Below are 57,671 nucleotides of genomic sequence, written 5' to 3'. Positions count from 1 at the left end.
AGCCTTATATTATGCGCCTCAACAACGGAGAGATGGCTGAGTGGTTGAAAGCACCGGTCTTGAAAACCGGCATACGTTAATAGCGTATCTAGGGTTCAAATCCCTATCTCTCCGCCACTTTTAGAAAAAGCCCGCTAAGAAATTAGCGGGCTTTTTCGCATCTCCAAACTTAAAAAGATTTGTACAAATCGCTTATCACTTCTTGAACGCAACTAAGCACTCCGCCACACTCAGAAAGAACCCACAAAAAATTAATGCCCTTTTCGTTCGTTCCAGTGTTGAATCAATTTGATATTTACGTCTAGTTGTATCTACTCATCAACAAAGACTTCTTTAGCGGCATTGATAAGCTGCAAATGGATTGGGACGAGGTCAGCATGATTCGTTCGATATCCACCTCCAACGACAGCTGCGACAGGGATACCTCGAGATTTCACTGTTTGCATTAAAAATCTATCACGTTCTAAAATCCCTTGCGTCGACACATCAAAATATCCAAGCTCATCGTCTTGATGTATATCGACACCAGCATCGTAGATAACCAAATCAGGGCGATGAAGATTAAGTGCCATATCGACCACTTCTTTAAACGCCATTAAAAAATCCTCATCACCTGTTCCTCGCACCAAAGGCACATCGAGGTCAGACTGAGGCTTCCTCGCTGGAAAGTTTTTATCACAGTGGAAAGAAAGCGTGATGATATCTGGCTCATCGTCACATAAAGTTGCTGTTCCATCCCCATGATGAACATCACTGTCAATGATCAATACTTTATCGACATGCTCAACTTCGAGTGCTTGCCTAGCCGCGATCACTAAGTCATTAAATAAACAAAAACCACTACCAAACTCTTTGTGTGCGTGATGATACCCACCACTCAAATGAATGGCCACACCGTACTCAAGTGCCTTTTTTGCGGTCAGAGCCGTGCCCGCTGCTGAAGTTAGCGTTCTGGTAATGAGAGACTCACTCCAAGGAAAACCTATTCGGCGCATCTTCGCAGCTGGCATGTTTCCACTAACAAGCAACTCGACGTATTCCTCGTCATGAACACGTTTTACTTCCCCAACAGTTAATGCTTCGGGCTGGAAAAACTGCGTGTGCTCTTTCCAGTTATCTTTCTCCATGTGCACCAATACCGATTCATAGAGGTACTGGTATTTCATAATTGGGTAACGATGCCCCTCTGGCAACTCAAGTTGAGAATAAATCGGGTGGTAGATAAATGGCAGCATGAGAAATTCTTAATAACAATGGTAACGAAATAGTATCAACTTCAAGGGTTGAATAAAATGCAATTTAATTGATAATGATTTTCAATATCAATTAAATTTAATATACATATGAATTCTACTTTCTTTGCTATTCTCGGCGCACTGTTTGGCTCTCTTTGTGCTCTGTCCCTATTTTCATCTCTCGTTGTTGGTGCGTGGTGGTTGGTTGATTTTATTGTGCTTAGCTAACACAATGACTTTCAACTGAAATCAAAAAAACATAGGTGTTTGTATGAGTCAAACCGTCTTTATTACCGGAGCAAATCGCGGCATTGGCCTTAGCTTAACTGAGCTGTACCTGAACCAAGGCCACCAAGTACATGCTACTAGCCGCTCCTTAGAGAACAGTTCAGAACTACAAACTCTAGCCTCACAATTCAGCAATCTAGTTTTGCACGAACTGGATGTCACGCACTACGAACAAGTCGCTAAGCTTGCCGATAAACTCCCTGCCATCGACTTACTCATCAATAATGCAGGATATTACGGCCCCAAGGGATATGGCTTTGGAAATACTGACGTAGAAGCATGGCGTAAAGTCTTCGAAGTAAACACCATTGCTCCGTTAAAACTGGTTGAGTACTGTTACCCTCGCTTACAACAAGGCAAGATGAAAAAGATTGCTTGTATCTCATCAAAAGTCGGCAGTATGACCGAAAATACGTCCGGTGGCGGTTATATTTATCGCTCATCGAAAGCGGCGCTTAACTCGGTTGTGAAAAGCTTAAGTAATGATTTAACACCTGAAGGATTTACCGTTTTAGCGCTTCACCCTGGTTGGGTAAAAACGGCGATGGGCGGGCCAAATGCTTTGATAGATACGCAAACCTCCGCGCAAGGCCTAGCGAACGTGATAGAGCTGAGCACACCGCAGCTTTCAGGTCGATTTATTAACTACGATGGTACTGAGTTACCTTGGTAGCAGCATTAAGACACAACCATCACTAAACCAAATACCATCAAAGCCAGGCTTCATAATCGTGACTTGGTTGGCAAACATAATGTTCATCAGTGATCCACCAGCATAATTCACGCAATCTAACTTGAATTTATCTACATCCAATCCAGACTTAGGAAAAAGTAGAACAAATAAGGAGAAAGCACGATGGCAGCAGATAGGGATTTGGTTAATTTTAGCGAAGAGCACGAACTAAATTACTGCTTGAGAAGTGCTGGTAAACGCCAAACTCAAGCGAATCGAGATACATTAGTTGACTTGGGCAACCAGGTGAAAGAGGTACTGGACAAACGCGTGTTAACTCAAGGTGAAGTAAGAGGCGCGATCCAAAACCACGGTGACCTGTTCGAGTAATCTATTTTCAAGCATGCGCGGTGTTTAATTACACCGCGCTTGTCCTATGCCTGCTTACCTTTGGTTGCACGAGATTTAGTCGCGCCACCATTCTTTGAATAACTGCGCTTTTTACGTTTAAACGCAGGACGTTCCACCTTGGGTAAATGACGTAATGAATCAGGGATAGGGCCTGCTTTTACTTGTGCCATCAAGCTATCAATGCGTTGTTCCAGTGCTTGCATGAACGGCTGATATGCTTGATTTCTCTCTGCCATACCTTGTAACTGGTGCTCCCAATGAGCCGTCATATCAGGGTATGTTGAATCTTCTGGCAAGGCATGAATGAGACCTCTTCCCGCAGGAGAACTGAGAATTGACTTACCTTGACGCGTAAGCAGTTGGCGTTTGAACAGCGTGTCCAAAATACCAGCGCGAGTCGCTTCCGTGCCTAGCCCATCAGTGTCACGAAGGATTTTTTTCAGTTCTTTATCCGCAACATAACGGGCGATCCCGGTCATCGCTTGCAACAGCGATGCCTCGGTAAAATGCTTTGGTGGCTCGGTTTTTCGGTCTTTTATTTCCCCTTCACGACAAGTTAACACGGTGCCTTCGGGTAGCGGTGGCACGGCATCAATACCTTCATCTTCCTTGTCAGTTTTGCCCATTAGCGCTTTCCAACCCGGCGAAACTAACTGACGACCTTTCGCGACAAACGTACCACCAGCGATATCGAAAACCAATTTCGCTTCTGCGTAAACCGCCGCCGGATAGAACTGCATGAGGTACTGGCGCGCAATCAATTGATACACTTTCATCTCATTGCCGGAAAGCGCATTCACATTAGCTTGCTTCGGTGTAGGGATAATCGCATGGTGCGCATCCACTTTTTTATCGTTCCAGGCTTTGGACTTTAATGTTAAGTCTGCTCCCTGAACGGCAACTTGCAACTCTTTTGCGTTATTCGCAATAGCAGTTGTCACCATCCCTGCTTGTGAGTAGTGTTCCATTGGTAAATAGCGACAATCTGAACGCGGGTAAGTGATCAGCTTGTGCTTTTCATACAATGCCTGACAAGTATCTAGTACTTGTTGCGCACTCATACCATAGCGCTTCGCGGCATCGATCTGTAAAGCAGATAACGAATAGGGTAATGGTGCTGATTGCTTGGTTTGCTTTTGTTCCGACTCTGTCACTTTTGCGGGTTGATTTGCAATACGGTTTGCAACATTTTCCACCAACTTACGGTTTAATACTCGACCTTCTTCGTCCTGCCAAGGCTTGCATGCCTCACTTGGCTTCCAACGAGCACGAATATCAAAAGTACCATTGGCATCTTGATATGGGATCAGAGCATGTAGGGTAAAATAGTCCTTCGGGACAAAGTTTTCGATTTCTTCATCACGACGCACCACTAAGCCAAGAACTGGCGTTTGTACTCGCCCTACCGAGAGAACACCTTGATACCCTGCTTTTTGACCAAGCAAGGTATAAGCACGAGACATGTTCATACCATACAGCCAATCAGCCCGAGAGCGGGCCAATGCTGAAACTGAAAGTGGGATAAACTCGCGATTACTGCGCATAGAACTGAGAGCACGTTTAACCGCAGGTAAGTTTAAGTCGGAAATCAACAAACGCTGTGTAGATTCCTTCTTGGTTTTAGATAACTTGCAATAGTCGAGAACTTCATCAACTAACAGCTGACCCTCTCGATCTGGGTCTCCTGCATGAATGACTTCGTTAGCTTCTTTGAGCAATTTACGAATCACTGTTAATTGCTTACTTGCACTTTTCCTCGGTCTGAGCTGCCATTGCTGCGGAACAATTGGTAAATCTGCCATATTCCACTTTTTATAACGCTCATCGTAAGCGTCGGGTTCGACTTGTTCGAGTAAGTGGCCGATACACCAAGTAACGATATCCCCGTTCCCACAGCGGATGAATCCTTGATCTTTCTTTTGAGGGTTTGGCAGTGCAGCGGCAATCGCACGGCCTAAACTTGGTTTTTCAGCAATAAACAGACGAGACATAACGTTTTGGAAATAAATATAATTAGGGCCACATTATCGAATGTAGCCCTAATAAATCAAGAAAAACTGTATAAATAAACAGTCAATTTATTTAAGTTTTCAGTTATAGAAATTCAACAAACTGAGAAAGGTCACGCTCAGGAACTTTCATCGGTGTACAACCAGGCGTGCCTAAGTACAAGAAACCAACAATCTCATCGTCACCTTCTAAACCAAATGCTTGATGAACTTCTGGATGGAACATCCACTTACCTGAGCGCCAAAATCCTTGAAAGCCTTGTGCTACGGCTGCCATTTGCATCGCTTGTACAGCGCATCCCGCAGATAAGTGTTGCTCTAGTGCTGGTACTTTCTCATGTTCTGTTACTTTAGCAATCACCGTGATCACCATTGGTGCGCGAAATGGGGCATTCTTTACCTTTTCGACCACCGCTTCATCACTATTTTCAGCTTCTGCCGCTTTTACCAAGATATCTGACAGTTTTTTCAAACCATCGCCCTGTGCGATAACGAAACGCCAAGGGGTTAATCCCGCATGGTCAGGCGCACGAAGGCCAGCACGAATGATGTTCTCAAGTGCTTTACCTTCTGGTGCAGGCGCGGATAACTTCGCGATAGATCGGCGATTGAGCAAAAGATCGAGAGCGTCCATGAAAGAATCCTTATTGAATATCGTTGTTATTTTGTTTACGCCACTTTAGCACAATCTGCTCCTGCGAATAACAACCGGTTTTCTGTGGGCTTGATAACGTGCTTCACTTAACATCAATCTGGGTTTAATGTTAATTTATTCGCGAAATGAATAAGTTGAACATAGGCAGGTTGATGAACAAGGACAAACAAAACAGCATTTACGAAAAGATCGTTAATGACGAAGATGCCCGTGCCTGTAAGGCGATTCCTGAATCAGCTTGTCATCAAGTTCCCGGCAACTTTCTTAAAATCATTCTCGCTCAGTTTTTAACGAAGGTCGGCGATGCGTTAATCAACCCTAAAGTCACGTTGCCGTGGATACTACAAAGTATTGGGGCACCGGTTTACTTAATTGGTTGGCTGGTTCCTATTCGTGAGTCAGGATCCCTTATCCCACAACTTAGCATCGCGCACTACATCCGACGCATTCCAGTAAGAAAATGGGTCTGGGTAATTGGCAGCATCTTGCAGGCTCTTTCCATATTTGCAATCGGATTGGTCGCATTAACTCTAACAGGAGCAGCTGCGGGTTATGGTGTGATTGCATGTCTTGTGATCTTCAGTCTCTCACGCGGTTTAAATTCCGTCGCATCAAAAGATGTATTGGGCAAAACCATCCCTAAAAACCAACGAGGTCAAGTCAACGGCTGGTCTTCAAGCGCTGCTGGCCTGGTTACGCTGCTTTTCGCTAGCCTTCTGGCACTAGCCTGGTTATGGGACGTAGAGCCGACAGAGCGCTTTTACGGTCTGAGTTTAGGCTTAGCGGGCGTCATATGGCTCATCGCGGCATTCGTCTATGCGCGAATTAATGAGTATGCCGGTGAGGTAGACGGTGGTCGAAATGGCGTCCTCGAAGCATTTAAACAACTCGCGTTACTTAAGACAGACGTGACCTTTCGTCGATTCGTTATCACGCGGACACTATTTTTATGTTCTGCGCTGAGTGCACCGTACTACGTTGTGCTGGCACAGCAATCTCTGGGTGGACAGCTCTGGGTGCTAGCTCTCTTTATGTTTGCGAGTGGCTTAGCCTCCTTTGTGTCAGGTCCTTTCTGGGGAAGAATGTCCGATCGCTCTAGCCGCAGTGTGATGGTCATAGGCGCAATGATGAGCGCGCTACTTGGTGTTGTGTTATTTGTTTACGATACATGGGTCACCGCTAGCCAAAGCTTCCTATTCGTGATTCCTCTGCTTTACTTTTGTGTTTGTATTGCCCACGACGGAATACGAGTCGGACGAAAAACCTATTTAGTTGATATCGCAGAAGGTGACAAACGGACGAGCTATGTAGCCGTGAGTAACACAGTGGTTGGGATAATGCTGCTTCTAATGAGCTCTCTTGGTGTTATGTCGAACTTCTTGAGCCTTTCAGCTGTGGTGTTAGTGTTCTCTTTTATTACTTTTGCTGGCGTGGTAATGGCCAAACAACTGCCAGATATCAGTGACTAGTTCTATACAAAAAAGCTGCGCTCAAAGCGCAGCTTTTATGGTAAACACACATTAAAAGGCTAGAGTTTTACCGCCAATTTAACACCTTGACGAATCGCACGCACAGCATCAAGTTCACCCGCATGGTCAGCTCCGCCAATGATATGAATCTTCTCTCCAAGTTCAGACCATTTATCTTCAAACGGACGTACAGACTCTTGCCCAGCACAAATGATAACTTTGTCTGCATTAAGTACCTGCGCGCTTCCGTCTACATGAATGTGCAAACCTTGATCATCAATTCTATCGTAAGACACGCCGCCGACTAAATGTACGCCCCGTTTTTCAAGGGTACGTTTATGGATCCAACCTGTCGTTTTACCCGGACCTTTACCTACACGACCTTTACGACGCTGAAGTACCCAGACTTCTTTATCGCTGACCGCATCAGGGTAAGGGTATAAACCGCCCGGCTGAGACATCTCCTTGTCGATTCCCCATTCATGCAACCAGTCATCCAACGTTTGTCCAACTGGCTCTGTGAGCATGGTCGCGACATCTACGCCAATGCCACCAGCACCTACGATAGCCACTTTCTCACCGACTGGCGTTTTGTCTCGAATGAGAGTTTGATAGTCGACGACTTTCTCTGGGTTATCAATTCCATCAATATTGACTTTACGTGGCTCAACACCCGATGCCATCACTATCTCATCATATTCTGTGAGTAAGTCATAGTTCGCTTCCGTCGATAAGTGCAGATTCACGCCTGTTTCATCAATACGGTTAGCGAAATATCGTATCGTCTCTCGAAACTCTTCCTTACCAGGGATCTGCATCGCAAGACGGAACTGACCACCGATGCGGTCGTTCTTTTCGAACAAATCAACCTTATGGCCACGTTCAGCCAGTGTGGTCGCACAAGCCAAGCCCGCAGGTCCAGCACCAACAACTGCAATGTTTTTCTTTTTAAAGGCTGGTTCAACAACAATTTCGGTTTCATAGCACGCTAGAGGGTTCACTAAGCAACTGGCGCGCTTACCTTTAAACACGTTATCTAGACACGCCTGATTACAACCAATACACGTATTAATAAGCTGCGCTTTTTCCTGTTCGGCTTTAGCAACAAAGTAAGGATCGGCCAAGAATGGGCGCGCCATCGAAACCATGTCGGCATGACCTGAAGATAAAATACGTTCTGCTTCATCTGGCGTATTTATACGGTTGCAAGTGATAATAGGAACCGAAACGTGAGGTTTAACTTTTTCCGTAACCCATGTAAACGCACCGCGTGGTACTTGAGTCGCAATTGTCGGAATTCGAGCCTCATGCCAACCGATACCCGTATTAATAATCGTGACGCCAGCCTCTTCAAGTGCTTTCGCCAATTCGATAACGTCTTCAAAAGTGCTGCCCTGCTCGACAAGATCCAGCATAGAAAGACGGAAGATGATGATGAACTTGTCACCTACCGTCTTGCGTACCGCTTTAACAATTTCTAGCGGAAAACGCATACGTTTTTTATAGCTGCCACCCCATTCGTCGTAACGCATATTAGTACGTTTACATAAGAATTGGTTTATCAAGTAACCTTCCGAGCCCATTAACTCGACGCCATCATAACCAGCAAGCTGTGCTAACTCCGCACTATTAGCAAACGCGTCGATGGTTTTCTTTATCTGGCGGTCGCTCATTTCACTCGGAGCAAACTTTGCAATTGGCGCTTTAATGCCAGATGCACTTTGCGAGAATGGATGCATTGCATAACGCCCAGCATGGAGAATTTGCAACGCAATTTTACCACCGTGCTTGTGCACCGCTTCTGTCACAACTTTATGGGCTTTAGCATGTTTTGGCTTGCTGAATTCAGCACTCAACGGGTGTAAACGACCGCGTAAGTTAGGAGAAAAACCTCCGGTTACAATCAGTCCGACACCGCCTTTCGCGCGTTCTTCATAAAAAGCCGCGAGCTTCTGTAATCCTTCTTTGTGCTCTTCTAAGCCAGTGTGCATTGATCCCATCAGAACTCGGTTTCGTAATTGTGTGAAACCGAGGTCCAGTGGCTTTAATAGGTTTGGGTACATGGCAGACATCACTTAACATCCATTGTTATTATCATGGTCTGACCAGATTAAGCCTGCTCAACCAAAAAATCAAACAAGCGTTTACATTTTTGTAACACCGATCAATCTCGTGTGAAAATATGCCAATTGTTGAGTGGTCGTGATAAGCTAAAAAAATGTTATCTTTTGAGATCTTAGAGATAAGAACCCATACTTTGTTAGACTCGGCGTAACTATCTCGTTATGGAGACAAGATGAAAAAACTCTTCAAATTTATTGGTTTGATATTTAAAGGGATATGGAAAAGTATCACTTTCATCAGACTCGCACTGGCAAACCTAATTTTCTTGCTGATGATTGCCGTTTTCTACTTTGCCTTTACTTATACCGGAGACGGTCAACCTGTCGTCGAAAAAGAATCGGCATTGGTGATGAACCTTTCAGGCCCAATTGTCGAACAAAGACGTTATGTAAACCCAATGGACTCTTTTGCTGGTTCCCTTTTGGGTAATGAGCTACCGAAAGAAAACGTCCTTTTCGATATCGTTGATACTATTCGCTACGCGAAAGACGATCCTAAAGTGTCTGGATTAGTGCTAGCACTGCGAGACATGCCAGAAACAAATCTCACGAAACTACGTTACATCGCGAAAGCGTTGAACGAATTTAAAGCATCAGGCAAACCCGTTTACGCCGTAGGTGATTTCTACAACCAAAGCCAATATTACTTGGCAAGTTACGCCGATAAAGTTTATCTGGCACCTGATGGTGGTGTATTGATTAAAGGTTACAGCGCTTACTCAATGTACTACAAAACGTTACTTGAAAAGCTTGACGTTTCTACTCATGTTTTTCGCGTAGGTACTTATAAATCCGCTATCGAACCTTTTATTCGTGATGACATGTCCGATGCGGCGAAAGAGTCAGCAACACGTTGGGTTACTCAATTATGGAGTGCTTTTGTTGATGACGTAACAACAAACCGAAACATTGATGCGAAAGTGCTTAATCCAACCATGGATGAGCTGATTAACGAGATGAAGTCTGTAAATGGCGATATTGCTCAGCTCGCAGTCAAATTGGGGCTAGTGGATGAACTCGCGACACGCCAAGACATTCGCACTCTATTTGCAAAACAGTTTGGTAGCGACGGCAAAGACAGCTACAACGCGATTGGTTACTACGACTACCTTGCAACGATTCGTCCTGATTACACACTACCTCAACACGACATCGCCGTTGTTCTAGCCAGTGGCGCGATTATGGACGGTCAACAACCTCGCGGAACTGTTGGTGGTGACACGGTCGCAAGCTTGCTGCGTCAAGCACGCAATGATGAAAAAGTGAAAGCGGTCGTGTTACGAGTAGATAGTCCAGGAGGCAGTGCCTTTGCTTCTGAAGTGATTCGTAACGAAGTAGAAGCTCTGAAGCAAGCAGGTAAGCCGGTTGTTGTATCCATGTCGAGTTTGGCCGCTTCTGGTGGTTATTGGATTTCAATGAGCGCAGACAAAATCGTTGCTCAGCCAACAACCCTGACGGGCTCCATTGGTATATTTAGTGTCATCACCACGTTTGAAAAAGGCTTTAGCAAGTTAGGTATTAATACTGATGGCGTTGGCACATCGCCGTTCTCAGGTGACGGTATTACCACTGGCCTTTCTGAGGGCGCGTCTCAAGTGTTCCAGTTAGGTATCGAGCACGGTTACAAGCGCTTTATTTCTCTAGTTGGCGAGAATCGCGATATGTCTCTAGAGGAAGTTGACAAAGTTGCTCAAGGTCGAGTTTGGACTGGCCAAGATGCACTATCCTTTGGTCTTGTCGATCAAATGGGTGACTTTGATGATGCTGTAGAGCTAGCGGCGAAACTAGCGAACGTGACCGATTATGGCATTTACTGGGTAGAAGAGCCTCTTTCACCTACTGAACTATTTCTACAAGAGTTTATGAAACAGGTGAAAGTCTCTCTAGGTATTGATGCAACAAGCTTGCTACCAAAAAGTCTTCAACCCGTAGCTCAACAATTCGAACAAGACGCAAGCTTGCTCCAAAGCTTCAACGATCCTAAAGGTCAATACGCATTTTGTTTGAACTGCCAAGTGCAGTAGTTTTTCCATCAATATTACAAAGGGCACTTCTACTTGAAGTGCCCTTTTTATTAGGCTTTGCATCTCCTCAGATGACTTTCTGATGCTGTGCGTATAGCCTCGCATCTCAAGGTTATTTAGGTATATAATCCCCGCCTCTGTTCCCCTACACGAAAGAAAAAACGATGACTAGAAAACACATCTACATCGCTTACACCGGTGGTACCATCGGAATGCAAAAATCCGACCACGGCTATGTGCCTGTTGCTGGCTTTATGGAAAAGCAATTAGCAAGCATGCCCGAATTCCATCGTCCTGAAATGCCGGATTACACCATCCACGAATACGACCCTCTGATTGACTCATCAGATATGACACCTGCTGACTGGCAGCAGATTGCGAATGATATTCGTGACAACTATGACAAATACGATGGTTTCGTTATCCTACATGGTACTGACACCATGGCGTACACAGCGTCCGCATTGTCTTTCATGCTTGAAAACCTTGGTAAGCCAGTGATTGTAACGGGTTCACAAATCCCTCTCGCAGAGCTGCGTTCTGACGGCCAAGCAAACCTATTAAACGCGCTACATATTGCGGCAAACTACCCGATCAACGAAGTAACTTTGTTCTTCAATAATCAATTGATGCGTGGTAACCGCAGTACAAAATCTCATGCAGACGGTTTTAATGCCTTTACTTCACCAAACCTTCCTCCACTATTGGAAGCTGGGATCAATATTCAAGTTAGCAACAGCGTAACCGTTGGTGCACAACCAGAAGGTGAGTTTAAGGTTCACAACATCACGCCACAACCAATCGGTGTGATCACCATGTACCCTGGTATTTCACACGAAGTTATCCGCAACACGCTTCGTCAGCCCGTGAATGCGATGATTCTTCTGACTTTTGGTGTCGGTAATGCTCCTCAGAACCCTGAGCTGCTTGGTCACCTGAAAGAAGCCTCTGAGCGCGGCGTTATTGTCGTAAACCTAACTCAGTGTTTGGCAGGTAAAGTGAATATGGGCGGATATGCCACAGGTTGTGCGCTCGCAGACTCTGGTGTTATCAGTGGCTTTGACATGACGCCCGAAGCGGCGCTGGCAAAACTACACTACCTTCTAAGCCAAAACCTTTCTTACGAAGAAGTAAAAGAGAGAATGCAACAAGTACTGCGTGGTGAAATGAGCCTGTAAGTTCAAGCTTTCTGCGATCTAAAAAGCCCAATACAATTTGGGCTTTTTTCTTTCAAAATCAAAATAATAAAATTTTGAGAAATAAGGCGTAAGGATTAATCAATGTTCGGATTCACACGAACAATATCGCTCTCTTCTCCGCTGAATTGTTTTTTAAGCTCTTGTTTTGATTTAAAACTGATTTCACCACCGGCTGCAACCGTCATATGCTGCGCATCAGTATTATGTTTTGATTGATACAACATCACAGCTTGCATACACGAATCTCGCTGCTCTTTAGAAAGTGTTGTACCCTCAGGCCATCTTCCCGTTTCTACTGCATAGACTAAGCGATCATAAACTTCTGGAGTCATCGCTTGTAATAGTTGTTCTGCGTCCATAGTGTACCTTCTTATTACATTCTATTTACAGAACATAACGGGTTAAGAAACTGAGTCAAGAATACGAAAATGAATTGGTGTAACGGATCACAAGCAAAGCCATGAAAAGAACAAACTGGTTACTTCTCAGCCTCGCATGTTTTGTGCTATCGGGCTGTTTTGAAGGTAACGTGACAACCGAAGAGTTGTGCCAAAAAACACCAGAACTGCGTTGCGAGCAGCTCAATATGGATGACGGCCAATGTCGAATTCCAAGAACAAATTTGGTTTGGCATCGGTTTGAGCAATTGAAAAACCCATCGGAAGCAAACCAAATCATCGAATACGGTCTGGTCGCTGAATATAGGAAATGCTTAGAACTCGCCTCCCAGATCACCCCTATTGATCAAAGTGCTCTCAAAAGACAACGCTTTAATGCATTGGTACACAGTATTGATGAGCTAGAGCGCATTGTAAACGAGTTAAAAGGTTCAGAAGACCCGGCTACTTTGTATTTCTTATGGTCTCAAACGGGAGATACTCAAGCTCGGCGCGCATTTTTACAAATGGAAGGGTCTCCCCAATTAAATAATGCTGAGATGCAATATGCATTAGCCACTTTTTATACCAACCGAGATACCAAGAAAACCCTGGAGCTTCTTAATAACGCGTTGTCTTTATCTGATGAAGACAACATCAATCCGGTCATTCTCAAGTCAATGGCAAGTATTCATCAAGGGCTTGGAGACAAAGAGCAAGCGTATCTATGGGCAATGGTCGCGAAGAGATTCGACGTACCGCTTGCTGATGAAAAGCAGCTCCAACGTATGTTCAATTTCAGTCATCCAGAGCGATATAAGCAGTTGGATGAATTAGCCGAATCGGTGGCGAAAGCCATAGAGAAAGGTATCTATTCCCCAACAATGATACCCAGTGAGATATAAACGAAAAACTCCCGCAATGAGCGGGAGTTTTTATTTAAGTCGAGCGACACTCAGATCACTGTTGAGCTTGAATCATCCTGAAAGGATAAAACAATCTCGAGCACAATTTTGTCGTTATTATTCTGATTTGTTGAAAATTAACGACACAGAATTAACACAAAAACGCTCTCCTGTGGTCTGTGGGCCATCTTCAAAAACGTGCCCTAGATGGCTATCACACGTTGCACAACGAATCTCTGTACGTACCATTCCGTGACTTAGATCTTCTAAATAGCGCACCGCTTGATCGTTGATAGGCGCATCAAAACTTGGCCATCCGCAGCCAGAGTCATACTTGTTATCAGAGACAAAGAGAGGGGCATTACAACAAGTACAAGCATAAACACCAGTTTCCTTATTATGCAGTAGCTTACCGCTGAAAGGAGGCTCTGTACCTTGCTCTCGGCAAATACGGAACTCTTCATCAGACAGTTGCTCACGCCACTGTTCATCTGACTTCGTCACTTTTTTCCCGCTTTGTTCCACGACTTTCGGCTCCTTATTTACTGTTCTTGGTATTGACTTTTTTAGCAAAAAACTTGCTTCTCTTAACACTTGTAGCACATACTTTCTCACCAGGACACCATGAGTAATTAATTTGATAAGAGCACTTATCTCACCAGTTATATTACGCCAACTGGGCTACAGAAGAATCAGTTAAAAGTTTAAAAAACGTACATTTGCAAAGAATTGTTAAAAAAAGCGTCGCTTTTTTTTGACTTTAAACAAGTTAAGTCCGATTATCACTTGCAGATGTTTACTGGATTCTGTAATTTTACTACCAGTTATCTTTAATCAGAAATTAAGTTGTGGAGCAACTATAATGACTATCAAAGTAGGTATTAACGGTTTTGGCCGTATCGGTCGTTTCGTATTCCGTGCAGCGCAAGAGCGCAACGACATCGAAGTAGTAGGTATTAACGACCTTATCGATGTAGATTACATGGCATACATGCTTAAGTATGACTCAACTCACGGCCGTTTCAACGGTACTGTTGAAGTTGAAGGCGGTAACCTAATCGTTAACGGTAAAACTGTACGTGTTACTGCAGAGCGCAACCCTGAAGACCTAAAATGGGACGAAATCGGTGTTGACGTTGTAGCTGAAGCAACTGGTCTTTTCCTAACTGACGAGACTGCACGTAAGCACATCACTGCTGGCGCGAAAAAAGTTGTACTAACTGGTCCTTCTAAAGACGCTACTCCAATGTTCGTTAACGGCGTAAACTTCGACACTTACGCTGGTCAAGACATCGTTTCTAACGCTTCTTGTACTACTAACTGTCTAGCGCCTATCGCTAAAGTTCTTAACGACAAGTTCGGTATCGAATCTGGTCTTATGACTACAGTTCACGCAACTACAGCAACTCAAAAAACTGTAGATGGTCCTTCTGCTAAAGACTGGCGCGGTGGTCGTGGTGCTTCTCAAAACATCATCCCATCTTCAACTGGTGCTGCTAAAGCTGTAGGCGTTGTACTTCCAGAAGTAAACGGCAAACTAACTGGTATGGCTTTCCGCGTACCAACTGCTAACGTTTCTGTAGTTGACCTAACTGTTAACCTAGTTAACGGTGCTTCTTACGAAGACATCTGTAAAGCGATGAAAGAAGCTTCTGAAGGCGAACTAAAAGGCGTTCTAGGCTACACTGAAGATGCAGTTGTATCTCAAGACTTCATCGGCGAAGTTTGCACTTCAGTATTCGATGCTAAAGCTGGTATCGCGCTAACTGACAAATTCGTTAAGGTTGTATCTTGGTACGACAACGAAATCGGTTACTCAAACAAAGTTCTAGACCTAATCGCTCACATCTCTAAGTAATTAGAAAGTTAGCAATTAGCGAATAACTTCGTTAAAGAAAAGGCGGCTCTAGAGTCGCCTTTTTTGTATCTGGAATTTGAGAGAATGCAGGCTCGATGTTGCATTTAATGTGCGAAGCGCGTCTAAAAGCTCTCCCCCAGCGATAGGAAACTACACATGGATTTAAAAACTCTCCCAGCCCTAACGGTGCTATCTGATAACGTCACTATCGTTGAAGTTGATCAGATAAAAATCGTCCGCGTGATTCATGACAAAGCAACGGCAGGCATCTCGCTACACGGTGGTCATGTCGTGTCGTTCACGCCTGAAGGTCAAGAAGATCTGATCTGGATGAGCGAAAAAGCTGTCTTCGATGGTAAAGCTGCTCTTCGCGGTGGTATTCCGGTTTGTTGGCCTTGGTTTGGGCGTATTGCTGCTCCAGCTCACGGCTTTGCCCGCACCGCAGAATGGGAGTTGGTTGAACATCGTGAGAACCATAACGGTGTGATTGTTGAACTTGCTCTGTTCCCGACAGAAGAAATCCACGATATTTGGCCCCATATGTTTGACGCTCGTTTGGTGATTGAAGTGGGCGATGAGCTAAAAGTGACGCTCAAAGTCATGAACATTGATGACGAGGCTTGGACCTTCTCTGGCGCATTACATACTTACCTAAACGTTGGAGACATTAAGCAAGCACAAACGACAGGCATGGGTGCCGAGTACATTGATAGCTTGAAAGCTGATGCGGTATGCCAAGGTGGTAATGTTCTACAACTAACTGACACCATTGATCGCGTTTACACGCAACCAGAAGCGAAAATTTTGGTAAAAGACCCGGTATTGGATCGTACGCTAAGCGTACACAACCAAGGCCACAACTCAGCAGTATTATGGAACCCTTGGGCAGAAGGTGCGCAAAGCATGGGTGACATGGCTGACGATGGTTATCAAACCATGTTGTGTGTGGAGTCTGCTGTTCATGCACCAAGTATTGAGCAAGGTCAAACGCTCCAACCAGGTGAGACACATGAACTTGTCACTGTCATTTCAGCGCAGTAAGAATCACCATATAAAGGCCGGGATACCCGGCTTTTTTTGTAATAAAAGCTCTGCTTAGATGGTCCTATCTTTACTAACTTATTGGTTACTGGTCACTTTTGACGGTTTCATTAATAAATATCAAAAAAATTGATCATATAAACCGATAGCATACCGATACAAAACTCATAAATAATAAAAATATCAGGAATTAGTCTATGTTAGAGAGATACCGAAATCAAAGTGTCGGATTCCAGTTGAAACTGGTGATCACTTTGTGTCTATTCATTGCTTTCAGCAGTATTGCAGCGCTTGTTTACCGCAACGCTTCCGATGTTCTATTGGAAAGCACACTGAAAGAACACCAATCTAAAGTAGAATCAATGGCAAAAACCATTGCTGGCCAATTCGATGCTTACCTGCACACCGCTAAAGTCCTCGAATCTACTTTTCGCAATGGCTACCTTGCCGGTGTCTATGTCGAAAATTACACGGTTGACTTCATGGGACATGAAGTACCAAACATCACTCAATACAGTGAAAGCTTAATTAATGACACCAAGTTGGTCGACAGTTTCACACGTGATACCGGCGCTATAGCAACGCTATTCGCACCATTGGGTGACGACTTTATTCGGGTGTCCACCTCCCTAAAAGATCCACAAGGTCAGCGAGCGGTCGGAACCACGCTAGGCATCAACCATCCTGGTTATCAGCAACTTAAAGCAGGACAACCGTATTACGCTCAAATTAAATTGTATGGCGAGCGCTACATTACCTACTATGCCCCAATCAAAGATGCGACAGGAAAGGTAGCAGGCCTATCGTTTATTGGCTTACCAGTAGACCAAGCGACACAAACCTTGTTCGATGCACTCGAAGAGATAAAATGGGGCGACACTGGTTACACCATTATCGTTGATAACGACGAAAACAATCTTGGTAAATACCTACTTCATCCAGCAAAAAGCGGCTCAGATTCGTCAATACTAGAAGTCGCCGACTACAATGGTCACAAGCCTTTTGGCCAGATTTTCGAACAATCTAGTGGATTAATTCGCTACCCTTTCGAGTACCAAGGTAACGTAGGCGAAAAGTATCTTGTCTACACAGAGGTTCCAGGTTGGAACTGGAAACTGCTAGGTGGTACGTTTATCAAAGAAGTAACAAAAGGTAGCGACACGCTTCTCACACTCATTGCCATCATTTCTTCGGTAGCGGCAATCATTACTTTTGTTGTACTGACACTTTTCTTGAATCGCAGCTTACAACCTCTCACGACTCTAAACTCATACATGACTCGCTTAGCGGGCGGCGAAGTCAGCTTGAACATTCCAGCGTCTCGTAAAGCATCAAAGAATGAAATTACGAACCTGAGCTCGGGTGTCGCCAGTATGGCAAGTCAGCTCAATGAACTCGTTGGTAAGATCCGTTCAACAAGCGACTTAGTGGAGAGCAACTCCACCAGCGTTGTCAACGATGCACATAGCAATTTGACCCAAGCCGACCGACAACAACAAGAAGTCGAGCAAGTTGTGACAGCGATTGAAGAAATGGCCTCTTCCGCTCAATCTGTCGCACAACAAGTCGAAAGCATTGCGGAAAACGTACGCTCAGCAAATACTGATAGTCAATCTGGTCTCGCGATTGTTGAAGGCGTATGTATCGACGTTGCTCAACTTAACGATCAATTGGATCAATCAGCAACGGCTATCGAGCAAGTAAATCGCGATAGCGAGAGTATTCAAACCGTCACTAAAATGATTGATGAAATTGCTGAGCAAACCAATTTACTTGCCTTGAATGCCGCCATTGAAGCAGCACGAGCAGGTGAGCAAGGCCGTGGCTTCGCAGTTGTAGCAGATGAAGTGCGCACACTTGCGCACCGAACCCAAAGCTCAGTTCAAGATGTCGTGGAAATTATCGAGAAACTAAAAGGGTCGACTCATAATGCAGTTAATATGATGACAGACAGCCAACGCAGTGCAAACCAGGTCTTGGACAAAGCACAAGACGCGGGCACAGCATTAGAAGCCATCGCAGTACAAGTGCAGTCGATAGCCTCTCAAGCCGACGCCATTGCAGCGACTTCAGAAGAACAAGCTCAAGTTTCACAAGAAATTGCAGCAAATGCCCATTCTATCAGTGAACTTAACCGAGAAAGCCGCAACACGAGCGCAAAAACCTCGCAAAGTGCCATTGAACTTCAACAACAAGCACGAAACTTGAAAGAGCAAGTCGACTTCTTCCACTAATACTTAATAAGAGCCGACCCAGTCGGCTCTTTTTGTTTCACTTGAGACCATGCTTTTTGATAGAATTTGCCGCCCTACTTTCTGTTCGAGATCGTCATGAACTATCAATGCCCTCTATGCCACCAAGCTCTAGCGTTAAATGAAAAAACGTTTAAGTGCGAAAACAATCATCAGTTTGACTTAGCAAAAGAAGGCTACGTTAACTTGATGCCAGCGCACCACAAACGTTCTAAAGATCCTGGTGACAACAAAGAGATGATGCAAGCTCGTCGTCGATTCCTTGAAGGAGATTACTACAACCCAATGCGCCAAGAAGTGGCGCAGCTGTGTGCAACATACACTGAGGGGAGCACCCATCAATTATTAGATATTGGTTGTGGTGAAGGTTACTACACAGATCAAGTACAAAAGACGATAGAAACACAAGCGAACCATGCCACGATTTATGGCTTAGACATTTCCAAAGTTGCCATTCGTTACGCGGCGAAGCGTTACACGCACTGCAACTTTAGTGTGGCTTCTAGTCACCGACTTCCCTTCGCAAATAAATCCTTAGATGCCATTTTGCGCATTTATGCCCCGTGTAAAGCTGAGGAGCTGCAGCGCGTTGTAAAAAACGACGGCGTTGTTGTCACGGTTACTCCTGCTAGCCGCCACTTATACCAACTGCGTGAGCGCATTTATCAAGAAGTTCGTCTTCACAATGAAGAACCAGAACATATTGAAGGGTTTGAATTAGAGCACCAGCAGCATCTTAACTATGTTATGGACTTGAAAAACGGAGCCGCAATCGATTTATTGCAAATGACGCCATTCGCATGGAAAGCAACCGATGCTCTTCGTGAAGAGTTGAAATCCGCTACACTTTTCCAATGTGAGGCTGATTTTATGTTGCGTGTATATCGCAAAAAAACACTCAATTAATAAGTCAAAAAAAACAACAAACGCAAATAGTTATCATTTATATTGATTCATTGCTCAGCCTCCATTAATATCATCCGGACATTTTTGGAGGCTTTTCAATGCGCTTTTCTACTTTGAGCTTGCTCTTTGCAGGCTTACTTACTGGTTGCTCTTCATATACGCACACCAACTCTCACGCAACCTCAGCGGAAGTCACTAGTTTTTACGACTATCAACTATACACCCCTTCTGGCGAGCACATCGCTCTAAGCAAACTGCCAATTGAGCTGCAACAAGCAGATGTCATTCTTATTGGTGAATGGCACACACACGCCGGCGTTCATCGCTTTCAAACCGATATGCTCAAACAACTTACGTCCTACGACCGCTCACTCGCGTTATCTATGGAACAATTTACCCGCGACAAACAACCTGTTGTTGACGCTTACCTACGTGGGGAGATCGGCGAACAGTACTTAATGAAACAAGCCAACGCTTGGCCCAATTATGAAAGCGACTATCGCCCTCTCGTGGAGTTTGCTAAGCAGAAAAATCTCCCGGTCATTGCAGCAAATGCACCAAAGAGCATTGTCCGATGCATTGGTCGACAAGGGTTAGATTACATTAACAAGCTCGATGATGATCAGCGGATGTTCATTGCACAAGCCATCAACACTGGTAGTAGTCCGTACAAAGAAAAGTTCATGGCATCCATGCATCACGGTAAGCCAGAGCAGACGGAAAAACAGTTTGCAGCTCAAGTTACTTGGGATGAAACTATGGCGGAATCTATCGTTAGCTACCTAGACGACAACCCAGGCGCTCAGGTTGTCCATGTTGCAGGCAAGTTTCACACCGAGCAAGGGTTGGGTACGGCAGCATCAATCTTAAGCCGCAGCCCGAGCTTAAAAGTGGTTGTAATTAGCCCAACAGATAACGTGCTTTCTGATAATACAGACTATCAGTTAGAGGTTCTCGCACCACCAGTACGGTATGTACAAGATGCTCACCGCATGGCGGCATATCAACATCTAACTAAACGCAATAACGATCTTCAATGTAAGTAGCTGGTCTTCAATTTAAGTTACTACCTTGCCGTTGCGTTGCATCATCACACCGCTCCGAGTTCATCGAGTGACAAGGGTCTGCTTCCTGCTGGTCTATTTTTTGCTAATGATCACCAATAGAAACTAGAAGCGGCAAAAGCAGACCTGTTTTTATCCAAATAGCTTCAGAAATAAACTTTGCCGCCGATAAAAATATAACTGCTTTTTACCCGCACTCAGTGACCGAGTGTCGATGTTCCAAGGAGTATTCGATGAATCCAGTAGGAAGCACTTCTGTTAATAGCTATGCCAAACAATCTGTCGTCTCTAAACAAGCAAGTATTGCACAAGAAGAAACTAGTGCTTCGCCGCTGAAAGTCGAACACAATAAGGTGACGCTTTCGACCGAAGGCAAAGCGCTACTTGCCGCTCTGCAACAAATCGAGCACGACAGCAAGAAAATAGAAGCAGAAGATAAATCTGTTGGTGAAAAGGTCGAATCTTTCACGCATGGTGCGCTTGGCATGGATCACCCCGATAAAATCGAGAAAGAAGAGGATGGCTCATATTCTGCGGGTCAATACCTTTCTGCGGCACTTACCGTTGGTGGCATCATACTGGCATTAGTCTGATAACCAGTCTGATAATCATCACGACAACAAATCCTATTTGAACCAAACACTTACTGCAGCCCATAATTTAATAAGCCAAAGAACGATATGATGCAAACGTAAGTGAATTCGACCGCTCTTGTGGCCCGATAATACATGCTCGTTTATTGCTCCCTAAACTAGGTTTCTTGTGAAAGCACTGAATGGATAACTTTAGTCCATGCTTTCAACTCCTAAGCGTAATCCAAGCCCACGTTTGTGGGCTTTCTTCTTTCCAAACTAACGAACGTTAGAGAGCGACTCATTTTTTCTGCAAAACCAAACAAAAACGACAATTTGGTTAAACTTTTATTACCGACACAAAACCTTCATAAATCATTGCTTTAATGCCTGCGCTTTCAATAAACAAGGAAAATATAATGAAGCGCTTAGTATCTCCAATCGTTACGGCAGTGGCTGCATCTACCCTCTCTTTCAACGCACTCTCAGCTGAAATCAAAAACGTCATTTTGATGATCGGCGACGGCATGGGTCCTCAACAAGTTGGTTTACTCGAGACCTACGCAAAACACGCACCTAACTCGGTTTACAAAGGCGAAAGCACAGCGTTATACAAACTCGCTCAAGAAGGTGTGATTGGATCATCACTGACCAATCCAGAAGACGCAATTGTCGTCGACTCTGCGTGCTCAGCTACGATGCTAGCGACAGGAATCCCTACCGCTTCTGAAGTCATTGGCATTGATAGCCAAGGCAACCATGTCGAAACTATTTTGGAAAAAGCCAAAAGTAAAGGTAAAGCAACAGGGCTCGTCTCTGATACGCGTATGACCCACGCAACGCCAGCAGCATTTGCCGCTCATCAACCACATCGCTCCCTAGAAAACAGTATTGCGGCGGATATGCTCGAAACAGGCGTAGACGTGATGATGTCTGGGGGACTTCGTCATTGGATTCCAAAGTCGACAAACGACAAGGGAGAGACATACGAGCAACTTGAAAAGCTCACTGAAGGTAATGTCTACCTAAAGTCGAAACGTAAAGATGAGCGCAACTTGCTTACTGAGGCGCAAGACCAAGGTTACAACCTGGCTTTCAGCCGCGATATGCTCACACAAGCTAAAGGTGACAAATTACTTGGACTTTTTGCTTACTCGGGCATGAACGATGGTATTGCCTACAGTCAAAGCAAAAACGATCCAAAACGCACGCAGCCATCGCTGAAAGAAATGACCACCAAAGCAATCGACATTCTTTCAAAAGACAAAGACGGTTTTTTCTTGATGGTTGAAGGCGGCCAAATTGACTGGGCTGGCCACAGTAACGATGCAGGTACGATGCTGCATGAAATGCTTAAATTCGATGAAGCGGTAAACTCAGTTTATGAGTGGGCAAAAGGCCGTGATGACACCCTGATCATTGTTACTGCTGACCACGAAACCGGCTCTTTTGGCTTTAGCTACTCATCAGCAAACTTGCCTAAGCCACAAAAACGCGACGGCGAAGCATTCAAAAATCAGGATTACGCGCCAAACTTCAACTTTGGTCAGTTCGAGATCCTCGATGGTTTATACAACCAAAAGAAAAGTTACTACGGCATGATCAGTGAATTCCAAGCGCTTGATAAGAAAGAGCAAACTCCAGAGAAGTTTGCGGAAGTCGTGAACGCAAATAGCGATTTTTCGATTACGCCTGAGCAAGCAGAACGCGTATTAGCAAGTAAACCAAATCCATACCGACTCGCTGGACACAAATACTTAAGCGAAGAGAACGTACCGACAATCAATGACTTTGATGCTTTCTTTCCTTACAACGACCGTGGCAACTTGCTAGCGCGTGAGCATGCAACAAAGCAAAACACAGTATGGGGGACGGGTACTCATACGCATACTCCTGTCAACGTATTTGCTTGGGGACCTGCAGAAACTATCCTTCCAGTATCAAAAATCATGCACCACTCGCAACTAGGCGAGTACTTGAAGCAACAAATTAAATAATCAACTTGCACTTACTTCACAACTCGTGATGTTTCAACGCTCTCGCAAGGGAGCGTTTTTTTATGCATGAAAACAGTTGACGTTTTAAATCGTACACCACAATAATTATGGGTCTTTAATTATATGAATAAAGAAAATGTGCGAAATCTTTGCTAAGCAACCCCAAGACAACTATCAGTTCATCACCCGCTCTATCCGTATTGATGGTCACGCGACCAGTGTAAAACTTGAAGCGAGCTTTTGGACAATTCTTGAGGAAATCGCTAGTGCTCAAAACATGACGGTTCCTAAATTCATAAGCACTGTTTATCAAGAGGCACTCGAATACAATGGTGAAGTGAACAACTTTGCCTCCTTACTTCGATGCGCTTGCCTCACTTACGCCCGCCAACCTCAAGAGACCACTCGTCAAGCACTTGCGCAACTTAACAGTTAATAGCAACCAACCGAGCAATAACCATCCTAGGCTATGCATCCGTATTATAAACCCTTGAGCATCTTCTAATTTGTCGTACTAGAGTACTACCCAGACTCCTTTTGAAATCGCTAACCTGTGCGGACTATCAAGGAGTACCTATGACAAAAATGATTCACACCATGATCCGAGTAAGTGATCTGGACCGCTCTCTACAATTTTACTGTGACGTACTTGAACTAGAAGTCGCTGATCAATACATCTTTGATGGCTTTTCTCTAACCTATCTAGCCAACCAAGAAACTGGCTTTGAATTGGAACTGACGCACAATCACGACCAAAGTGAGCCCTACACTCACGGCTCAGGTTACGGCCACCTTGCCGTCAGCGTGGAGGACATTGAACAAGCCCACAAACGCATTAAATCTCTCGGCATTGAAACTGGTGACATCAAAGCCTTTGACCATCAACAAAAGCATTTAGCAACGTTCTTTTTTGTAACCGACCCTGATGGTTACAAAATTGAGTTCCTGCAACGCCAAGGGCGTTACCTATAACAAAAAGAGTAAACATTATGATTCACTTGACGGCTACCTTTCATGCACAACCGGGAAAAGAACAAGAGTTGAAAGAGGTACTTACCCGAGCGCTTGAACCTACTCGCAATGAAGAAGGTTGCGTTCGTTATCAATTGTTCCAAGATAAAGACAATACATGCCACTTCGTTTTTCAGGAGCAATTTAAAAACCAACAAGCGTTTGAGCTTCATGGTAAAACAGAACACTTTGCTCTTTTGATTAGCCAGATCGACAACTTGTTAGAATGCGAGCCGAAACTGGTGTTCTTTAACGAACTGTAACAATAACGCTAACCGAAGATCAAAAAAGGCACTCTACCTAGAGTGCCTTTCACTTGTTGGGACCTGTGATTAAGCGTCTTGCTTCTCCACCATATGCAAATGCACATCTTGTTGTGGGAAAGGAATCGAAATACCTTCTCGGTCGAAGCGTAGTTTCACCTCTTTCGTCACATCCCAGTATACATCCCAGTAATCATCCGTTTTTACCCAAGGACGCACAATAAAATCTACAGAAGACGTATTTAATGTATGAACTTTGATCATTGGCTCTGGAGTGCGAAGTACCGAAGGGTGAGAGGTAATGATATCAGACAATACTGACTCCGCTTTTAAGAGGTCATCCGCATAGCCAATGCCAAACACCATATCCACGCGGCGAATGCGTTCATGCGTGACGTTCTTAATAACATCTCCCCAGATTTTGCTGTTAGGAACAATAATAATTTGGTTATCAAACGTACGGATTGTGGTGTTCACCAAACTCATATGGCTTACCTTGCCATCCACACCGCCAGCATACACAAAATCACCAACATCAAATGGGCGATAAATAAGCAGCATCATACCCGCCGCGAAGTTGGATAACGTGTCTTGCAACGCGAAACCAATAATCACACCAGCAATACCGAAACCGGTTAGGATTGGCGCTAGGTTCAAACCAAGCTGAGATAAGCCCACCATGATACCGATCACCCACACGAATTTGCCGGACATCGAGATAAAGAAGTCCTGCATCAAGTGGGAAAGTTTTAAGTTTTTCGATGCAACTGCTTTACGGACGACTTTGCGCGTTAACTTAGCCAGTCCGCGAGCGATCAATAAAATCAGCGCAAAAACAAACAACTGGAAGATATGCTGCGGTGCATTCTCGGCAAACCAATCCAGTGCCGAGTTGGACCAGTGACTCAGTATTGACCACACAACTTTGGTATTCAGTAAATCATGGGTGATATTACCCGTCACTTCAAAAATTTGGCGTTTGTATTCAGACGTTTCTAAACCGACTTTATCACCAATTGAAATCAGGTTGCGTAAGCTTTCTGTCGCAATATTTAGCCTTTGTTTAGTAATGAGCTGACTAAGTTGCAACGACGCTTTTTCCGACTCTGGACTAGACGAAAGTTGGGAGCCAATGATCTCACTTTGCTGACTCAAGTACTCAATTGAAGCAGACAGTAAGCGCATACGTTTATCAATTTTATCTTTTAGTTCCGCTTCTGCGCGCTCGTTTTGGGCCCCTAGCTCCTTCAACCAAGCGAGATTTTGCCAGCTCGAATCGAAGCTAACATCAAGATAACGCTGTAGCTCTCGATAATCATTAACAAGAGCAAGCTTCTCTTCATCCTTAGCCTTATTTAAATCCTCGACGACTTTCTTTATTTTTTCCGATAGATAGTTCGTCGCGTCCTCAGAGTATTGTTCTTGTTTTTTAACTAGCAAGATCAGCTTGTCGCGAGAGATAGTTTCACGTTCAATCGCTGACGCTAACTGGCTTCTTAATTCTTCATTCTTTTGGAATAGTTGCAGTTGAAGGGCATCACGCTCGTCGCCACTCGCTTGCGAGAGGCTTTGGGATAAATCCACAATCTCTCGGTTCAAGTTGTCAATCGAGATTTCGGCAGCAGAAGGCTCTTGGATATCGTCAGTAGCAGTCGCATGAACAGCCATTGGGGAGAACATAATGACGGCAAGTGCGAATAATGTCACCCAAGATGTCAGGCGCAGTTTCTGGGGGAAATGAAACGTCATGTTTACCTCATAGGAAACAATCCTGATCAAAACAATCAGGAATAGAAGTGTAAAGCGTTGAAATCATACTCCTAAGTTTACAACACTAAATAATAAACTGAGCAGCATTTCGTTAGCGAGACGTCAAAGTTGGGAGCCCCAATAGCAAACAAGCCTTTCATTTAATCAATGAAAGGCTTGTTTGTATTCGACTAAGGACGGTTGGGATGATTTAAAATATGGTCTTCCCAATCCACCACATCAATCTCGTAAACGACTTTGTTACGGACACTTTCCCCTGCCTCATGCATTGCGGACTTAGAGCCTGTAATCAGCGGATGCCATTCTGGTAAAGGCTGCTTTTCAGCCAACAGACGGTAAGCGCACGTGTGTGGCAGCCAAGTAAAATCGTCGATGTCTTCTCGGGTCAGCTTGGTGCACTCTTCACCCGAAGTGAAACGGTTTGGGTAATCCTTACATGAACACGTTTTACTGTTCAGCCAGCTACAAGCCACATTGGTATAGTAGATTTCATCGGTATCTTCATCCATAAGCTTATGCAAACAACATTTGCCACAACCATCACAGAGAGATTCCCATTCCTCTTCTGTCATCTGCTCTAACGATTTACTTTGCCAAAATGGAGTGCTCATACTTCAGGTCTCACCAAGGGAATTTAGGGGGCGATTTATACTCTTCTCAACGCAAAAGTTCAAGTTTTGAGAAGATCTTGCATCCTTCCCACATAACGGTGGAGATATTCAACTACTTTCGTTTTACTGTTCTATCCTTAAACAAGTTTCCATTACTCAATTGATCAAGAAGGCATTAAGGAGTTTTCATGGGTATTATTTCTTGGATTATTTTGGGCTTAATCGCCGGCGCACTTGCTAAATGGCTCATGCCAGGAAAAGATGGGGGCGGTTGGATTGCAACAATGTTACTTGGTATTGCAGGGGCATTTGTAGGTGGCTTCCTTGGCGGCATTCTCGGTTTCGGCGGAGCAACTGGCGTCAACATTGGTAGTATCATTACCGCAACACTAGGCGCATTTATTCTGTTGTTTGTTTATAACCGTTTCTTAAAATAATCACGATGATTTAAAAGCAAAAAACCAAAAAGGGAGCGTAATGTTAAGCGCGCCCTTTTATTTTTTTCTTTCTTCACTCTTCCAATCCACGTCAAAATGACCATAATTGCCCCCTTAATTTTTAAGAGGTTTACATTATGGATTGTCGATTAGGATGTGGAGCGTGCTGTATTGCGCCAAGTATCTCTTCACCAATACCTGGAATGCCCAAGGGCAAACCTGCAGGTGTTCGTTGTGTGCAACTCAACGACGACAATTTGTGCAAGCTATTTGGTAAGCCTGAACGCCCTAAAGTCTGTCACGATTTTAAACCGTGTCCGATTGTATGCGGCAAGACCAATCAAGAAGCACTCGACAACATCACTGAATTAGAACAATTGACGTAATGCGACTCTAGACCACACGTTTAAAGTTAGTACCTCGGTTGTTTCTCTCCGAGGCAGTAATCAAAGCAAACTCAAGATTTAGCACTCCCCCCCTCAGCCTTTTATCTCACCCTTGAGAAATCTTGCCACATAGCGTTCCATTTGCGGTTTTTGCGCGATCTCCCTCACAATTTATTGACAATTCTCGACTATGTTCAGCGGGTCATTTAATTAAAGATCAGGAAAGAACATGAATAAGTATTTGGCTGAGGCTTTTGGCACGTTCTGGCTAGTGTTAGGCGGCTGTGGTAGCGCGGTGTTGGCTGCGAGTTTCCCTGAAGTGGGTATTGGTCTGTTGGGCGTTTCTTTGGCATTCGGTTTAACCGTTCTGACGATGGCATTTGCTATCGGTCATATTTCAGGTTGTCACTTGAACCCTGCAGTGACAGTTGGCCTTTGGACTGGCGGTCGTTTTGAGACAAAAGACGTTGCTCCCTACATCATCTCACAGGTGATCGGCGGGCTTATCGCAGGTGGCGTGCTTTACGTTATTGCATCTGGACAAGCAGGATTCGATGTTGTGGGTTCTGGCTTTGCCGCCAATGGTTATGGTGAATACTCTCCAGGCCAATACTCGATGATCGCTGCACTTGTGACTGAAGTTGTCATGACGATGATGTTCCTGATTGTCATTATGGGTGCAACAGACAAACGTGCGCCACAAGGCTTTGCACCTATCGCAATTGGCCTGTGTTTGACTCTCATTCACCTGATCAGCATTCCTGTCACCAATACGTCAGTAAACCCTGCTCGTAGCACGGCAGTCGCAGTATATGTGGGTGAATGGGCGGTTTCTCAGCTATGGCTGTTCTGGATTGCTCCTATTGTGGGTGGCGTGCTTGGTGCGGTTATCTACAAAAATCTTCTTGGTAAAGAATCGAACGATTAATCGTTCCTAACTCCCAAAATCAAAAAAGCCGCTGAATTCAGCGGCTTTTTATTAAATTCTGTGTCGACCTAATAGCGAATGTGACAACGTCGTGCCATCAACAAGCTCTAGCTCCCCACCGACAGGCACACCATGCGCGATGCGGCTGGCATCAACTTGGTGCTCTTTACATAGCTCTGCGATGTAGTGGGCAGTGGCTTCACCTTCAACTGTTGGGTTTGTCGCCAAAATCACTTCGGTAATATCACCGCGACGTAAGCGGTAATCAAGGACATCCAATCCAATATCACTTGGACCAATACCATCTAATGGCGACAAATGCCCCATAAGAACAAAATACCGACCAGAATATTGGCCTGTTGCTTCAACGGCTGCGATGTCTGCCGGGCTTTCTACCACACAAATTTGACCATTTTCTTGGCGTTTTGGGTTGGTACAAATGTGACAGACTTCTTCTTCGGTGAAGGTTCGACACTCAGTACAATGACCTATTTCTGTCATTGCCTGACTAAGCGCATCTGCAAGCTGCAAACCGCCTTTTCTATCGCGCTGTAACAAATGAAAGGCCATACGCTGCGCTGACTTGGGGCCAACCCCAGGTAGACAACGTAAGGCCTCCATCAATTGCTCCAGCATATGACTGGTACGCATTAAAAGTCCGCTTAATTAAATATCAGCAGATTAGAATGGCATTTTCATACCTGGTGGTAGTTGCATACCGCCAGTTACAGAAGCCATTTTCTCTTTTTGAGTTTCTTCAACACGACGGGCTGCATCGTTGAACGCCGCAGCGATCAGATCTTCAAGCATTTCTTTGTCGTCTTCCATCAAACTTTCATCGATGTCAACACGACGTACGCTGTGACTACCAGTGATAGTAACTTTAACTAGGCCAGCACCAGACTCGCCAGTTACTTCCATATTCGCGATTTCTTCTTGAAGCTTTTGCATGCGATCTTGCATTTGCTGGGCTTGCTTCATTAGGTTGCCCATACCGCCTTTACCAAACATGTTTATCTCTCTGGTTTAATGAGGTGTTGCATCAATTAATGGGGTTATACCTTTGGGTTTTCAACCCCATTCCATTCGATTATTAGATAGGGCGCACACTATCTTTATCAAGCTCTGCAGCAAAACGACGTTCAATAAATTGAACATTTGGATCGTTTTCTAAACTGTTCAGCGCTTGCTGTAATTTCTCTTGGTAGAGCCTATCTCTCAGTTCAAGTGGTGTTTCTCCACTCTCCCCTATTTCGATGCTCATGTGGCACTCTTCACCCAACACGGTATTAAGTGCTTTAAGCAATTCGGCTTGAGCTCTATCAGTATTCAAATGAGCTTGGCTGCTTCTCAATAGTAACGAAACGGTTGTTCCTTCCTTACTATAATGAGAGTTTAGCGCAAGTTGCTCTACCAGCTTAGGGATCTCCATTAAGCTGATTAGCTTCGCCCATTCATTATGTTCTAATGACTCATCGATGAGCTTTTGTGCCATTTCAGGCGTTTTCTCATGCTCAAGTGCCTGCTTGAGCTGCGTAGGTGTCAGTTTTGTATTTACTTTTGTCTCAACAGGCTTGCTTGGACGCCAGCGATACGCTTCCTCAACTTGTGGCTCCGTCGACTTCGGAGCTGAGTTTGGCGACACCTGCGCGGAACTGCCATGCAATTGCGCTACTCGGTCGATAACCGATTCTGGTTGTGCAGATGCCGCTTTAGGCTTTTTTGAGCCACCATTTTGAGGAGTGTTCTGTTGTAGGCCTTGACGCTGAGAACGTAATTGGTGACGTAAACCGCTTAGACCACCGCGCGCTGGTGTTGAAACGCTCTCTTGCATTTGTTGAGGTGGCGTTTCATGCTGCGGCGCTGGGTTTTCACTCATCGGCGGCGCCATATCATACTGTGGTGGAACCGTCTCATATCCACTCGCTTGATACTCAGGTTGCGAACTGGATGAAGGTTGAGGCGCCACTTGTGGTGTGCTTTGTGCTGGACTCGGCTGCTGAGCTCGAGGAGCAGCGGCTGTCTGAGCTGGCGCAGCCTTTGGTTGACTGGTACTTTGAGCCGGAGATGACGCTGGCTCGCAGTTACTAGAAACAACATTTGCCCCACTGTTATTTGATGGGCGGAACGCCATCATACGCAGCACAATCATTTCCAAACCGACTCGCCCATTTGGCGAGAGGGTCAAATCTTCACGACCTTTCAATGCAATTTGATAGTAAAGCTGAACGTCTTGCGGGCTTAGAGCTTTACTCAACAGCTCAATTTTCTCTGCATCTGGTTGTGCTCGGTCTAACGACGCGGGCAACGCTTGATACATCGCAATTCGGTGTAACTGTGTTGCGACTTGCTGCAACAAACCATCCCACTCAACACCATTTGCCGCTAATTGTTGGATTTTATCCATAGCTTGTTGAGGTTTCTTGCTGCTGATTGACTCTAGTAAGTGAATCGCTTGGTCGGTATCAATCGTCCCCAACATGTGGCTGACAATATCGGCTTGCACCGCACCGTTACCTAATGCAATTGCTTGATCAGTCAAGCTGAGAGCATCACGCATACTGCCATCTGCAGCATGTGAGATCATACCCAACGCTTTTGGCTCTGCTGAAACTTGCTCTTGACCTAGGATGTAATCAAGTTGCTGGTGAATATCATCAACGCTGATTGGTTTCAGATGAAACTGAAGACAACGCGACAATATAGTGACAGGCAGCTTTTGTGGATCAGTTGTTGCGAGTAAGAACTTCACATACTCTGGCGGCTCTTCCAGGGTTTTCAACAACGCATTGAAAGAGTGACGCGATAGCATGTGCACCTCATCGATGAGGTACACTTTAAAACGTCCACGAGCAGGTTTGTATTGAACGTTGTCTAACAGTTCACGAGTGTCTTCAACTTTAGTACGTGATGCTGCGTCGATTTCAAGAAGATCGACAAAGCGACCTTCATCAATTTCACGACAAGTATCACACTTACCACAAGGTGTCGCGGTAATGCCGGTTTCGCAGTTCAAGCCTTTGGCAAACAGCCTACCGATACTCGTTTTACCCACACCACGAGTCCCGCTGAACAGATAAGCATGGTGTAAACGGTTTTGCGCCAGTGCGTTTTCCAACGCCGTCAGGACATGTTTTTGTCCGACAACTTGGTCAAACTGATTAGGACGCCATTTTCGCGCTAAAGCTAAATAACTCATTGAATGTATTAATGTCCTTCAAAATCGCAGATGCTGTACACGTTTAGACCTAGTGCTTCTAAACGTTTATCGCCACCGATTTCTGGTAGGTTGATAACGAACGCAGCGTGCTCAACTTCACCACCCAGTTGGCGAATCAGCTTAGTCGTCGCTTCAATAGTACCGCCCGTTGCCAATAAATCGTCGACAACCAGTACTTTGTCGCCTTCAACGATGGCATCTGTATGGATTTCTAGTGTATCAACGCCGTATTCAAGCTCATAAGATTGAGCAACAGTAGGGCGTGGTAGCTTGCCTGGTTTACGCACTGGTACAAAACCAACACCTAGCTCAAGCGCTAAAGGCGCGCCAAATAGAAAGCCACGAGCTTCCGTACCCACAACCTTGGTAAAGCCCATATCTTTGTAACGTTCAACAAGTAAGTTGATCGTTGCTTGGTATGCTTTCGCGTCTTCAAGAAGGCTCGTCACATCACGAAATAGAATGCCTGGCTTTGGGTAGTCTTGGATGCTTTTGATGCTAGATTTGATCAGTGAAATTGTTTCTGTAGTCATAATACCGATTTACTTAGATTGGCTCATCGCCCTCTCTAATCGCAGTATCACGAGGGCAACGAACAATAGGTTTTCACCACTATGTGCTTATTTTCGTAAAAGTCACAGGCGCTGAAAATACAAACGCCCACTCGAAGAGCGGGCACACTATTCTCTACAATCTTAGTGATTTTCTTCTCGGTCAGCAACCAACTCAATCACAGGCAGACGCATAAACCAGCTGAGTAAAACGATTAGCATCACTAAAAGACCAATTTTTACCCAAACGAGGGGGACAACAACGATTGAAACCATGAAACTAAGCGCAATAAAAATCGCACCACGCTTTTTTACTTTTGAAGTAACAGCCCGATGCTTATGCCAATTGTCGAGAATGGGTCCAAACGTTTTGTGGTTATGTAACCATTGATGAAATGCGGGGCTACCACGCATAAAACATGCGCTAGCAAGCAAAATAAAAGGTGTGGTGGGTAAAAGTGGAAGGGCTATGCCGGCTATGCCGAGCACAATACAGAGTCCACCAACAGTATTGAAAAAGTAACGCTTAATACGAATGGTGAACTCCGGTACAAAATAGCTAGATTAAAAGCCTGCGTAACCATTCATTACACGAAGCCAGGTTAGCGTTGCAGGAAGTGTTGGGATCAAAAGAACTGCAATAAAACCTAAAAAGTAAAAAATATTATAAGGCTCTTTAAAATCTTTGTCTGCCATGATGTGTCTTCTCACTAGTTGACTTTGCTTCTCCCAAGGCACAGCGTTAAATTATCGTTGCACAAATGGGTCATTATTGTTTTAAGCGCTGACTATACATTAAACAGCCAAATCTAAACACCAGCAAAAAGTAAGGTTATTAAACTAAACGTATGTTGTTTTGGTGGTTCTAAAAAGATAATAAGCAGCGTAAGGACGCTGCTTATTGGTTTGCAAGTCATAATTATACTAGTCGGGATTTCCGGGTAATACTTAAACTAAAACTTGAAGAACCTAAACACCCGATAGACAACTGTCCTGCAACACTAAGCGGTAAATCGCGGGTGATGAAGTTTTTCATACTTCCTCCCCCTAAACGGTTACCTGCTGCGATGTGTTGATTCGTATTTCCGTCAGACCAATGGCTATCTAAACCCGCAGGCAATATAGAGACCGAGGATGAAGCGAGGTCGGCGACACCAAACACAGCATTGACTGCACCCGCACACTCCGAACACTCAATTCCTTTTTCAATGATCCCTACCATGTCCTTGAGATCAGCACTGAAACTTTTCAAGTTACGGAGATAATCGTCAAACAATGCCCTAACGAGCAATGTCGTCGCAACTCCATCATTAGCTTGGGAAGCAGAATCAACGAGATAAAACGCAAATTGACCATTCATTAACCAACGATAATCGAAAACCAAGGGCATCACATCCGTCGATTGCAATAAACGGTACGAGCAGCGCCAATCTCCCTGAGCAGCATCCTTCTCTGGCAATAGCGCTTGCAGTAAATCTCTTGCCGCACTCGGATTCTGTTGTAAATATTCCAGATGCCAATACAGCTCTTGTTCATCTGGGATTTCACCACCATCATCAACTCTAAACCACTGACTTGAAAAGTCACGTTGTTCTGAGAAGTGACTATCGGTATCTTCTAGCGTATTCTCTATCGCCTGAGATAGGTGCTCATAATTACCTATCGGTTTAGGAAGAAAATCTTTAATACCAAATCGCAACGCTTTCGCGACATCGGACATTTCATCCGTGCCTGATACCACGATAAGCGGCATATATGGGTATTCGAGACTAACTTCTTCGACGAACTCGATACCATCTAAGACCGGCATCGATAAATCACATAAGATAAGATCGGGTTGGCATTCCCTGAGTTGTTGAAGCGCTTCTAGGCCGTTTTCTGCTTCTACTACTTTAAAACCCTGACTTTCTAAATAGGCATTGGTTACTTTACGAAATATTGGATCATCGTCCACCAACATTATTAGTTTTTGATTAATCACTTCCTGTGCCGAGACCATTGCCGTTTGACTGTGAGTCTTAAACATACCTTTATCCCTCACAAAGCTCAGTCAAAAAAACAGATTTATTATTAAGTCATTATTTTTGTTGTGTTTACTTCCAGCAAAACGTGTCACAGCAAGACCTGAGGCCGCTTCGCCTTGTTATAAAACTTAGCTCGGAAACTGCATTAATACAAATATTACGGCGTATAACAGTATTTACTTAAACAGGGTTGCTGTGTTCAAATGATGCAACATGTTGACTTAAAGCAAGCTTTGATCACAAAGTTAATTATAAATTAACCGTAATCGGTAATTTAATGTGTCTGGAAATATGAAATTAGATGACTTAAACCTGTTTCGACTGGTTGTCGAAAATGGGAGCTACACCGCAACTTCGCGAAAAACCATGATCCCGGTTGCGACCATCACCCGACGCATTCAAGCGCTAGAAGACTCTGTCAATCTTCGACTATTGAACCGTCATGCTCGCAAACTTTCGCTCACTGAAGCAGGGGAACGTTTTTACCATGAGTGCTCTCCTTTACTACAAAGGCTAACAACTGCGGCAGAGGAAATCACTGACGACTGCCGAGGAGCATCCGGCAAGATTAAGATATCCGCGCCTTATAACTTAACTAAACGAATGATGATGCCGATGTTCAACAGCTTTATGAAGCAGTACCCGGACATCAACATTGAGCTAACGACAGAGAATAATGCGGACAAGCTTGACCCTACTGAATGGGATGTAATTTTTCGAGTGGGACCGCAACGCGACTCTAGCCTCATCGCGCGTAAGATTGGCGAAGTGAAGGATATTCTCGTTGCAAGCCCTGACTATCTAACCTCGAATCCTGCGCCTCATCATGCAGAAGAGCTCTCTAACCATTCATTGCTAAAAGGGTACCCGCTTATTAAGTGGACCTTGATTAATAGCAAAGGCGAGTCTGTGGTGAATGTTGATCGTGGTCGTTTTCAAGCAAACGCGCTCAATGTGGTGCGCAGCGCTTGTTCCGAAGGTTTAGGCATCACCCTAATGCCAGATGTCATGATCAAAGAGTACATCGAGAGCGGCGATTTGGTACGCGTACTGCCAGATTGGAGTGCAAACCCGCGCGACATTTATATGCTTTACAACCACAAAGACCACCTGCCAGAGAAAGTTCGCCTCTTTATTGACTTTGTGATCGCTTATAACATTCACTAATTAGATAGCGAAAACAAAAAACCAGAGCCAAAGCTCTGGTTTTTTTACGACTTAAGAAAGCGCATCCTATGCGCCTTCGTTATGAAGCTCTAGGTTTGCTAAATCCTGTTGGATTTCAAGTTGTGTTTTCGCATCATCGTTACGAAGACCATCTAAAAAATCTAGGTATTGTTGGTCGATATCACCCGTTACGTATTCACCGTTAAACACGGAAGTATCGAACTGAGTAATGTCTTGATTTCCAAGACCTACAGCTTCTACCAAATCTTCTAGACGTTGATAAATAAGCGCATCGGCACCAATCTGCTTACAAATTGTATCGTTGTCACGGCCATGGGCAATAAGCTCTGTAGCACTTGGCATATCAATGCCGTATACGTTCGGGAAACGAACTTCAGGAGCCGCTGAGACCATGTACACTTTCTTGGCACCAGAATCACGAGCCATCTCAATAATCTGCTCTGACGTTGTACCTCGAACAATAGAGTCATCCACCAGCAACACATTCTTACCTTTGAATTCCGAACGAATAGCATTCAACTTGCGACGTACTGATTTCTTACGTTGTTGCTGGCCAGGCATGATAAACGTACGTCCAACATAACGGTTTTTCACGAAACCCTGGCGATAAGGGATATCGATCGCTTGAGCGATTTGCAGTGCAATGTCGCAAGACGTTTCAGGGATAGGAATGACAACATCGATATCAAGGTTTGCGTAATCTTCACGAATACGTTCGCCCAGCTTTTTACCCATTTCAACGCGAGCACTGTATACCGAAATTTTATCGATGAACGAATCTGGACGAGCAAAGTACACGAACTCGAAAATACAAGGGTTCAGCTTAGGATTATCTGCACACTGCTTCGTGTAAAGCTCACCGTCAAACGTTGCGTAAATCGCTTCACCAGGTGCAACATCACGGACGAAATCAAAACCGACCGCATCCAATGCCACCGATTCAGACGCAACCATGTACTCTGCTCTGCCGTTAACTTCACGCTTACCTAAACAGAGCGGGCGAATACCGTGTGGGTCACGAAATGCAATCATACCATGACCAATGATCATGGCGGTCACAGCATAAGCACCGCGAATTGTGCGATGAACATTGGTGACTGCGCGGAATACGTCTTCGGTCGTGACATTTCCTTTTACTGAGTCAATTTCGTGCGCCAGTACATTTAGTAATACTTCAGAGTCTGAAGTGGTATTGATATGACGGCGATCTTTTTCAAACAGCTTCTGACGAACTTCGTTAGCGTTAGTCAAGTTACCGTTGTGGGCAAGTGTAATACCGAAAGGAGAGTTTACGTAGAAAGGTTGAGCTTCTGAAGCGCTTGAACTGCCTGCTGTAGGGTAACGAACATGACCAATTCCGACCTCGCCTTGCAGGCGTTGCATGTGTCTTGCTTCAAATACATCCTTGACTAAACCGTTCGCCTTACGTAGACGAAAACGATTGCTTTCTATGGTACAAATACCAGCGGCATCTTGGCCACGATGCTGTAACACCGTTAACGCGTCATAAATAGACTGGTTTACAGGCGTTGTGCCCACGATTCCAACAATACCACACATGTCCTAATCCTCGATTTGCGACAGTAGCTGGCACTACTAGATAGTGCCAGACAGAAAACTTGATGTTGCTTGTAAATGCTCGAAGAATGGGGCGATGATACGGCTGAACTCAGGGATCAACTGTGAATCTTTCCACCAATCCGAGCTTGGGAATGCAGTAAACGCATCCATAAAAAACAGCACCGCAGAAACAATTAAGACTCCGCGTAGACCACCAAATACAATCCCGAGAATTCGGTCCGTACCTGATAGCCCTGTTTTTTGTACCAGTTGACCAATGACGTAATTCACCACTGCACCAACTACCAAGGTTGCGACAAATAACGCCGCAATCGCCGCTCCGTTACGAAACATATCATCTTCGATGTTGGTGAAGTACACCGCCAATTTGGCATAGTAATTACTGGAGATAAAAAACGCTCCAAACCAAATCACCAAAGACAAAGCTTCTTTAGCAAAACCGCGAACTAAACTGATCAGAGCTGAAAATCCGATCACACCTAAAATGATAAAATCTATCCAATTCATCTTTTCTTCATCTTAAGTTGGCGCGCATTTTAACAGAAAAAATGCTGACGCAAACGTTTTCTTATGGATTTAATGGCTTAAATTTAAGCAATTGACCTTTTGAACCTGTAATTTTTTGTAATTCTTGAACTTGTCGTTCAAGTTTACTTTTTGACACATCAGGGCCAACAATCACTCTCGTAAACTCGTTTTCTTTCTTTGTGTGAGCTTGATAACCACGCTTTTGCAAATCCGCGACAAGCGCGACAGCATTTTCGTGATTCTTAAGTGCCATCAACTGAATGATCCAAGCTGAATCTTCATATTGATTTTTCTCTTGAACAGGACGAGTGACGACCTCAACTTGCTCTGGTTGTTTGATGACCTCAGGTTTAGATGTTGGCACTGGCTCGGGCTCAGAAACGGCTACTTGAGCATCCTCACGTTCTTGCACTACAGCTTCAACCGGAGAATCCGGTAACGTAATGTCGTCTTCCACTGGCTCTAATATTTCGAAGTTTTCCACATCACTATCAAGTTCTGGTTTGATAGGAATACTGGCAAATTCTTCTTTGTAGTGCAGTTTCTTACCATCTAGCACATCGGGAAGAACAATGACTCCGACTGCGACTAGAATGATGGTGCCGACTAAACGACTTTGGAATTTACTTGCCATCAAAATACCTTTACTTATTTATTATTTGATTGCCAATGTTCCAATACCTCTCCGACGGTATGGAATGAGCCAACCACCAGAATAACGTCTCCTGCCTTTGCGTGGCTTCTCGCACTCTCGAAGGCGTCAACAGGGTTTTCAAAATGAACTTGCCCATCAGGTAAGTATTGGCACAATTCATCAGCGGTCGCCGCTCTCGGTCCAGTAAGCGACGCTGGATACCATTGTGTTGCAACTGGAGTTAGAGCGTCAATGGTTGCTTTAATGTCCTTGTCATGCAGCATTGCAACCACAATATGGATATTCTTACCCAGATATTGTTGCTTCACTCTTTCTACCAAATACTCAGCAGAGTGCGGGTTATGAGCGACATCAAGGACTATTTCAGGTTCGTGATGCAGTACTTGCATACGCCCCGCCAAACGCGCATTATTCAAGCCATTGACAATATTTATGTCAGTGATTTGCAATTCCGAAGCCCCTAGTGCCATCAGTGCAGTGGCTGCATTTTGTAATGGTAGCGATGGGATTGGTAAATCCTCTAACTCAAATGCCCCACTGCTCCATTTCCAACCATTATCAGTTAGTTGGTAATCGTACTGAATACCTACTTGGAAGAACTCAGAACCAATATCGTCAGCATGAGCCGCCACGGTCGCTGGTGGCGTCGGTTGACCACAAATTGCTGGCTTCCCTGAACGGTAAATGCCCGCTTTTTCAAAACCAATAACATTGATGTCATCACCAAGCCAATCCACATGATCGATCGCTAAGCTCGTAATAACAGAAACATCATGGTCAACAACGTTAGTGGCGTCTAGACGGCCGCCAAGTCCTACTTCAAGTAAGACAACGTCAACTTTCTCTACTTGGAAAATACGTAGCGCAGCAAGCGTACCGAATTCAAAGAGGCTAAGGCTAACATCACCACGCTGCTTTTCTACATAATCGAATGCTTCACAGTGCTTGGCATCTACAACGTCAACGCCATTAATGCGTACACGCTCGTTGTAACGAATCAGGTGCGGAGAACTATAAACACCGACTGAATAGCCAGCATCAAGTAAAATGGCTTCCATTAACGCACACGTTGAGCCTTTGCCATTGGTTCCGGCAACGGTGATTACGGTTGGAGCTGGTTTGGTAAGATTGGCTTTGTTTGCTACCGCTTGGACACGGTCTAAGCCTAGATCAATTGCTGAGGAATGAATATTTGCTAAATAATCAAGCCACATCTCTAATGAAGATGTGGCTTGAGGAATTGGGTTTTGGGTCATCTAACTTTAACCATTAAATTCTTTGGTTTTTATGTTAGTTGATACTTTACCCTTTTTCGTCCGCTTCTGGTACAGAATATGGCTCTTCATTTGGAGATTCGTTAACCGAAACCACCAAAGGAGACTTGTGGTTAGTCATCTTAGCGATAAGACCACCCACACGCTGACGCATTTCACGACGGTCAACGATCATATCAATAGCACCGTGATCAAGTAGGAACTCACTACGCTGGAAACCTTCAGGAAGATCTTCACGTACAGTTTGCTCGATTACACGACGACCAGCAAAGCCAATGAGGGCCTTAGGTTCACCGATGTTGATATCACCTAACATAGCCAAACTTGCTGATACACCACCCATTGTAGGGTCAGTTAGAACAGAAATAAACGGCAGACCTTTTTCTGATAAACGCTCAAGCGCAGCACTGGTTTTTGCCATTTGCATAAGAGACATTAAAGCCTCTTGCATACGAGCACCACCACTTGCTGAGAAACAAACAAGCGCACAGTTATTTTCAATGGCTGCATCCACTGCTTTCACAAAGCGAGCACCAACGACTGAACCCATTGAACCACCCATAAAGGAGAATTCAAACGCACACGCCACAAGCGGCAGACCAAGCAATTCACCCTGCATCACAACTAGCGCATCTTTCTCACCGCTATTTTTTTGTGCAGCAGAGATACGCTCTTTGTATCGCTTAGAATCTTTAAATTTCAGTTTATCCTGTGGCTCAAGTTCAGAACCTAATTCAACTCGATTACCTTCATCTAAAAATGTTTCCAAACGACGACGCGCTTTCATACGCATGTGATGGTTACACTTTGGACAAACTTCTAAGTTACGCTCTAGTTCAGCATGGTATAAAACCTGTTCACAAGAGGTACATTTAGTCCACACACCTTCTGGGATAGAAGCTTTGCGTGAACTTACTAGATTGCTTTTCTCTAAAATCTTTTCAAGCCAACTCATGGAAGACCTTTTCTCTCAACTCTTCCGCTTCATTGCGAAAGATATAAATTCGACATAATACCGACGGATTAAACCATATCTTGCAGCTACTGTAGATAAAAAACTGGTTGTACCTATTTTTGATATCGTAAATAGCGTATGTTTTCCGTTCACATTCAATGTAAACACTACCGATATTTTGAAATAAGTTTGTAAAATTAGTTCAAATTATCTGGTAAAAACAGTGGACCGATCGGCACTTCAGGTAACCCAAACTCTTCTGGGTAGTCTACATCTACCAGGTACAGACCTTCCGCTTTCGCTGTCGCACCCGCTAGTTTGCGATCTTTGGCGTCTAATAACCACTTGATCCATTCAGGACTCTCTTCGCCACGTCCAACTTTTATCAAGCTACCTGTGATATTACGAACCATATGATGCACGAACGCATTGGCTTTAATATCAATAACCACATAGTTTCCATGGCGCGTAACGTTCAGGTGCATCAAGTTTCGAAATGGGCTGCGAGACTGACAATACGCCGCGCGAAACGACGTAAAATCATTTTCGCCGAGTAGGAACTGCCCTGCTTCATGCATTTTTTTCTCGTCGAGCTCACCATGATAGTGACTAACCCCCGAGTTTAAGATGCCTGGACGTAAAGCATGATTGAAAATAATGTAACGATAACGGCGCGCTGTCGCTGAGAATCTTGCATGGAAATCATCTGAAACTTCCTTAGCCCAACGAACCGCTATATCGCTCGGCATGTTCGCGTTTGCGCCCATGGTCCAAGCTACCATTTTTCGAGTAACGTTGGTATCAAAGTGCACAACTTGTCCCGTGCCATGCACGCCTGCGTCTGTCCGACCAGCACACTGAACTTCAACTGGGTGATTAGCGACGACGGACAATGCTTTCTCTAGCTCTTCTTGGACACTTTTCACTTCTCTTTGGCGCTGCCAACCAAAGTAGTTTGTACCGTTGTACTCGATACCTAATGCGATTCTCATCTTAACCTTCGAACTCTAAAATGGGGCGGGAAGTATATACTCAAGTCACCTCAAGTTGCCAGTTTCACCAAGGGTGACATAAAGGTAGCATCCTACTAACGGGACACAAAAAGGGTAGCAAACGCTACCCTTTTGTTTCGGTTTATCGGCCATTAATGGCGTCAATCAGGCTTTTTGCTTCGCGGCGAATATCATCCTCACCGTAAACAATCGCCTCTTCTAGTAGTTTAATCGCCCCTTGAGAATCGTTCATCTCGAGATAGATTTTAGCCAAATCCAGTTTCCCAGCCGCTTCAGCATTGTTATCTACGTCAATATCGCCGATCTCGCCGATAACATCTGGAAACTCGTTCAATCCGACATCGAGCTTAAGGTCTTCTTCTTCGAACTCACCACCTTCTCTGTCGACCTGAGCCATCAATTCATCAATCGTCATAAATTGATTTTTCTTCGGGTCGAAGTCATCCAAGTCGCTTTGCTCTGCCCAGTTTTCTTGCGCGATCTCTGGCTGACTTAGTGCATCACTCGAATTCCAAACATCACGCTGGTCCTCAGGCACTTCTTCAGTAGAACTTACGTTATCAGCAGCGGGTTTAAAGCCATCCCAATCATCTCCAACATCAAGCATGGTTTCAAAATCCATACCTGCACTTGCGATGGTGTCACTGTCTAGTTTACCTTCAAATACTTCTGAGTTTGCGTCTTCCGCAAGAAGGTTAGCCATTGATGATTCATCATCCAAATTACTGAGCGGCTCACCCTCTGTCGCTGTTGGCTGCACTTCTGGGTCAGTATCAAAGCCGTTTTGCTGCGCAAATACTTCAAACAAAGCATCATGATCGTTATCGGCTTGAATAGCTGGTCTCGATGTCTCTGCTTCAACCTTAGGGCTCTCTGACGCACCCTCGTTCATTGACGCGAGAACATCTTCCTCATTGAACTCTGGAAGATCTTCGTCGTCAAAACTTAACTCATCATCCTCACCGGAGATTGGTTCTATATCTGCAGTCTCAGAGCTCGGTAATTCTGGCTCTTCTTCCATCGACGCCAAGGCATCTTCTTCGCTGAACTCTGGCAAATCGAGCTCATCAAAATTGAACTCTTCTTCGGACTCAGCTGGCAAGTCGGCTTCAACCTGTTCTGGCTCAACGGACTCGGACGTTTCTAACGCAGGTTCGCCAGCCATAGACGCCAATGCGTCTTCTTCACTAAACTCAGGAAGATCCAGCTCATCAAAATTGAATTCATCTTCTGATTCAGCTGGCAAGTCGGCTTCAACCTGTTCTGGCTCAACGGACTCGGACGTTTCTAACTCCGGCTCATCCGCCATAGACGCCAATGCGTCTTCTTCACTAAACTCAGGAAGATCTAGCTCATCAAAATTGAATTCATCTTCTGATTCAGTTGGCAAGTCGGCTTCAACTTGTTCTGGTTCAACGGACTCGGACGTTTCTAACTCCGGCTCATCCGTCATAGACGCCAATGCGTCTTCTTCACTAAACTCAGGAAGATCCAGCTCATCAAAATTGAACTCTTCTTCGGACTCGGTTGGTAAATCAGCTTCGACTTGCTCTGGTTTAACGGACTCGGACGTTTCTAACTCCGGCTCATCCGCCATAGACGCCAATGCGTCTTCTTCACTAAACTCAGGAAGATCCAGCTCGTCAAAATTGAATTCTTCTTCTGATTTAGTTGGTAAGCCTGCTTCAACTTGTTCTGACTCAACGGACTCGGACGTTTCTAACGCAGGTTCGCCAGCCATAGATGCTAGAGCATCTTCTTCGCTGAATTCTGGAAGATCTAGCTCATCAAAATTGAATTCTTCTTCTGAATCGTTGGTCGACTCAGTTTCCGGCTCCAATTCAGGCTCATCCAGTAGCCAATCTTCTTCTTGTGGAACACCGAATTCATTTTCTATTGTATTTGGTGTCGGCGTGAAGGCTGGAATGTCTTCCTCTTGCTCAACGTGAGGCTGTACCTCAGCATCGGACTCCACGGATGGTTCTTGTGTTGAATCAGTATCGGTAGCCTCTTGTTGTAGTGATGAAGCTTCCTCTATCTCCGTTTGTGTTTTTTCAACTTGCTGCGGTAAATCGTCTTCACTATCAAATAGAGCGTCAAGTTCAGCAGAAAAATCCGCTTTTTCTTGTTCTGTTGGCAGAAGTTCTTCACTGTCTGACTCAAATAGGTCGTCTAGCTCGCTCATTAAAGGATCATTCTCTGGTGAGAGGTCCTCTAAATCACCAAGAAATTCATCGCTGCTAAATGGCTCTGAGGCAGCCTCTGGCTCGGTTAATGGTTGATCTTCTACAGCTTGTTGCGTGTCTGGCTGGCTTTCACTTAATAAAGCGTCGATGTCCAACCCAGACTCAATGTCCTGATCTTCATGAGTTTGTTCTGACCCAACTACGGGAGATGGCTTTTCGTCGGCGTCTGGCTCACCAAAACCAAGTGATTTCAGTAACTCTTCCTCTTCCGATTTATTCTGCTCTGGGCTCTCGTCCTCTCGAATCAGATCATCAAACGGATCTAAATCAGCTTCAGTCTCTTCATCAAGTTCAGAGGTAACATCATCAATGAGTTCGTCCAGTAAGTCTGTGCTATCTGCGTCTAACTCTTCGATCGAGTCATCACCTTCAAAACCAGAGATTGCTTCTAGCTCGTTTAGTGGATCAAACTCGTCTGTGTCATCTTCATCAAAATCAATGAGTTCATCGAGTAGCTCTGTACTGTTTTCATCTAGAACAGGACCTTCATTGGCGTCAGCTTCTCGAACTTCCGATTCACTAGCCGGTTGTTCATACTGGGCCAATAGCTTATCGATATCGTCGTCAGATGCCTCTCCTACACTAAAGTCATCATCCGAAACGGGCTGTTTTAACTCAGGCTCATCAGTATCTAAATCGAAGTCATCGTTGCCAAGTTCAGCAAACAAGTCATCAAGCATATCCTGGTCGACAGTGTCACTTGGTAACTCTTCTGACGGCTCATCGGCTGCAAGTAACTCGGCAAATGCGTCGTCTGAAAGCGAGTCTGATTTCTCATTCGCATCATCCGAAAGATCGAAGCCAGACTCATCGTCATCGAGCACTTCTAGTTCTGGAGCAACCTCATCTAAGGCTCGCTCCATTTCTTCTAAACCAAGCGCCTTTTCTTCGCCGTTGACTTGGATACCATTGTTCGATGACTCAAACTCATCCAGACCAACATCTAGGTCACCGTCATCGCCAATATCTGCAAATGGGTCATCGTCCCCTTCCAGATTGAAATCAAGTTCTTCATCGTCGAGGTTAGCAAAGACGTCTTCTTCTAAATCTGACTTCTCTTCTTGTAAAGACTGTGCGTTGATATCTTCATCTGCAAACAATTCATCATCAAGCGTGAGCTCTTCATCCAGCTCATCCGCCGCCGCTAAACCGATTGGCGCCGCAAGAGGATCAACGTTTTGCTGTTCCTGCGCAGCCGCTTCTTCCTCTTTCGCTTTAGAGCGTCGGCCAAGAAGCATAACAACTAGCAACGCAATCAAAGCACCAGGAATTAATGCCGCAAGACCAACGAGCCAACCATTAGACAAAATTTTGTCCATGGTGCTTGGTTGCATGCGCTGTTGTTCAGCAAGGCGTTGGCGCTCTTCAGCAAGCAGCTTCTCGACTTCTGAGCGAATGCGTTCTTCGTCATTCAACTCGCTTTTCAAAGTTTCGACTTCGCTTTGCACTTCTGACAGCATCAATCGAAGACGATGGTTCTTCTCTTCTAATGACTCTAATTCACTTTGTGAGCCTTGAAGTTTGTCCTTTAGCGCACTGACCTGCTTTTCACCCTGCGGAGAGGTGGTTACTGGTGGCGCAGGGATGACCGGTATTGTTTTCGGAGTTGGTTTTGGCTCCGTTGCTGCCACTGTCTCTGGCTTAGTCGCAGACTTGGGTTCTACTTTAATTTGTGGCTTTGGTTGCTCGGTGACTCGTTGTGCTGGCGTCGCTCTATTTGTCGGCTTCGGCTGTTTTAACTTAGCTTCATGCGCCTTCATAATCGCAACAGCTTGCGCTGTGGTCGCGCTTTGCACTTGCTCTAAAGAAGGTACTCGTAGCCGACTCCCTGGGATCAATTCATGAATGTTTTGGTTCTCAAACGCTTGAGGGTTAATTCGGTAAATGGCAAGAAGCGTTTGTTGAACGGTAACACCGCGTGAAGGTCGTAATTCTGAAGCGATCGACCATAGTGTTTGATTTTCACCAGTCGGACCAAAGAAACGTGACGGTTGAGTATTCGCAGGAGGAGCAGGTAATGCTCGCTCAATATCTTCAGCATAGCTCGGAGATGATTGCACTTCACCAGACGGTCCAACAAGACGAATTCCTTCGGCTTGAACCACTGATGATGTCTGAGTCGCGCTCATCAACACAAGGGCTGCTAACAAACGCTTATAATTTTGACGCATAGAAGGCTCAGTTTTGTGCTAAATACAATTTGAAATGGTGATCGGTTAAATATATCGGATATCGCATGCAAAACTATAGCGTTGAGAATAAAAAATGTGTGGCTCTCGCCATATTCGTACTAATCTCACACTATTTTGTTTCGTTCGTACAAAAAAGCCTCGCACTGTGCGAGGCTTTGAAATGAACTGTAAGCGACTTAGTAGTAATCGCGGATCAGAACTTCTGCGATTTGCACCGCGTTAGTTGCCGCGCCTTTACGCACGTTATCAGCAACAACCCACAGGTTTACGCCGCTATGATGGCTGATATCGTTACGGATACGGCCAACCATTACACGGTCTTTACCGCCCGCATCGCGAACTTGTGTAGGGAAGTCTTCACCGTGGAACACTTCGATACCGTCTGTTTGCTCAAGCAAGTTAACAACTTCTTGTGCATCGATAGGTGAACGAGTCTCAATGTGAAGTGCTTCTGCGTGACCGTAGAATACAGGAACACGTACACACGTTGGATTGACTGTGATTGATGGATCGTTAAAGATCTTCTGTGTTTCCCACACCATTTTCATTTCTTCTTTGGTGTAGCCGTTTTCCATCATCTGATCGATTTGTGGAATACAGTTAAACGCGATCTGTTGAGAGAATTGCTTCTTGTCTGCAGGCAGACCGTTTAGCAGCTTCGCCGTTTGACCTGCTAGCTCATCAATACCCGCTTTGCCTGCACCAGATACCGATTGGTAGGTTGATACGTTAATACGCTCAATGCCCACCGCATCGTGAATTGGTTTTAGTGCCACCAACATTTGGATGGTTGAACAGTTCGGGTTCGCAATGATGTTACGGTTACGAAACTCTGCAATCGCTTCTGGGTTTACTTCTGGCACAACAAGAGGAATGTCGTACTCGTAACGGAAGTGTGATGTATTGTCGATAACAATCACGCCTTCATCAGCGGCAATTGGAGCCCACTTGGCTGATAGCTCACCACCAGCAGAAAACAGTGCGATATGCGCTTGAGACCAATCGAACTCTTCTACGTTTTGAACGCGTACCGTTTTACCATTGAAGCGGTAAGTCTTGCCTTCGCTGCGCTCACTCGCGAGTAGGAAGATTTCGCCTACTGGGAATTTGCGCTCTTGAAGCACATCCAAAATTGTTTCACCGACCGCACCGGTCGCACCTAAAATGGCAACATTATATTGCTGGCTCATTGACTTACCTCAATCTGAAAACCTAGTTCTGCTAATGGAGCAAGGTTACATGTTTTGTTACCCACTAGCGTGACAGCGCTGTATTCACGGCGATCCCAGTAGTTTTTACGCATCAGGTCAAAAGCGCCTGGCTTACTGATTTCACGGCGGAAAAGAGCGTCATCTCTACGCACATCATAGATTAACTGCGTTATGTTATGCAGTGTTGCTTCGTCCCAAGCTCTGTCCAATACCATAGTAGGAACAGGCGCGGTTGGCAGTAAATCGCTGGCATGCGCACGTAATTCGTTATTTAAGAACTCACAATAGCTGTTGAAAATCATCGTCGTACCGCGAGCTTTCCCTTCCAGACCATAGCCTGCAACGTGAGGGGTTGCGAATGCTAGCAGAGGCAGAAGCTCCATATCAACCTCTGGTTCAAATTCAAATACGTCAAGTGCCGCTGTAAAGCCATCGTTTTTCAAAAGACGTTGCTTCAAAGCAGCGTTGTCAACGATGGGACCTCGAGCCGCGTTAATCAAAATTTGATCGCTGCGGAGACCATTTAATACCTTCTCATCAATCAAATGATGCGTTGGGTATGGGCCATCTTTGGTGATTGGCGTATGTAGTGTAATGATGTCTGAGCTTTCAATCAGTTCTGTCAACGGAGTAAAGCTACGAGGATCACCAGCCTCTTGTTTGAATGGGTCATTGATGAGAACTTTAATACCCATGCCTTTCAAACATTTCTCTAGGTAGCTACCTACTTGGCCTGCACCAATAATACCTACCGTCTTGTCAAATACCGAGAAACCTTGTTGCTGAGCGAGCACCATCATCACGCTGAACGCGTATTCCGCCACACCCACTTTGTTACACCCTGGCGCCGCAGTGAAGAAAATGCCTTTCTCTTTTAAGAGTGCTTGGTCAACATGATCCATGCCTGCCGTGGCCGTACCAACAAACTTCAGCTTGTTTGCTTTGCTGATCAGGTCAGCATTCACTTTGGTGACTGAGCGAATCATTAGGGCATCAACATCCACTAAATCATCGGCGGTCAGTGTACGACCTGGTTTTAGAATTACGTTACCGAGTTGGCTGAATAGTTCTTCAGCATACGGCATATTTTCATCAACAATAATTTTCATAGCGCCAGCGTTCTAACATCCATTTGTAAGAGTTCGTTTATTCGCAAGATGCGAAACTAAAGCGATTGTGCCCTTTTCCCGAAAAATCTCAAGATATAACACCAATAAACCTCAAGGAGGTAACTCCTATAGAATCGATTGACGGGAAGCCTAGAGAAAAGCAGAAACAGAGAAAAGAAAAAGCCCGGCTAAATAGCCGGGCAAAGTTCCAGAACAAAAGGATCCTATCCCGCTCTCCATGGGATAGAGTCTGCGTCTGTTCGATCAGTGTGACTGATCAAGCTCTGGAAACTGGATTGTTGGCGTTTACAGTACTCTCGCAAGGCGCCAACAAATTCAGTTAACCTTGGTACTTTTTAATAACCAAAGTTGCGTTTGTGCCGCCAAAGCCAAAGCTGTTTGACATTACGGTCGTTAGCTCTGCATCACGTGCTTCTGTCACGATGTCCAGACCTTGTGCTGCTTCGTCCAAGTTTGAAATATTGATGCTTGGAGCAATGAAGTTTTTGTCTAGCATAAGTGTTGAGTAAATTGCTTCGTGCACGCCCGCTGCGCCGAGTGCGTGGCCAGTCATTGCTTTTGTTGCAGAGATTGCAGGGCTGTTCTCACCAAACAATTGTTGGATAGCACCAAGCTCTTTCACGTCACCAACTGGTGTCGATGTGCCGTGCGTGTTGATGTAATCCACACCATCAACGTCTTGCATCGCCATCTTCATACAACGAATTGCGCCTTCACCTGATGGCGCTACCATGTCGTAGCCATCTGATGTCGCACCGTAACCTACGATTTCACCGTAGATTTTCGCACCACGTGCCAGTGCGTGCTCTAGTTCTTCAATAACCAGCATGCCGCCGCCGCCCGAGATAACAAAACCGTCACGGTCTGCATCGTATGTACGAGATGCTTTGTCTGGCGTGTCATTGTATTTGGTTGACAGTGCGCCCATCGCATCAAACATCATAGTTTGAGACCAATCTAGCTCTTCGCCGCCACCAGCAAAAACAATATCTTGTTTGCCTAGTTGAATAAGCTCCATAGCATGGCCGATACAGTGTGCAGATGTTGCACATGCAGAGCTCATTGAGTAGTTCACGCCACGAATCTTAAATGGCGTAGCAAGACAAGCAGAAACAGTAGAAGACATAGTACGAGGAACCATGTAAGGACCAACTCGCTTTACGCCTTTGGCGCGCATCGTGTCTGTCGCTACCGTTTGATTGTATGCAGAAGCACCGCCAGAACCTGCAACGATACCGGTACGATCGTTTGAAACCTGCTCTTCTGTAAGACCAGCGTCTGCGATTGCCTGCTCCATTGATAGGTATGCATAAGCAGCCGCATCACCCATAAAGCGCATCTGCTTACGGTCGATGTGTTCCGCCGGGTTGATTTTTAGGTCACCCCATACTTGCGAACGAAGACCGTGTTCTTTGAACTGCTCAGATGCAGTGATGCCAGATTTGCCCGCTTTAAGAGACGCTAGAACTTCTTCGACGTTGTTACCGATACTTGAAACAATACCCATACCGGTGATTACGACTCGTTTCATTATGACATTCCTATAATTCAAAAATCCGCTAGATGATAACTAAGATAGTCAACAAAAGTGGTCAGCTTTCCCATAAATTCGTACAATCGCCCCATTCTTACCGCGCCAAATCACAAATTTGCACCATTATGACTTCAATAAAAAACGCAGAACTTGGTTGGAACGAAGCTGGTACTCCGGTTTCAGACCAATTTGATGATGTTTACTTCTCTAACTTAAACGGTCTTGAAGAGACACGCTACGTTTTCTTAAAACAAAATCATCTCCCAGAAAGATGGCAGGAATTTGACCAAAGACGTTTTGTCATTGGTGAAACAGGATTTGGCACGGGATTAAACTTCTTAGCAGTATGCCAGTGGTTTAGTGAGTTTCGTCGTCAGCATCCGGACGCAACATTGAAAGAGCTGCATTTTATTAGCTTTGAAAAATACCCATTAAGCAAAGCCGATTTAAAGAAGGCGCATGAAGCTTGGCCTGAGCTAGCTGAGTACGCGGAAAAGTTACAAAAGCACTACCCTGCCGCTGTGCCGGAGTGTCATCGCATTGTTTTAGAAGACGGTGCAATCACACTCGACCTTTGGTTTGGTGACATTAAAGACTGCATGCCGCAAGTCCCATACAACGAACAAGGTTTGATTGATGCTTGGTTCTTAGATGGATTCGCGCCAAGCAAAAACCCAGAGATGTGGAACCAAGGCCTGTTCAACAACATGGCAAAGCTAGCCAAGCAAGATTGTACAGTTGCCACGTTTACCGCAGCAGGCTTTGTACGTCGTGGTTTGAACGAAGCTGGCTTTACAATGAAAAAGGTGAAAGGTTTCGGCACTAAACGAGAAATGATCGCCGGCTCTATGGAGCAACGTGAAAAGCAGTCGAACCATCTCCCTTGGTTCAATCGCACAGCATCTAGCAATCTTGATTCGATAGCCATCATTGGTGGTGGTATAGCCAGCGCGGCGTTAGCGAAAACGTTAGTTCGTCGTGGCCAAAACGTCACCCTTTACTGTAAAGACAAACAACCAGCCAAAGGAGCTTCAGGCAATCGACAAGGAGCCGTTTATCCACTGCTTAATGGCCCGCACACGGGTGTTTCACGAGTGTTTGCTCCTGCATTTTTGTTCGCACGTCAGTTTGTTGAACAAGCAGCACAAGAGATCGATTTTGATCATGACTGGTGTGGCGTGACTCAGTTGATGTGGGATGACAAATCCACAGACAAACTGGAGAAAATACTTGCGGGTAACTTCACACCAGAGCTCATTCACAAGCTGTCCGCCGAGGAGACTGCGAACACTATCGGGTTACCTATTGATATGGCATCTGTGCACTACCCAATGGGAGGGTGGCTGTGCCCTGCCGAGTTAACTCGTGGGTTAATTAAACAATTGGAGCAGACGTCGTTACTCTCAACGAAGTTTGAACACCATGTTGAGGCATTAGATTGGGATGAAAAGCGTCAGCTCTGGCTACTAACGGCGAGTGGTCAAACATTTGAGCACTCAACGGTTGTGATTGCGAACGGCCATGAGTTCCAGACATTGAGTCAAACCGCTTCCCTACCAATGGGACAAGTGAAAGGACAAGTCAGTCATGCGCCAGCAACCGAAACGCTGAGTCAGCTGAAAACGGTGTTGTGTTACGACGGTTACATGACACCTGTTAACCCAAGTAATCAACACTTGTGTATCGGTGCAAGCTACGACCGCAGTCACCTTGACTACGAATTTGATGAAAACGCCCAAAAAGATAATGCGGAAAAGCTAGTGAAATGTGTACCGAATCAAACATGGGCAAAAGAGGTAGATATCACTGGTAATCAATCTCGCCAAGGTATTCGTTGTGTTAGCCGAGATCACTTACCATTTGTCGGAAATGTGGGTGACTTTGAGACGATCAAAACGCAATACGCCAACTTACAAAATCAAAAAGCAGAAGAGGTAGAAACCATTCATCAGTACCCTAACCTATTCTGCTTCTTAGGTTTAGGATCTCGTGGACTGAGCTCTGCACCACTATTAGCTGAAGTGTTGGCCTCCCAGATCTGTGGGGACCCGCTGCCATTACCTGTTGATGTATTAACCGAACTTCACCCAAGTCGAATGTGGGTTCGTAAACTAAGAAAAGGCAAAGCCATTACCGAGCTGTAAGAGTATTCTCTCGTTTTAATTCCCGACACAGATACGTGTCGGGAATCGCTAACTCACTAAGTTGCTCGTACTGAGATTACTTCAGCAGTGCAACTGCCTGTTTCACTTGCTCTGCCACTTCTGGGTTTACAACCTTACCCGATTCCACGTCAAAATTTTCGTAGAAGCTCGGCACCGATAACGATGCCTTTACATCCGCGCCAAAAAATTGTGCAGAACCTGTCGCCGCCGCAAGAACACTTTGTGCACCACCGGGACCTGGGGAAGTTGCTAAATAAACGACAGGTTTGTTTTGAAATACATTACGCTCAATGCGCGTCGCCCAATCGAACAAGTTTTTATAGGCCGCTGGGTACGAACCGTTGTGCTCTGCGAAGGAAACAAAGAGAGCGTCAGCCTCCGCCAAGTCACGTAAAAACGCGACAGCCCCTTCAGCTTGACCTATTTCTTTCTCTTTGTCCTCGCTAAACATTGGCGCTTGATAATCGTTTAAGTCTAGAACATTCACTTGAGCGCCTTCGACTTGATTTGCTGCGTATGTAGCAAGTAGTTTGTTGATTGAGGTAGAGCTGGTAGATGCACCAAATGCGACAATTTTCATGGTTGTAATCCTTTGTTCACGTTTTATGCTGATCAGAATAAAAGTTGAACAGTTTCGCTACAACCACAAAAATTTTATGGAGAGGTTCGAATTTTTCGAAGTAGTAAATGACTAGGATTAAATAAAGGGAGAACGCTGCTTAGGGATTAAGCCTGAGCCTGGAGCTCTTGCCACAAATCACTGACAATCGCGCGATCGGCCGGGCTTAACTCGGTACGCGCATCTTCTAAGCTGCTCTCAATGCGTGACTTCAGCTCAGTAATATCGCTAATCCCTTCTTCTTCACAAGACGCCGCGGATAAAGAGATGTGACCACGTAAATAACCACCAGCAAACAATTCATCGTCAGATGCTGTTTCAATTCGAGCATCAATCAGTTCCAGTAGTTTTTCTTCAAATTCAATAATCATGGTGTATCTCTGAGGTTATTAGTGGTTATTTAACGCAAAAGTCCGACGCTTCCAGTGGCTTAGTTTGATAAAATGCGCGCAGGGCATCAGAAAGCATTTTCACTCGCAAAGGCAAGCCAACGTCCAAAATACCTAGCACTTCTTTATGCACTTTTTTCATAAAGCCGAGCCTATCTGGTTCAAAATCGCCGTGTAGATTGTCACAACTCACCGTAAAAGGGAAGCCAGCGCTTTGTGCCAGAATCCATTCATAAGCTTGAGGTCGCACTTCAACTTTCTCAAACTCCGCTTGAACTTCTGCTGTTCGCCCATCGGGTTCATACCAATAGCCAAAATCTTCCAGCAAACGACGCTCTGGACCAGCCACACACCAATGCGAAATCTCGTGTAAAGCAGAGGCGTAAAAACCCCGAGCAAAAATAATCCGATGATGAGGGTGTTCATCATCAGCAGGAAGATAAATAGGCTCATCACCACCTAACTCTAATTTCGTATTAAATTGTTCTAAAAAGGTGTCATTAAAAATGGTGATTAAGTCTTGGTATTCGTGGGTCATCGTCGAGTTTGTACTTCAGTTTGACATGCGCTGCATATTGTCGCTGTTTTTAGCTATGAGGTAAAGGCAACCCCACATTTTTGGTTATTAGTTGAATTTATCTGAACATCGCTTTCTCCATACAATTTCTCATTCGTCAGCGTACTTATTTACCACTACACTCTCGCCTTATTTTGATGCCGTTCAAACCGCTATTTTTAAGCCGTTTGATTACAAGCATGTTGCTGGTTTTAATCACTTTTTAAGAGAGATAGAACCGTTTGTAAGTGTTGTTACTTCGCCTACGCTGATTCTCGTAGAACGTAGTGACTTTTTACGTTGAGTGTTTCCCTATGTTGCTAAGTGTGTTGTATATCATTGGTATCACGGCTGAAGCCATGACAGGTGCGTTAAGTGCTGGTAGAAGAAAGATGGACTGGTTTGGTGTTATGTTGGTGGCCAGCGCAACGGCCATTGGTGGTGGCACCGTACGTGACATTCTATTAGGCCACTACCCTCTTGGTTGGGTAAAAAACCCAGAGTTCCTTGCAATTACGTGTGTTGCAGGTGTGCTAACAACAGGTTTAGCGAAATGGGTGATTAAGCTGAAAGGTCTGTTCATTCGCCTCGATGCATTAGGTTTAATCGTGTTTAGTATCATCGGAACAAAAATTGCGATGGGCATGGGCTTGCACCCTGGTATTTGTATGGTTTCAGCGTTAGTAACGGGTGTATTCGGTGGGCTACTTCGTGACTTAATCTGTCGCCAAACACCATTGGTACTGCATGAAGAGCTTTACGCTTCTGTCGCTCTTATCGCATCAGGAATGTACTTAGCGCTATTAGAATTCAATGTTCCCGATGTCACTGCCACGATCATTACACTGGTTACTGGTTACATGCTGCGTATGGCTGCAGTGCGCTTTAAGTGGCGTCTGCCTTCTTTCCATTTGGAAACCGAAGGCTCGATTCATTAAGCAAAAACTACTTAAACAAAAAAGTTTGCCTGATAAAATTGTGCCACCCGCGATTCAGTGAGTGGCATAATTTTATATTCAGTCATCCTGAACAGCGACGAAGGAGCATGATTCAGGATCTATTATCCGAGCACTCTGTTGTCAGAGATGTTTCTTTCTCTTTTCATCGTGCTGAAATTAGATTCCTAGTCTCGCTATAGCTCGCTGGAATGACACAAAGCTCTTAAATCTTTGGAGTCTCGGTTTGTACGCCATGGTTTTGACCACGGTGGCGTAGTAAATGATCCATCACCACAATTGCCAGCATCGCTTCTGCGATAGGCACAGCACGAATACCCACACATGGGTCATGACGACCTTTGGTGATCAACTGAGTTGGTTCACCTTCTTTTGTGATGGTCTCACCCGGCACAGTGATACTTGATGTTGGCTTAAGCGCAATGTTAGCGACAATGTCTTGACCAGTCGAGATACCGCCAAGAATGCCACCCGCATGATTACTACCAAAACCTTCAGGAGCAAGCGTATCACGGTGTTGACTGCCTTTTTGGTTTACCACCTCGAAACCGTCTCCGATTTCCACGCCTTTCACCGCGTTTATGCTCATTAGTGCGTGCGCGATGTCTGCATCCAAACGGTCAAATACGGGTTCCCCAAGACCAACAGGCACGTTAGTTGCCACAACCTGGATTTTTGCGCCAATAGAGTCGCCTTCTTTTTTCAGGTCACGGATAAGTTGGTCAAATGCTTCTACTTTGTCAGCATCAGGGCAGAAGAATGCATTGTTCTCGATTTCGTTCCAATCTACCTTGTCGATAGATACATCACCCATTTGTGACAAGTAAGCACGAATCTCAACACCAAACTCATCTTTTAAGTATTTCTTCGCGATTGCACCAGCAGCCACACGCATTGCGGTTTCACGAGCTGAAGAACGGCCGCCACCGCGATAATCGCGGATGCCATATTTTTGGTGGTAAGTGTAATCAGCATGACCCGGTCTGAACTTATCTTTGATGTCAGAGTAGTCTTTTGAGCGCTGATCGGTGTTTTCAATTAGCAAACCGATCGATGTGCCCGTGGTTTTGCCTTCAAAAACGCCAGAAAGAATTTTAACTTCATCCGGTTCACGACGTTGTGTGGTGTAACGTGATGTGCCTGGACGACGGCGGTCGAGATCGATTTGTAGATCTGCTTCTGTAATTTCCAACCCCGGAGGACATCCGTCTACGATACATCCCAGTGCGATACCGTGACTTTCCCCGAATGTCGTCACTCGGAAATGTTGTCCGATACTGTTTCCTGCCATTACTTCCTCAAGTTTTTATCGCCACGCTCTCTCAAAACAGAGCATAGCTGCTTTCCAATTCTTCGTGGATTCATAGTGGCTTTATTACGTTTTGATGTAAAGAGTTAATATCGGCGAGGTATGCATAAAAAAAACACCGAGCATAAAGCTCGGTGTTTTGATGTTTAGTGCAAGACTCTATTAGTCTTTGTACAGTTTAAACTCTTCTGCACACTCAACCAGCTGGTCACGCGTTAGCATAAATACGCCATGACCGCCGTTCTCGAACTCAATCCAAGTAAATGGAATCTCTGGGTACTGTTCCATCATATGAATCATTGAGTTTCCGACTTCACAAATAAGAATGCCGTTATCTGTTAGATAATCTGGCGCGTTAGCTAGAATACGACGCACAAGTTTTAGACCATCCGTACCCGCAGCTAAACCAAGCTCAGGCTCATGCGTGAACTCATCTGGCAGGCTGTTCATGTCTTCTTCATCCACATATGGTGGGTTAGACACGATTAGATTGTATTTCTCTTTTGGAAGATCACGGAACAAATCAGAGCGAATTGGGAACACTTGCTGCTCCATACCGTGATCTTGCACGTTTTGCTCAGCCACTTGTAGAGCATCTGTAGAGATGTCGATCGCATCCACTTCTGCTTCAGGGAAAGCGTGCGCACAAGCAATCGCGATACAACCAGAACCCGTACATAGGTCCATGATGCGCGTAGGCTCTTCCACCAACCAAGGTTGGAATTCCGCTTGAATCAATTCGCCGATAGGAGAGCGTGGCACAAGTACACGCTCATCAACGAAGAACTCAAGACCGCAGAACCATGCTTTGTTTGTTAGGTATGCTGTTGGCGTACGCTCGTTGATGCGTTTTACTACGCGCTCAACAATACGCAGACGCTCGCTTGTCGTTAGGCGAGAGTTCAATACGTGCGGAGGCACATCAATCGGCAAGTATAAGGTTGGCAGGATAAGCTGAACTGCTTCATCCCACGCATTATCAGTACCATGACCGTAAAACAGGTTCGCTGCATTAAAGCGGCTTACCGTCCAACGAATCATATCTTGAAGGGTATGCAGCTCCGATACCGCTTCTTCTACAAAAATCTTATCCAAAATTGCCTCCGAAAAGCGCTACAATACTGCCAATAAAGTTTATTAATGAAATTGTTTACCTAATGAGCAAAAAAGACACCGAGAACGATGACGATTTCGCCTTGTTTCAGGAAGCAGTACAGGGCGTAAAAAAGTTGCGACAGGATACCATAATCCAGCAACCAAAAAAAAATACTAAGCAAAAAGAAATCAAGCGCTCCAACCGTGAAGCGAGTGACTCTGAATTTTACTTTTCAGACGAGTTTGTCCCTCTATTAAACGATGAAGGTCCAACTCGTTATGCACGTGACGACGTCTCCACTTATGAAGTCAAACGTCTACGTCGTGGCGTGTATGTACCGGACGTGTTCCTCGATATGCACGGCATGACACAGCAAGAAGCAAAACGCGAGCTTGGTGCGATGATAGCCTATTGCATCAAAAACGAGATTCATTGTGCGTGTGTGCAACATGGTATTGGGAAACACATCCTGAAACAGAAAGCCCCACTTTGGTTAGCACAGCATCCTGACGTTATGGCTTTTCACCAAGCGCCTCTAGAATTTGGTGGTGATGGTGCGTTGTTAGTGTTGCTTTCAATTCCTGAAAAGTAATAGGCTTACCGTAGACACGATGAAACGAAAAGGCAGGGATATCCTGCCTTTCTTATTCGGTCTCTAATTTGCAAACGCTTATTTTGGTTTAGACACTTATGGCGTAATATGCCATAGCACTTCACCATTTTGTGTTTGTAAATCATATTCAATGCACACTAGCCCTGATGTAGGAAACATCGGTGGTGTCATGTCTTTTACAAACTCTGAAGTCAGATAACCG

54 protein-coding genes and 1 tRNA gene (1 of these 55 only partly in view) are annotated in these 57,671 nt (G+C 44.9%); 24 read left to right on the top strand and 31 right to left on the bottom strand.

The window, feature by feature from the left end; translation table 11 throughout:
• The first annotated feature begins 26 nt into the window (after window positions 1-26).
• Window positions 27-117, top strand: a tRNA-Ser gene (locus tag R7E47_RS07080).
• A gap of 194 nt (window positions 118-311) precedes the next feature.
• Here the strand turns inward: R7E47_RS07080 and R7E47_RS07075 are convergent.
• Window positions 312-1,235: a histone deacetylase gene (locus R7E47_RS07075; protein ID WP_258483194.1), complete on the bottom strand. Its 924-nt coding sequence runs from the start codon at window positions 1,233-1,235 to the stop codon at window positions 312-314.
• Window positions 1,236-1,506: 271 nt separating this feature from the next.
• On the opposite strand from R7E47_RS07075, the gene R7E47_RS07070 reads away from it, so the two are divergent.
• Window positions 1,507-2,196: an SDR family oxidoreductase gene (locus R7E47_RS07070; RefSeq protein ID WP_213866419.1), complete on the top strand. Its 690-nt coding sequence runs from the start codon at window positions 1,507-1,509 to the stop codon at window positions 2,194-2,196.
• A 183-nt stretch (window positions 2,197-2,379) separates the two neighbouring features.
• Entirely contained in the window at window positions 2,380-2,586 is a 207-nt protein-coding gene (locus R7E47_RS07065) for a hypothetical protein (RefSeq protein WP_005380717.1), read from the top strand.
• 44 nt (window positions 2,587-2,630) lie between these two features.
• On the opposite strand, the gene R7E47_RS07060 is transcribed toward R7E47_RS07065, so the two are convergent.
• Together R7E47_RS07060 and R7E47_RS07055 are read right to left on the bottom strand one after the other, a co-directional pair.
• Window positions 2,631-4,598 carry a DNA topoisomerase III gene (locus R7E47_RS07060; protein WP_171342838.1) on the bottom strand — a complete coding sequence of 656 codons (1,968 nt, stop codon included), beginning with the start codon at window positions 4,596-4,598 and terminating at the stop codon, window positions 2,631-2,633.
• Window positions 4,599-4,701: 103 nt separating this feature from the next.
• Window positions 4,702-5,250: an NAD(P)H nitroreductase gene (locus R7E47_RS07055; RefSeq protein WP_005380711.1), complete on the bottom strand. Its 549-nt coding sequence runs from the start codon at window positions 5,248-5,250 to the stop codon at window positions 4,702-4,704.
• A 173-nt stretch (window positions 5,251-5,423) separates the two neighbouring features.
• On the opposite strand from R7E47_RS07055, the gene R7E47_RS07050 reads away from it, so the two are divergent.
• Window positions 5,424-6,740, top strand: coding sequence for an MFS transporter (locus R7E47_RS07050; protein WP_213866418.1), 1,317 nt, complete (start codon window positions 5,424-5,426; stop codon window positions 6,738-6,740).
• 59 nt (window positions 6,741-6,799) lie between these two features.
• Here the strand turns inward: R7E47_RS07050 and R7E47_RS07045 are convergent, their stop codons facing one another.
• Window positions 6,800-8,812: an NADPH-dependent 2,4-dienoyl-CoA reductase gene (locus R7E47_RS07045; protein ID WP_170890467.1), complete on the bottom strand. Its 2,013-nt coding sequence runs from the start codon at window positions 8,810-8,812 to the stop codon at window positions 6,800-6,802.
• 224 nt (window positions 8,813-9,036) lie between these two features.
• Between R7E47_RS07045 and sppA the strand changes: the two genes are divergently transcribed.
• Together sppA and ansA are read left to right on the top strand one after the other, a co-directional pair.
• Window positions 9,037-10,887, top strand: coding sequence for a signal peptide peptidase SppA (gene sppA, locus R7E47_RS07040; protein WP_005380705.1), 1,851 nt, complete (start codon window positions 9,037-9,039; stop codon window positions 10,885-10,887).
• Between the two features lie 164 nt (window positions 10,888-11,051).
• On the top strand, window positions 11,052-12,065 hold the full coding sequence (gene ansA, locus R7E47_RS07035) for an asparaginase (RefSeq protein WP_017635822.1): 1,014 nt from the start codon (window positions 11,052-11,054) through the stop codon (window positions 12,063-12,065).
• A 95-nt stretch (window positions 12,066-12,160) separates the two neighbouring features.
• Here ansA and R7E47_RS07030 read toward each other — a convergent pair whose 3' ends face one another.
• Window positions 12,161-12,445, bottom strand: coding sequence for a YeaC family protein (locus R7E47_RS07030; protein ID WP_005380700.1), 285 nt, complete (start codon window positions 12,443-12,445; stop codon window positions 12,161-12,163).
• A 101-nt stretch (window positions 12,446-12,546) separates the two neighbouring features.
• Between R7E47_RS07030 and R7E47_RS07025 the strand changes: the two genes are divergently transcribed.
• Window positions 12,547-13,368, top strand: coding sequence for a DUF2989 domain-containing protein (locus R7E47_RS07025; RefSeq protein ID WP_042522503.1), 822 nt, complete (start codon window positions 12,547-12,549; stop codon window positions 13,366-13,368).
• A 117-nt stretch (window positions 13,369-13,485) separates the two neighbouring features.
• Here the strand turns inward: R7E47_RS07025 and msrB are convergent, their stop codons facing one another.
• The gene (gene msrB / locus R7E47_RS07020) at window positions 13,486-13,893 is read right to left on the bottom strand and encodes a peptide-methionine (R)-S-oxide reductase MsrB (protein WP_042522504.1); all 408 of its coding nucleotides are present in this window, start codon (window positions 13,891-13,893) and stop codon (window positions 13,486-13,488) included.
• A gap of 337 nt (window positions 13,894-14,230) precedes the next feature.
• On the opposite strand from msrB, the gene gap reads away from it, so the two are divergent.
• From gap to R7E47_RS06970, 10 genes are all read left to right on the top strand, one after another.
• Complete coding sequence (gene gap, locus R7E47_RS07015) at window positions 14,231-15,226, top strand: type I glyceraldehyde-3-phosphate dehydrogenase (protein WP_005380697.1); 996 nt, start codon at window positions 14,231-14,233, stop codon at window positions 15,224-15,226.
• Window positions 15,227-15,382: 156 nt separating this feature from the next.
• Window positions 15,383-16,267 (top strand): D-hexose-6-phosphate mutarotase, encoded by an 885-nt coding sequence (locus R7E47_RS07010; protein ID WP_033907352.1) that lies wholly within the window; start codon window positions 15,383-15,385, stop codon window positions 16,265-16,267.
• Between the two features lie 197 nt (window positions 16,268-16,464).
• Window positions 16,465-18,501: a methyl-accepting chemotaxis protein gene (locus R7E47_RS07005; protein WP_318084000.1), complete on the top strand. Its 2,037-nt coding sequence runs from the start codon at window positions 16,465-16,467 to the stop codon at window positions 18,499-18,501.
• 96 nt (window positions 18,502-18,597) lie between these two features.
• Window positions 18,598-19,425, top strand: coding sequence for a 23S rRNA (guanine(745)-N(1))-methyltransferase (gene rlmA / locus R7E47_RS07000; RefSeq protein ID WP_186584759.1), 828 nt, complete (start codon window positions 18,598-18,600; stop codon window positions 19,423-19,425).
• 98 nt (window positions 19,426-19,523) lie between these two features.
• Window positions 19,524-20,471: a ChaN family lipoprotein gene (locus R7E47_RS06995; protein ID WP_186584757.1), complete on the top strand. Its 948-nt coding sequence runs from the start codon at window positions 19,524-19,526 to the stop codon at window positions 20,469-20,471.
• A 251-nt stretch (window positions 20,472-20,722) separates the two neighbouring features.
• Complete coding sequence (locus R7E47_RS06990) at window positions 20,723-21,082, top strand: hypothetical protein (protein ID WP_213866413.1); 360 nt, start codon at window positions 20,723-20,725, stop codon at window positions 21,080-21,082.
• Between the two features lie 398 nt (window positions 21,083-21,480).
• Window positions 21,481-23,058 (top strand): alkaline phosphatase, encoded by a 1,578-nt coding sequence (locus R7E47_RS06985; protein ID WP_025767190.1) that lies wholly within the window; start codon window positions 21,481-21,483, stop codon window positions 23,056-23,058.
• A 136-nt stretch (window positions 23,059-23,194) separates the two neighbouring features.
• Window positions 23,195-23,494 carry a ribbon-helix-helix domain-containing protein gene (locus tag R7E47_RS06980; RefSeq protein ID WP_005384938.1) on the top strand — a complete coding sequence of 100 codons (300 nt, stop codon included), beginning with the start codon at window positions 23,195-23,197 and terminating at the stop codon, window positions 23,492-23,494.
• Window positions 23,495-23,634: 140 nt separating this feature from the next.
• The gene (locus R7E47_RS06975) at window positions 23,635-24,030 is read left to right on the top strand and encodes a VOC family protein (RefSeq protein WP_005380685.1); all 396 of its coding nucleotides are present in this window, start codon (window positions 23,635-23,637) and stop codon (window positions 24,028-24,030) included.
• 17 nt (window positions 24,031-24,047) lie between these two features.
• Window positions 24,048-24,332 carry a putative quinol monooxygenase gene (locus R7E47_RS06970; RefSeq protein ID WP_005384942.1) on the top strand — a complete coding sequence of 95 codons (285 nt, stop codon included), beginning with the start codon at window positions 24,048-24,050 and terminating at the stop codon, window positions 24,330-24,332.
• Between the two features lie 69 nt (window positions 24,333-24,401).
• Here R7E47_RS06970 and R7E47_RS06965 read toward each other — a convergent pair whose 3' ends face one another.
• Both R7E47_RS06965 and R7E47_RS06960 read right to left on the bottom strand, forming a co-directional pair.
• Complete coding sequence (locus tag R7E47_RS06965) at window positions 24,402-26,081, bottom strand: mechanosensitive ion channel family protein (RefSeq protein ID WP_005380681.1); 1,680 nt, start codon at window positions 26,079-26,081, stop codon at window positions 24,402-24,404.
• A 191-nt stretch (window positions 26,082-26,272) separates the two neighbouring features.
• Window positions 26,273-26,713, bottom strand: coding sequence for a YcgN family cysteine cluster protein (locus R7E47_RS06960; protein ID WP_318083999.1), 441 nt, complete (start codon window positions 26,711-26,713; stop codon window positions 26,273-26,275).
• A gap of 188 nt (window positions 26,714-26,901) precedes the next feature.
• Here R7E47_RS06960 and R7E47_RS06955 point away from each other — a divergent pair, with 188 nt between their 5' ends.
• The 3 genes from R7E47_RS06955 (at window position 26,902) to aqpZ (ending at window position 28,464) form a co-directional block, all read left to right on the top strand.
• Complete coding sequence (locus tag R7E47_RS06955) at window positions 26,902-27,150, top strand: GlsB/YeaQ/YmgE family stress response membrane protein (protein ID WP_005380625.1); 249 nt, start codon at window positions 26,902-26,904, stop codon at window positions 27,148-27,150.
• 137 nt (window positions 27,151-27,287) lie between these two features.
• The gene (locus tag R7E47_RS06950) at window positions 27,288-27,536 is read left to right on the top strand and encodes a YkgJ family cysteine cluster protein (RefSeq protein WP_065767476.1); all 249 of its coding nucleotides are present in this window, start codon (window positions 27,288-27,290) and stop codon (window positions 27,534-27,536) included.
• A gap of 229 nt (window positions 27,537-27,765) precedes the next feature.
• On the top strand, window positions 27,766-28,464 hold the full coding sequence (aqpZ, locus tag R7E47_RS06945) for an aquaporin Z (protein WP_318083998.1): 699 nt from the start codon (window positions 27,766-27,768) through the stop codon (window positions 28,462-28,464).
• Between the two features lie 51 nt (window positions 28,465-28,515).
• On the opposite strand, the gene recR is transcribed toward aqpZ, so the two are convergent.
• The 7 genes from recR to R7E47_RS06910 all read right to left on the bottom strand — a co-directional run bounded on the left by recR (window position 28,516) and on the right by R7E47_RS06910 (window position 34,261).
• Window positions 28,516-29,115: a recombination mediator RecR gene (recR, locus tag R7E47_RS06940; RefSeq protein WP_005380619.1), complete on the bottom strand. Its 600-nt coding sequence runs from the start codon at window positions 29,113-29,115 to the stop codon at window positions 28,516-28,518.
• 30 nt (window positions 29,116-29,145) lie between these two features.
• Window positions 29,146-29,475 (bottom strand): YbaB/EbfC family nucleoid-associated protein, encoded by a 330-nt coding sequence (locus R7E47_RS06935; protein ID WP_005380618.1) that lies wholly within the window; start codon window positions 29,473-29,475, stop codon window positions 29,146-29,148.
• Between the two features lie 82 nt (window positions 29,476-29,557).
• Window positions 29,558-31,663, bottom strand: a complete 2,106-nt coding sequence (gene dnaX / locus R7E47_RS06930) for a DNA polymerase III subunit gamma/tau (RefSeq protein ID WP_104975518.1) — start codon at window positions 31,661-31,663, stop codon at window positions 29,558-29,560.
• Between the two features lie 8 nt (window positions 31,664-31,671).
• Window positions 31,672-32,217, bottom strand: coding sequence for an adenine phosphoribosyltransferase (apt, locus tag R7E47_RS06925; RefSeq protein WP_005380615.1), 546 nt, complete (start codon window positions 32,215-32,217; stop codon window positions 31,672-31,674).
• A gap of 162 nt (window positions 32,218-32,379) precedes the next feature.
• Entirely contained in the window at window positions 32,380-32,766 is a 387-nt protein-coding gene (locus R7E47_RS06920; RefSeq protein WP_080276930.1) for a YbaN family protein, read from the bottom strand.
• A 33-nt stretch (window positions 32,767-32,799) separates the two neighbouring features.
• Window positions 32,800-32,931, bottom strand: coding sequence for a hypothetical protein (locus tag R7E47_RS06915; protein WP_005380608.1), 132 nt, complete (start codon window positions 32,929-32,931; stop codon window positions 32,800-32,802).
• 223 nt (window positions 32,932-33,154) lie between these two features.
• A complete protein-coding gene (locus R7E47_RS06910; RefSeq protein ID WP_005380606.1) occupies window positions 33,155-34,261 on the bottom strand; it encodes a response regulator in 1,107 nt (368 codons plus the stop codon).
• A 289-nt stretch (window positions 34,262-34,550) separates the two neighbouring features.
• Between R7E47_RS06910 and R7E47_RS06905 the strand changes: the two genes are divergently transcribed.
• The gene (locus R7E47_RS06905; RefSeq protein WP_005384959.1) at window positions 34,551-35,426 is read left to right on the top strand and encodes a LysR family transcriptional regulator; all 876 of its coding nucleotides are present in this window, start codon (window positions 34,551-34,553) and stop codon (window positions 35,424-35,426) included.
• A 66-nt stretch (window positions 35,427-35,492) separates the two neighbouring features.
• Here the strand turns inward: R7E47_RS06905 and purF are convergent, their stop codons facing one another.
• From purF to fabB, 10 genes are all read right to left on the bottom strand, one after another.
• On the bottom strand, window positions 35,493-37,007 hold the full coding sequence (gene purF / locus R7E47_RS06900; RefSeq protein WP_005380592.1) for an amidophosphoribosyltransferase: 1,515 nt from the start codon (window positions 37,005-37,007) through the stop codon (window positions 35,493-35,495).
• A gap of 36 nt (window positions 37,008-37,043) precedes the next feature.
• A complete protein-coding gene (locus R7E47_RS06895) occupies window positions 37,044-37,535 on the bottom strand; it encodes a CvpA family protein (RefSeq protein ID WP_005380590.1) in 492 nt (163 codons plus the stop codon).
• Window positions 37,536-37,596: 61 nt separating this feature from the next.
• Complete coding sequence (locus R7E47_RS06890; RefSeq protein WP_005380588.1) at window positions 37,597-38,190, bottom strand: SPOR domain-containing protein; 594 nt, start codon at window positions 38,188-38,190, stop codon at window positions 37,597-37,599.
• A 14-nt stretch (window positions 38,191-38,204) separates the two neighbouring features.
• Window positions 38,205-39,467, bottom strand: coding sequence for a bifunctional tetrahydrofolate synthase/dihydrofolate synthase (gene folC / locus R7E47_RS06885; protein WP_318083997.1), 1,263 nt, complete (start codon window positions 39,465-39,467; stop codon window positions 38,205-38,207).
• A 46-nt stretch (window positions 39,468-39,513) separates the two neighbouring features.
• The gene (accD, locus tag R7E47_RS06880; protein WP_005380583.1) at window positions 39,514-40,440 is read right to left on the bottom strand and encodes an acetyl-CoA carboxylase, carboxyltransferase subunit beta; all 927 of its coding nucleotides are present in this window, start codon (window positions 40,438-40,440) and stop codon (window positions 39,514-39,516) included.
• 197 nt (window positions 40,441-40,637) lie between these two features.
• A complete protein-coding gene (gene truA / locus R7E47_RS06875) occupies window positions 40,638-41,432 on the bottom strand; it encodes a tRNA pseudouridine(38-40) synthase TruA (RefSeq protein ID WP_318083996.1) in 795 nt (264 codons plus the stop codon).
• 142 nt (window positions 41,433-41,574) lie between these two features.
• On the bottom strand, window positions 41,575-45,870 hold the full coding sequence (locus tag R7E47_RS06870; protein WP_318083995.1) for a FimV/HubP family polar landmark protein: 4,296 nt from the start codon (window positions 45,868-45,870) through the stop codon (window positions 41,575-41,577).
• Window positions 45,871-46,067: 197 nt separating this feature from the next.
• Window positions 46,068-47,081, bottom strand: coding sequence for an aspartate-semialdehyde dehydrogenase (locus tag R7E47_RS06865; RefSeq protein WP_318083994.1), 1,014 nt, complete (start codon window positions 47,079-47,081; stop codon window positions 46,068-46,070).
• Complete coding sequence (locus R7E47_RS06860; RefSeq protein WP_005380560.1) at window positions 47,078-48,211, bottom strand: 4-phosphoerythronate dehydrogenase; 1,134 nt, start codon at window positions 48,209-48,211, stop codon at window positions 47,078-47,080. Before R7E47_RS06860 ends, R7E47_RS06865 begins: the two co-directional genes overlap by 4 nt.
• 340 nt (window positions 48,212-48,551) lie before the next feature.
• Window positions 48,552-49,763 (bottom strand): beta-ketoacyl-ACP synthase I, encoded by a 1,212-nt coding sequence (gene fabB, locus R7E47_RS06855; protein ID WP_005380557.1) that lies wholly within the window; start codon window positions 49,761-49,763, stop codon window positions 48,552-48,554.
• A gap of 128 nt (window positions 49,764-49,891) precedes the next feature.
• On the opposite strand from fabB, the gene mnmC reads away from it, so the two are divergent.
• Entirely contained in the window at window positions 49,892-51,910 is a 2,019-nt protein-coding gene (gene mnmC, locus R7E47_RS06850) for a bifunctional tRNA (5-methylaminomethyl-2-thiouridine)(34)-methyltransferase MnmD/FAD-dependent 5-carboxymethylaminomethyl-2-thiouridine(34) oxidoreductase MnmC (RefSeq protein WP_318083993.1), read from the top strand.
• A gap of 76 nt (window positions 51,911-51,986) precedes the next feature.
• Here mnmC and R7E47_RS06845 read toward each other — a convergent pair whose 3' ends face one another.
• The 3 genes from R7E47_RS06845 to R7E47_RS06835 all read right to left on the bottom strand — a co-directional run bounded on the left by R7E47_RS06845 (window position 51,987) and on the right by R7E47_RS06835 (window position 53,477).
• Complete coding sequence (locus tag R7E47_RS06845) at window positions 51,987-52,511, bottom strand: NADPH-dependent FMN reductase (RefSeq protein ID WP_318083992.1); 525 nt, start codon at window positions 52,509-52,511, stop codon at window positions 51,987-51,989.
• 146 nt (window positions 52,512-52,657) lie between these two features.
• Complete coding sequence (locus R7E47_RS06840; protein WP_005397926.1) at window positions 52,658-52,921, bottom strand: YfcL family protein; 264 nt, start codon at window positions 52,919-52,921, stop codon at window positions 52,658-52,660.
• Window positions 52,922-52,946: 25 nt separating this feature from the next.
• A complete protein-coding gene (locus R7E47_RS06835) occupies window positions 52,947-53,477 on the bottom strand; it encodes an elongation factor P hydroxylase (RefSeq protein WP_005380546.1) in 531 nt (176 codons plus the stop codon).
• Window positions 53,478-53,809: 332 nt separating this feature from the next.
• On the opposite strand from R7E47_RS06835, the gene R7E47_RS06830 reads away from it, so the two are divergent.
• Entirely contained in the window at window positions 53,810-54,433 is a 624-nt protein-coding gene (locus R7E47_RS06830; protein WP_005380544.1) for a trimeric intracellular cation channel family protein, read from the top strand.
• 223 nt (window positions 54,434-54,656) lie between these two features.
• On the opposite strand, the gene aroC is transcribed toward R7E47_RS06830, so the two are convergent.
• Both aroC and prmB read right to left on the bottom strand, forming a co-directional pair.
• Window positions 54,657-55,742: a chorismate synthase gene (gene aroC, locus R7E47_RS06825; RefSeq protein WP_054576270.1), complete on the bottom strand. Its 1,086-nt coding sequence runs from the start codon at window positions 55,740-55,742 to the stop codon at window positions 54,657-54,659.
• A gap of 180 nt (window positions 55,743-55,922) precedes the next feature.
• Window positions 55,923-56,855 carry a 50S ribosomal protein L3 N(5)-glutamine methyltransferase gene (gene prmB / locus R7E47_RS06820; protein WP_005380541.1) on the bottom strand — a complete coding sequence of 311 codons (933 nt, stop codon included), beginning with the start codon at window positions 56,853-56,855 and terminating at the stop codon, window positions 55,923-55,925.
• A gap of 62 nt (window positions 56,856-56,917) precedes the next feature.
• On the opposite strand from prmB, the gene smrB reads away from it, so the two are divergent.
• Window positions 56,918-57,448, top strand: coding sequence for an endonuclease SmrB (gene smrB / locus R7E47_RS06815; RefSeq protein ID WP_005380539.1), 531 nt, complete (start codon window positions 56,918-56,920; stop codon window positions 57,446-57,448).
• Between the two features lie 96 nt (window positions 57,449-57,544).
• Here smrB and sixA read toward each other — a convergent pair whose 3' ends face one another.
• On the bottom strand, window positions 57,545-57,671 hold the final stretch of the coding sequence (gene sixA, locus R7E47_RS06810; RefSeq protein ID WP_213905662.1) for a phosphohistidine phosphatase SixA. The gene runs 338 nt beyond the window's last position; 127 of the gene's 465 nt are visible here — the last part of the coding sequence; its start codon lies off the right edge, out of view — the gene reads right to left on this strand; it ends in the stop codon at window positions 57,545-57,547.

This window comes from Vibrio sp. Vb1026 (genome assembly GCF_033338745.1).
GTDB classification, from domain to species: domain Bacteria; phylum Pseudomonadota; class Gammaproteobacteria; order Enterobacterales; family Vibrionaceae; genus Vibrio; species Vibrio alginolyticus.
The sequence above is the reverse complement of the archived record's forward strand: the minus strand, read 5'-3'. Positions and strand labels throughout refer to the sequence as shown.

Bases quoted from the DNA above. Each gene is read 5' to 3' on its own strand.
- sppA (WP_005380705.1), top strand. From the start codon at position 9,037: ATGAAAAAACTCTTCAAATTTATTGGTTTGATATTTAAAGGGATATGG.
- R7E47_RS06965 (WP_005380681.1), bottom strand. From the start codon at position 26,081: ATGACGTTTCATTTCCCCCAGAAACTGCGCCTGACATCTTGGGTGACA.
- folC (WP_318083997.1), bottom strand. From the start codon at position 39,467: ATGACCCAAAACCCAATTCCTCAAGCCACATCTTCATTAGAGATGTGG.
- R7E47_RS06970 (WP_005384942.1), top strand. From the start codon at position 24,048: ATGATTCACTTGACGGCTACCTTTCATGCACAACCGGGAAAAGAACAA.
- R7E47_RS06955 (WP_005380625.1), top strand. From the start codon at position 26,902: ATGGGTATTATTTCTTGGATTATTTTGGGCTTAATCGCCGGCGCACTT.
- R7E47_RS06935 (WP_005380618.1), bottom strand. From the start codon at position 29,475: ATGTTTGGTAAAGGCGGTATGGGCAACCTAATGAAGCAAGCCCAGCAA.
- R7E47_RS07025 (WP_042522503.1), top strand. From the start codon at position 12,547: ATGAAAAGAACAAACTGGTTACTTCTCAGCCTCGCATGTTTTGTGCTA.
- R7E47_RS07075 (WP_258483194.1), bottom strand. From the start codon at position 1,235: ATGCTGCCATTTATCTACCACCCGATTTATTCTCAACTTGAGTTGCCA.
- R7E47_RS07070 (WP_213866419.1), top strand. From the start codon at position 1,507: ATGAGTCAAACCGTCTTTATTACCGGAGCAAATCGCGGCATTGGCCTT.
- truA (WP_318083996.1), bottom strand. From the start codon at position 41,432: ATGAGAATCGCATTAGGTATCGAGTACAACGGTACAAACTACTTTGGT.
- aqpZ (WP_318083998.1), top strand. From the start codon at position 27,766: ATGAATAAGTATTTGGCTGAGGCTTTTGGCACGTTCTGGCTAGTGTTA.
- R7E47_RS06960 (WP_318083999.1), bottom strand. From the start codon at position 26,713: ATGAGCACTCCATTTTGGCAAAGTAAATCGTTAGAGCAGATGACAGAA.
- gap (WP_005380697.1), top strand. From the start codon at position 14,231: ATGACTATCAAAGTAGGTATTAACGGTTTTGGCCGTATCGGTCGTTTC.
- aroC (WP_054576270.1), bottom strand. From the start codon at position 55,742: ATGGCAGGAAACAGTATCGGACAACATTTCCGAGTGACGACATTCGGG.
- R7E47_RS06980 (WP_005384938.1), top strand. From the start codon at position 23,195: ATGTGCGAAATCTTTGCTAAGCAACCCCAAGACAACTATCAGTTCATC.
- R7E47_RS07045 (WP_170890467.1), bottom strand. From the start codon at position 8,812: ATGTCTGCCATGTACCCAAACCTATTAAAGCCACTGGACCTCGGTTTC.
- R7E47_RS06870 (WP_318083995.1), bottom strand. From the start codon at position 45,870: ATGCGTCAAAATTATAAGCGTTTGTTAGCAGCCCTTGTGTTGATGAGC.
- R7E47_RS06910 (WP_005380606.1), bottom strand. From the start codon at position 34,261: ATGTTTAAGACTCACAGTCAAACGGCAATGGTCTCGGCACAGGAAGTG.
- apt (WP_005380615.1), bottom strand. From the start codon at position 32,217: ATGACTACAGAAACAATTTCACTGATCAAATCTAGCATCAAAAGCATC.
- R7E47_RS07055 (WP_005380711.1), bottom strand. From the start codon at position 5,250: ATGGACGCTCTCGATCTTTTGCTCAATCGCCGATCTATCGCGAAGTTA.
- R7E47_RS06905 (WP_005384959.1), top strand. From the start codon at position 34,551: ATGAAATTAGATGACTTAAACCTGTTTCGACTGGTTGTCGAAAATGGG.
- R7E47_RS07050 (WP_213866418.1), top strand. From the start codon at position 5,424: ATGAACAAGGACAAACAAAACAGCATTTACGAAAAGATCGTTAATGAC.
- R7E47_RS06830 (WP_005380544.1), top strand. From the start codon at position 53,810: ATGTTGCTAAGTGTGTTGTATATCATTGGTATCACGGCTGAAGCCATG.
- R7E47_RS06865 (WP_318083994.1), bottom strand. From the start codon at position 47,081: ATGAGCCAGCAATATAATGTTGCCATTTTAGGTGCGACCGGTGCGGTC.
- accD (WP_005380583.1), bottom strand. From the start codon at position 40,440: ATGAGTTGGCTTGAAAAGATTTTAGAGAAAAGCAATCTAGTAAGTTCA.
- R7E47_RS07030 (WP_005380700.1), bottom strand. From the start codon at position 12,445: ATGGACGCAGAACAACTATTACAAGCGATGACTCCAGAAGTTTATGAT.
- R7E47_RS06835 (WP_005380546.1), bottom strand. From the start codon at position 53,477: ATGACCCACGAATACCAAGACTTAATCACCATTTTTAATGACACCTTT.
- purF (WP_005380592.1), bottom strand. From the start codon at position 37,007: ATGTGTGGTATTGTTGGAATCGTGGGCACAACGCCTGTAAACCAGTCT.
- R7E47_RS07005 (WP_318084000.1), top strand. From the start codon at position 16,465: ATGTTAGAGAGATACCGAAATCAAAGTGTCGGATTCCAGTTGAAACTG.
- R7E47_RS06840 (WP_005397926.1), bottom strand. From the start codon at position 52,921: ATGATTATTGAATTTGAAGAAAAACTACTGGAACTGATTGATGCTCGA.
- R7E47_RS06985 (WP_025767190.1), top strand. From the start codon at position 21,481: ATGAAGCGCTTAGTATCTCCAATCGTTACGGCAGTGGCTGCATCTACC.
- ansA (WP_017635822.1), top strand. From the start codon at position 11,052: ATGACTAGAAAACACATCTACATCGCTTACACCGGTGGTACCATCGGA.
- R7E47_RS07010 (WP_033907352.1), top strand. From the start codon at position 15,383: ATGGATTTAAAAACTCTCCCAGCCCTAACGGTGCTATCTGATAACGTC.
- R7E47_RS06915 (WP_005380608.1), bottom strand. From the start codon at position 32,931: ATGGCAGACAAAGATTTTAAAGAGCCTTATAATATTTTTTACTTTTTA.
- R7E47_RS07065 (WP_005380717.1), top strand. From the start codon at position 2,380: ATGGCAGCAGATAGGGATTTGGTTAATTTTAGCGAAGAGCACGAACTA.
- dnaX (WP_104975518.1), bottom strand. From the start codon at position 31,663: ATGAGTTATTTAGCTTTAGCGCGAAAATGGCGTCCTAATCAGTTTGAC.
- recR (WP_005380619.1), bottom strand. From the start codon at position 29,115: ATGCGTACCAGTCATATGCTGGAGCAATTGATGGAGGCCTTACGTTGT.
- R7E47_RS06975 (WP_005380685.1), top strand. From the start codon at position 23,635: ATGACAAAAATGATTCACACCATGATCCGAGTAAGTGATCTGGACCGC.
- R7E47_RS06845 (WP_318083992.1), bottom strand. From the start codon at position 52,511: ATGAAAATTGTCGCATTTGGTGCATCTACCAGCTCTACCTCAATCAAC.
- R7E47_RS06995 (WP_186584757.1), top strand. From the start codon at position 19,524: ATGCGCTTTTCTACTTTGAGCTTGCTCTTTGCAGGCTTACTTACTGGT.
- smrB (WP_005380539.1), top strand. From the start codon at position 56,918: ATGAGCAAAAAAGACACCGAGAACGATGACGATTTCGCCTTGTTTCAG.
- R7E47_RS06950 (WP_065767476.1), top strand. From the start codon at position 27,288: ATGGATTGTCGATTAGGATGTGGAGCGTGCTGTATTGCGCCAAGTATC.
- rlmA (WP_186584759.1), top strand. From the start codon at position 18,598: ATGAACTATCAATGCCCTCTATGCCACCAAGCTCTAGCGTTAAATGAA.
- R7E47_RS06890 (WP_005380588.1), bottom strand. From the start codon at position 38,190: ATGGCAAGTAAATTCCAAAGTCGTTTAGTCGGCACCATCATTCTAGTC.
- R7E47_RS06860 (WP_005380560.1), bottom strand. From the start codon at position 48,211: ATGAAAATTATTGTTGATGAAAATATGCCGTATGCTGAAGAACTATTC.
- mnmC (WP_318083993.1), top strand. From the start codon at position 49,892: ATGACTTCAATAAAAAACGCAGAACTTGGTTGGAACGAAGCTGGTACT.
- R7E47_RS07060 (WP_171342838.1), bottom strand. From the start codon at position 4,598: ATGTCTCGTCTGTTTATTGCTGAAAAACCAAGTTTAGGCCGTGCGATT.
- R7E47_RS06895 (WP_005380590.1), bottom strand. From the start codon at position 37,535: ATGAATTGGATAGATTTTATCATTTTAGGTGTGATCGGATTTTCAGCT.
- fabB (WP_005380557.1), bottom strand. From the start codon at position 49,763: ATGAAACGAGTCGTAATCACCGGTATGGGTATTGTTTCAAGTATCGGT.
- R7E47_RS06990 (WP_213866413.1), top strand. From the start codon at position 20,723: ATGAATCCAGTAGGAAGCACTTCTGTTAATAGCTATGCCAAACAATCT.